The sequence below is a fragment of the Microcoleus sp. S28C3 genome (assembly GCF_036700785.1).
Classification (GTDB): domain Bacteria; phylum Cyanobacteriota; class Cyanobacteriia; order Cyanobacteriales; family Microcoleaceae; genus Microcoleus; species Microcoleus asticus.
In genome coordinates, this window is record NZ_JAUBPO010000034.1 from 1 (window position 1) to 57,671 (window position 57,671).

The 57,671-nt window shown below is 46.6% G+C and carries 49 protein-coding genes, 1 other RNA gene and 1 pseudogene (1 of these 51 running past the window's edge); 35 read left to right on the plus strand and 16 right to left on the minus strand.

Going from position 1 to position 57,671, the window contains the following annotated elements; all coding sequences use genetic code 11:
• Positions 1 to 189: 189 nt before the first annotated feature.
• Positions 190 to 636, minus strand: a complete 447-nt coding sequence (locus QUA13_RS12450; protein ID WP_333190592.1) for a hypothetical protein — start codon at positions 634 to 636, stop codon at positions 190 to 192.
• Between the two features lie 61 nt (positions 637 to 697).
• Here QUA13_RS12450 and QUA13_RS12455 point away from each other — a divergent pair, with 61 nt between their 5' ends.
• The gene (locus tag QUA13_RS12455; RefSeq protein ID WP_333198774.1) at positions 698 to 838 is read left to right on the plus strand and encodes a hypothetical protein; all 141 of its coding nucleotides are present in this window, start codon (positions 698 to 700) and stop codon (positions 836 to 838) included.
• A 179-nt stretch (positions 839 to 1,017) separates the two neighbouring features.
• On the opposite strand, the gene QUA13_RS12460 is transcribed toward QUA13_RS12455, so the two are convergent.
• Entirely contained in the window at positions 1,018 to 3,504 is a 2,487-nt protein-coding gene (locus QUA13_RS12460) for a putative PEP-binding protein (protein WP_333198776.1), read from the minus strand.
• Positions 3,505 to 3,576: 72 nt separating this feature from the next.
• Between QUA13_RS12460 and QUA13_RS12465 the strand changes: the two genes are divergently transcribed.
• On the plus strand, positions 3,577 to 4,263 hold the full coding sequence (locus tag QUA13_RS12465; RefSeq protein ID WP_333198778.1) for a ComF family protein: 687 nt from the start codon (positions 3,577 to 3,579) through the stop codon (positions 4,261 to 4,263).
• Positions 4,264 to 4,395: 132 nt separating this feature from the next.
• Here QUA13_RS12465 and QUA13_RS12470 read toward each other — a convergent pair whose 3' ends face one another.
• A complete protein-coding gene (locus QUA13_RS12470; RefSeq protein WP_333198780.1) occupies positions 4,396 to 4,977 on the minus strand; it encodes a 2'-5' RNA ligase family protein in 582 nt (193 codons plus the stop codon).
• A gap of 120 nt (positions 4,978 to 5,097) precedes the next feature.
• Between QUA13_RS12470 and QUA13_RS12475 the strand changes: the two genes are divergently transcribed.
• The 14 genes from QUA13_RS12475 to QUA13_RS12540 all read left to right on the plus strand — a co-directional run bounded on the left by QUA13_RS12475 (position 5,098) and on the right by QUA13_RS12540 (position 14,391).
• Entirely contained in the window at positions 5,098 to 5,364 is a 267-nt protein-coding gene (locus QUA13_RS12475) for a YciI family protein (protein ID WP_015179070.1), read from the plus strand.
• A 23-nt stretch (positions 5,365 to 5,387) separates the two neighbouring features.
• Positions 5,388 to 5,484, plus strand: an RNA gene (ffs, locus tag QUA13_RS12480) — signal recognition particle sRNA small type.
• A gap of 23 nt (positions 5,485 to 5,507) precedes the next feature.
• Entirely contained in the window at positions 5,508 to 5,888 is a 381-nt protein-coding gene (locus tag QUA13_RS12485) for a phasin family protein (RefSeq protein WP_172191785.1), read from the plus strand.
• A 198-nt stretch (positions 5,889 to 6,086) separates the two neighbouring features.
• The gene (locus tag QUA13_RS12490) at positions 6,087 to 6,530 is read left to right on the plus strand and encodes a hypothetical protein (RefSeq protein ID WP_333122939.1); all 444 of its coding nucleotides are present in this window, start codon (positions 6,087 to 6,089) and stop codon (positions 6,528 to 6,530) included.
• 34 nt (positions 6,531 to 6,564) lie between these two features.
• A complete protein-coding gene (locus tag QUA13_RS12495; protein ID WP_333198782.1) occupies positions 6,565 to 7,140 on the plus strand; it encodes a Uma2 family endonuclease in 576 nt (191 codons plus the stop codon).
• Positions 7,141 to 7,230: 90 nt separating this feature from the next.
• On the plus strand, positions 7,231 to 8,601 hold the full coding sequence (locus QUA13_RS12500; protein WP_333198857.1) for a DNA phosphorothioation system restriction enzyme: 1,371 nt from the start codon (positions 7,231 to 7,233) through the stop codon (positions 8,599 to 8,601).
• A gap of 203 nt (positions 8,602 to 8,804) precedes the next feature.
• Entirely contained in the window at positions 8,805 to 9,080 is a 276-nt protein-coding gene (locus QUA13_RS12505) for a hypothetical protein (RefSeq protein ID WP_333198784.1), read from the plus strand.
• Positions 9,077 to 11,143: an AAA family ATPase gene (locus QUA13_RS12510; protein WP_333198786.1), complete on the plus strand. Its 2,067-nt coding sequence runs from the start codon at positions 9,077 to 9,079 to the stop codon at positions 11,141 to 11,143. Before QUA13_RS12505 ends, QUA13_RS12510 begins: the two co-directional genes overlap by 4 nt.
• Positions 11,133 to 11,789: a Uma2 family endonuclease gene (locus tag QUA13_RS12515; protein ID WP_333198788.1), complete on the plus strand. Its 657-nt coding sequence runs from the start codon at positions 11,133 to 11,135 to the stop codon at positions 11,787 to 11,789. The genes QUA13_RS12510 and QUA13_RS12515 overlap by 11 nt, the downstream gene beginning before the upstream one ends.
• A gap of 12 nt (positions 11,790 to 11,801) precedes the next feature.
• Positions 11,802 to 12,122, plus strand: coding sequence for a nucleoside triphosphate pyrophosphohydrolase (locus QUA13_RS12520; protein ID WP_333198790.1), 321 nt, complete (start codon positions 11,802 to 11,804; stop codon positions 12,120 to 12,122).
• Positions 12,123 to 12,224: 102 nt separating this feature from the next.
• Positions 12,225 to 12,695, plus strand: a complete 471-nt coding sequence (locus QUA13_RS12525; protein ID WP_333198792.1) for a DNA phosphorothioation-associated protein 4 — start codon at positions 12,225 to 12,227, stop codon at positions 12,693 to 12,695.
• Between the two features lie 10 nt (positions 12,696 to 12,705).
• Positions 12,706 to 13,764 carry an endonuclease/exonuclease/phosphatase family protein gene (locus QUA13_RS12530; RefSeq protein WP_333198794.1) on the plus strand — a complete coding sequence of 353 codons (1,059 nt, stop codon included), beginning with the start codon at positions 12,706 to 12,708 and terminating at the stop codon, positions 13,762 to 13,764.
• 38 nt (positions 13,765 to 13,802) lie between these two features.
• A complete protein-coding gene (locus tag QUA13_RS12535) occupies positions 13,803 to 14,039 on the plus strand; it encodes a hypothetical protein (protein ID WP_242723690.1) in 237 nt (78 codons plus the stop codon).
• Positions 14,032 to 14,391, plus strand: coding sequence for a type II toxin-antitoxin system RelE/ParE family toxin (locus QUA13_RS12540; protein WP_333198796.1), 360 nt, complete (start codon positions 14,032 to 14,034; stop codon positions 14,389 to 14,391). Before QUA13_RS12535 ends, QUA13_RS12540 begins: the two co-directional genes overlap by 8 nt.
• Before the next feature lie 98 nt (positions 14,392 to 14,489).
• Here the strand turns inward: QUA13_RS12540 and QUA13_RS12545 are convergent, their stop codons facing one another.
• A complete protein-coding gene (locus tag QUA13_RS12545; RefSeq protein ID WP_333198798.1) occupies positions 14,490 to 16,082 on the minus strand; it encodes a DGQHR domain-containing protein in 1,593 nt (530 codons plus the stop codon).
• A gap of 228 nt (positions 16,083 to 16,310) precedes the next feature.
• Here QUA13_RS12545 and dndB point away from each other — a divergent pair, with 228 nt between their 5' ends.
• Positions 16,311 to 17,444 carry a DNA sulfur modification protein DndB gene (gene dndB, locus QUA13_RS12550; RefSeq protein ID WP_333198800.1) on the plus strand — a complete coding sequence of 378 codons (1,134 nt, stop codon included), beginning with the start codon at positions 16,311 to 16,313 and terminating at the stop codon, positions 17,442 to 17,444.
• Position 17,445: 1 nt separating this feature from the next.
• Here the strand turns inward: dndB and QUA13_RS12555 are convergent, their stop codons facing one another.
• Positions 17,446 to 18,057 carry a hypothetical protein gene (locus QUA13_RS12555; protein WP_333198801.1) on the minus strand — a complete coding sequence of 204 codons (612 nt, stop codon included), beginning with the start codon at positions 18,055 to 18,057 and terminating at the stop codon, positions 17,446 to 17,448.
• Positions 18,058 to 18,276: 219 nt separating this feature from the next.
• Here QUA13_RS12555 and QUA13_RS12560 point away from each other — a divergent pair, with 219 nt between their 5' ends.
• From QUA13_RS12560 to QUA13_RS12570, 3 genes are all read left to right on the plus strand, one after another.
• A complete protein-coding gene (locus QUA13_RS12560; protein ID WP_333198803.1) occupies positions 18,277 to 19,245 on the plus strand; it encodes an HNH endonuclease in 969 nt (322 codons plus the stop codon).
• 22 nt (positions 19,246 to 19,267) lie between these two features.
• The gene (gene dndC, locus QUA13_RS12565) at positions 19,268 to 20,986 is read left to right on the plus strand and encodes a DNA phosphorothioation system sulfurtransferase DndC (RefSeq protein WP_333198805.1); all 1,719 of its coding nucleotides are present in this window, start codon (positions 19,268 to 19,270) and stop codon (positions 20,984 to 20,986) included.
• A 130-nt stretch (positions 20,987 to 21,116) separates the two neighbouring features.
• Positions 21,117 to 21,680, plus strand: a complete 564-nt coding sequence (locus tag QUA13_RS12570; RefSeq protein WP_333132710.1) for a GxxExxY protein — start codon at positions 21,117 to 21,119, stop codon at positions 21,678 to 21,680.
• Positions 21,681 to 21,730: 50 nt separating this feature from the next.
• Here QUA13_RS12570 and QUA13_RS12575 read toward each other — a convergent pair whose 3' ends face one another.
• Positions 21,731 to 21,880: a hypothetical protein gene (locus tag QUA13_RS12575; RefSeq protein WP_333198807.1), complete on the minus strand. Its 150-nt coding sequence runs from the start codon at positions 21,878 to 21,880 to the stop codon at positions 21,731 to 21,733.
• A 68-nt stretch (positions 21,881 to 21,948) separates the two neighbouring features.
• On the opposite strand from QUA13_RS12575, the gene dndD reads away from it, so the two are divergent.
• On the plus strand, positions 21,949 to 23,946 hold the full coding sequence (dndD, locus tag QUA13_RS12580; RefSeq protein WP_333198809.1) for a DNA sulfur modification protein DndD: 1,998 nt from the start codon (positions 21,949 to 21,951) through the stop codon (positions 23,944 to 23,946).
• 266 nt (positions 23,947 to 24,212) lie between these two features.
• Positions 24,213 to 24,614 carry a DNA sulfur modification protein DndE gene (gene dndE / locus QUA13_RS12585; protein ID WP_333198811.1) on the plus strand — a complete coding sequence of 134 codons (402 nt, stop codon included), beginning with the start codon at positions 24,213 to 24,215 and terminating at the stop codon, positions 24,612 to 24,614.
• Here the strand turns inward: dndE and thiD are convergent.
• Positions 24,611 to 25,453, minus strand: a complete 843-nt coding sequence (gene thiD / locus QUA13_RS12590) for a bifunctional hydroxymethylpyrimidine kinase/phosphomethylpyrimidine kinase (protein ID WP_333198813.1) — start codon at positions 25,451 to 25,453, stop codon at positions 24,611 to 24,613. The genes dndE and thiD overlap by 4 nt on opposite strands.
• A gap of 152 nt (positions 25,454 to 25,605) precedes the next feature.
• On the opposite strand from thiD, the gene QUA13_RS12595 reads away from it, so the two are divergent.
• A complete protein-coding gene (locus QUA13_RS12595) occupies positions 25,606 to 26,385 on the plus strand; it encodes an MBL fold metallo-hydrolase (RefSeq protein WP_333198815.1) in 780 nt (259 codons plus the stop codon).
• 136 nt (positions 26,386 to 26,521) lie between these two features.
• Here the strand turns inward: QUA13_RS12595 and ftsZ are convergent, their stop codons facing one another.
• Both ftsZ and QUA13_RS12605 read right to left on the minus strand, forming a co-directional pair.
• A complete protein-coding gene (gene ftsZ / locus QUA13_RS12600; protein WP_333198817.1) occupies positions 26,522 to 27,796 on the minus strand; it encodes a cell division protein FtsZ in 1,275 nt (424 codons plus the stop codon).
• Between the two features lie 375 nt (positions 27,797 to 28,171).
• Entirely contained in the window at positions 28,172 to 29,074 is a 903-nt protein-coding gene (locus tag QUA13_RS12605; RefSeq protein ID WP_333198819.1) for an FtsQ-type POTRA domain-containing protein, read from the minus strand.
• Between the two features lie 337 nt (positions 29,075 to 29,411).
• Between QUA13_RS12605 and QUA13_RS12610 the strand changes: the two genes are divergently transcribed.
• From QUA13_RS12610 to QUA13_RS12625, 4 genes are all read left to right on the plus strand, one after another.
• Positions 29,412 to 30,743 (plus strand): ATP-binding protein, encoded by a 1,332-nt coding sequence (locus tag QUA13_RS12610; RefSeq protein ID WP_333198820.1) that lies wholly within the window; start codon positions 29,412 to 29,414, stop codon positions 30,741 to 30,743.
• 685 nt (positions 30,744 to 31,428) lie between these two features.
• The gene (locus QUA13_RS12615) at positions 31,429 to 36,903 is read left to right on the plus strand and encodes a WD40 domain-containing protein (protein ID WP_333198822.1); all 5,475 of its coding nucleotides are present in this window, start codon (positions 31,429 to 31,431) and stop codon (positions 36,901 to 36,903) included.
• A gap of 375 nt (positions 36,904 to 37,278) precedes the next feature.
• Positions 37,279 to 38,085, plus strand: coding sequence for a TPM domain-containing protein (locus QUA13_RS12620; protein WP_333198824.1), 807 nt, complete (start codon positions 37,279 to 37,281; stop codon positions 38,083 to 38,085).
• A 129-nt stretch (positions 38,086 to 38,214) separates the two neighbouring features.
• A complete protein-coding gene (locus tag QUA13_RS12625) occupies positions 38,215 to 38,838 on the plus strand; it encodes a precorrin-8X methylmutase (protein ID WP_172191877.1) in 624 nt (207 codons plus the stop codon).
• 116 nt (positions 38,839 to 38,954) lie between these two features.
• Here QUA13_RS12625 and QUA13_RS12630 read toward each other — a convergent pair whose 3' ends face one another.
• Both QUA13_RS12630 and QUA13_RS12635 read right to left on the minus strand, forming a co-directional pair.
• Positions 38,955 to 39,593: a response regulator transcription factor gene (locus QUA13_RS12630; protein WP_333198826.1), complete on the minus strand. Its 639-nt coding sequence runs from the start codon at positions 39,591 to 39,593 to the stop codon at positions 38,955 to 38,957.
• Positions 39,594 to 39,704: 111 nt separating this feature from the next.
• The gene (locus QUA13_RS12635) at positions 39,705 to 40,901 is read right to left on the minus strand and encodes a sensor histidine kinase (protein WP_333198828.1); all 1,197 of its coding nucleotides are present in this window, start codon (positions 40,899 to 40,901) and stop codon (positions 39,705 to 39,707) included.
• Positions 40,902 to 41,346: 445 nt separating this feature from the next.
• On the opposite strand from QUA13_RS12635, the gene QUA13_RS12640 reads away from it, so the two are divergent.
• The 3 genes from QUA13_RS12640 to QUA13_RS12650 all read left to right on the plus strand — a co-directional run bounded on the left by QUA13_RS12640 (position 41,347) and on the right by QUA13_RS12650 (position 47,436).
• The gene (locus QUA13_RS12640; protein ID WP_333198830.1) at positions 41,347 to 41,796 is read left to right on the plus strand and encodes a hypothetical protein; all 450 of its coding nucleotides are present in this window, start codon (positions 41,347 to 41,349) and stop codon (positions 41,794 to 41,796) included.
• A gap of 298 nt (positions 41,797 to 42,094) precedes the next feature.
• Entirely contained in the window at positions 42,095 to 44,077 is a 1,983-nt protein-coding gene (locus tag QUA13_RS12645; RefSeq protein WP_333198832.1) for an efflux RND transporter periplasmic adaptor subunit, read from the plus strand.
• Between the two features lie 221 nt (positions 44,078 to 44,298).
• A complete protein-coding gene (locus QUA13_RS12650; RefSeq protein WP_333198834.1) occupies positions 44,299 to 47,436 on the plus strand; it encodes an efflux RND transporter permease subunit in 3,138 nt (1,045 codons plus the stop codon).
• Between the two features lie 268 nt (positions 47,437 to 47,704).
• On the opposite strand, the gene QUA13_RS12655 is transcribed toward QUA13_RS12650, so the two are convergent.
• The gene (locus QUA13_RS12655; protein WP_333198836.1) at positions 47,705 to 47,854 is read right to left on the minus strand and encodes a hypothetical protein; all 150 of its coding nucleotides are present in this window, start codon (positions 47,852 to 47,854) and stop codon (positions 47,705 to 47,707) included.
• Between the two features lie 4 nt (positions 47,855 to 47,858).
• Between QUA13_RS12655 and QUA13_RS12660 the strand changes: the two genes are divergently transcribed.
• Positions 47,859 to 50,999 carry an efflux RND transporter permease subunit gene (locus tag QUA13_RS12660; protein ID WP_333198838.1) on the plus strand — a complete coding sequence of 1,047 codons (3,141 nt, stop codon included), beginning with the start codon at positions 47,859 to 47,861 and terminating at the stop codon, positions 50,997 to 50,999.
• Between the two features lie 21 nt (positions 51,000 to 51,020).
• On the opposite strand, the gene QUA13_RS12665 is transcribed toward QUA13_RS12660, so the two are convergent.
• The 4 genes from QUA13_RS12665 to dapB all read right to left on the minus strand — a co-directional run bounded on the left by QUA13_RS12665 (position 51,021) and on the right by dapB (position 53,334).
• On the minus strand, positions 51,021 to 51,323 hold the full coding sequence (locus QUA13_RS12665; protein WP_333198840.1) for a DUF2442 domain-containing protein: 303 nt from the start codon (positions 51,321 to 51,323) through the stop codon (positions 51,021 to 51,023).
• The gene (locus QUA13_RS12670; RefSeq protein ID WP_333198842.1) at positions 51,320 to 51,658 is read right to left on the minus strand and encodes a DUF4160 domain-containing protein; all 339 of its coding nucleotides are present in this window, start codon (positions 51,656 to 51,658) and stop codon (positions 51,320 to 51,322) included. The genes QUA13_RS12665 and QUA13_RS12670 overlap by 4 nt, the downstream gene beginning before the upstream one ends.
• Positions 51,615 to 52,325, minus strand: a complete 711-nt coding sequence (locus tag QUA13_RS12675; protein ID WP_333198844.1) for a phosphate ABC transporter permease — start codon at positions 52,323 to 52,325, stop codon at positions 51,615 to 51,617. Before QUA13_RS12675 ends, QUA13_RS12670 begins: the two co-directional genes overlap by 44 nt.
• Before the next feature lie 181 nt (positions 52,326 to 52,506).
• Complete coding sequence (gene dapB / locus QUA13_RS12680; protein WP_333190555.1) at positions 52,507 to 53,334, minus strand: 4-hydroxy-tetrahydrodipicolinate reductase; 828 nt, start codon at positions 53,332 to 53,334, stop codon at positions 52,507 to 52,509.
• Between the two features lie 302 nt (positions 53,335 to 53,636).
• Here dapB and QUA13_RS12685 point away from each other — a divergent pair, with 302 nt between their 5' ends.
• From QUA13_RS12685 to bchI, 4 genes and pseudogenes are all read left to right on the plus strand, one after another.
• Positions 53,637 to 56,159 carry an EAL domain-containing protein gene (locus tag QUA13_RS12685; protein ID WP_333198846.1) on the plus strand — a complete coding sequence of 841 codons (2,523 nt, stop codon included), beginning with the start codon at positions 53,637 to 53,639 and terminating at the stop codon, positions 56,157 to 56,159.
• A 120-nt stretch (positions 56,160 to 56,279) separates the two neighbouring features.
• Positions 56,280 to 56,621, plus strand: a pseudogene (locus tag QUA13_RS12690) (DUF6883 domain-containing protein).
• Between the two features lie 8 nt (positions 56,622 to 56,629).
• A complete protein-coding gene (locus tag QUA13_RS12695) occupies positions 56,630 to 56,935 on the plus strand; it encodes a DUF4926 domain-containing protein (protein ID WP_333198848.1) in 306 nt (101 codons plus the stop codon).
• 126 nt (positions 56,936 to 57,061) lie between these two features.
• On the plus strand, positions 57,062 to 57,671 hold the 5' portion of the coding sequence (gene bchI, locus QUA13_RS12700; RefSeq protein WP_445242708.1) for a magnesium chelatase ATPase subunit I. It continues 506 nt past the right edge of the window; only the first 610 of its 1,116 coding nucleotides appear in the window; the start codon lies at positions 57,062 to 57,064; its stop codon lies off the right edge, out of view.

The following is a 57,671-nucleotide window of genomic DNA, read 5'->3' on the forward strand; positions in this document are numbered from 1 at the left end:
TTTTTATGTATGACTGTACTTTAAGCCTTGGATAGCTTTCCTCGCCACTCACCCCAAAAAACTGTCCGGACTGTTGTTTTGAGAAAGACAGAATTTACGCACGGGAGTCTAGACACCTGATTTCTTCCCGGATACCTCGCTGCTAAAACCAAGATTTATTAGGAGAAACCGGGTCGATCGGCGTCAGTCTTAGAAAGAGTAAACTCGGCCTTTTTCATCAATATAAACTGATCGGTCTTGCCTAGTGCGGCTATCCGATCTGGTGATGCGAATCGTCACAATGTTTTGCTGCGAGTCAACGTTATAGTCGTATTTTAAAGTTGTGGTTCCTCCTGTGGCATTAATCGGAATATTAGCAATGTCGCCGGTGCGATTGCTGATGCGAACAATGATGTTTTTGCTGGCTCCGACTGGCAAGGATGACAAGCTGGCACCTGATTGACCGTATTCTAGGTTTAATCCCGTTTCATTTAACAGTCTGAGGGTAATGTTGCGAGTATTGTCAACCTGCGCTTGAGGTTGCCAGAATCCGGGTTTTGTGCCACCGTCAGTTGCAGGTTGAGATAATGCTGGATGGGGATGAAGAAAGCCCAGGGCGGCAAGTATTGCTACTGTTGCAATAATTTTTGATTTCACTGTTTGTACCTCCAGGTCAAGTGTTGGTTATATTTCTATCCTAGCTTTAAAATCAGATCTTGTGATAGCGGAAGGAAAAAGAAGGAAGAAGTTCGGCAACGGATTCTGTAACGGATGTAACGGATGTAACGGATGTCAGTCCGAAGGAAGAAGGAAGAAGGAAGAAGGAAGAAGCAATAAAAGCAAGGGTTTCACCAATTAAAAATGTCCTCACCGTCTGGGCGGTTGCTATATCTAATTTAAAACCGGGTTCCTGTAGTTGTTAATAGTCCTGGAGGCACGGGTTGTCTAGAAACCCGGTTTCTGAGCGGGTGGCTGCTTGGCAAAGCTATGATTTAGAGTAGAAACGGGGATTCTGAGGTAAAGTGCATCCGGGACTGGTTAATTGTTAATTATCGATCGAGCGGCTTCTAGAAGCAGGCGCTGTTCGGCGCGGACGATCGCCCTGCAAGTTTGTTGTACAGCCTCGGCATTGACCGAAATAGACGAAATCCCCCACCGCACGAAGGATTCAACTGTATCGGGATACAAAGCTGGAGTGTCGCCGCAGATCGAGCAAGGAATGCCGGCGGCCCGGGCCTGTCTGATTAATTGTTCGATCGCCCTCATCACTGCTCGATCGCGCCCGTTGAAAGCACCTGCTACCTGTTCGGAGTTCCGGTGAATGCCTAACAGCAATTGGGTTAAATCGTTGGTGCCGATGGAAATTCCTTGAACTCCTGCTTTTACGTAATCTGGCAATAGAAATAACACTGAAGGAACTTCCGCCATAATCCACAGCTGAAATTCGGCTGAGCGGTTTTTCCAAATAGTTTCTAAGCGCTGGCGACAGTAGATAAACTCCTCAACCGAGCGCACGAAAGGCAAAATTAAATTAACATTCGTATAGCCAGACTCGCAGAGTTTTTGAAGTACGCACAGTTCCCAATCAAATAACTCCGGTTCAAATGTATAACTGAAACTGCCGTGGGCGCCTGACTCGCGCAAATCGAGAGATCGATAAAATATCGGCCGCGGCGAAACGGCAGCAGCAAATAAGCTGAGGCAATCCGCCATGCGATCGACAAATTCCGATTTGCGCCCGTTTTGCAACCAAAGTTTCGGGTTTTGACAGTCCAAAGCTTCCAATGCCATTAATTCCGATCGCAGCAATCCGATGCCGTCTATTGACAGATTTTTGAGGCGGTCGATCGAACTTGTTTGGCTGACATTAACTAGCAGTTGAGTCGCCGTTGGTGGGCCCCAAACATATTCGGCAGACTCAGATTGTCGAGATTTCTGCCCGGAATTGGACGATCGATCAGAGGTTGAAGATTGGTGGTTGGCTATTGACATTTTGGCTGCTGTACTGTATGTATCTGCATTTGTTGCTCTGTCCAGAAGTCGGCGGCTGTCTGCTATCTCGATCGCATCGTGTTGGGCGAGGGCAAAAACTTCTCCGCTATCGCCGTCTACCAACACGGAATCGCCCGAGGCGATCGCCCGAGTGGCCCCTACCACTCCCACAACGGCGGGAATCCCCAATTCTCTCGCTAAAATGGCGCCGTGGCCTGTCATGCCTCCTTGTTCCGCAACCACCCCAGCAGCAACCTTCAGCCAAGGCAGCCAATTCGGATCGATTGCCCGGGCTACCAAAATGCCTCCGGCTAAGAATTCCGCGTTTTCTGGGTGGGAATTAGTCATAACTTGGGCAATTGCTTCGGCTTTTCCTGATGCTGCTGCCACACCTCTGAGTATGGCAGGAGTTCGGGCTGGGGCGATCGAGTTTGGGTGCGGGAGGGCGATCGAATTTTCCTCTACCGGCGCGACTTTTTCCCCTTTCACAAGACGAACTTGAGTGAAATAAAACTGCGGTTCGCTGCTGTTTGCTGTCTGGTTTAGCGTCCACTCCAAAATTAAATCCGAGTCAAATTCTGCGATCGCTTTTTTACTCAATTCAATGATTTCTTGAAGTTGCGATTCCTCTAAAACGTATTCTGTTTGTGCTTCCTCTCCCAGCGCTAAAACTTGCACGCAACAGTCAGCAAAATCAGAAATTATAAATGGAGAATCGGAAATTGGGAAAGCAGCAAACTTGCCCAGCAGCAGTTTTTTTTTCGGTTCACCATCGCCGACTTTGAGATTGTAGGCTAATGTTTTGTAACCGATCCGCTGGAATTTAACCGCGGTTGTTTCTGGCTGCACTTGATAGTAATCGGGGATGGTTTCTCCCCTAGCGAGGGACAATCCCAAACCGCTGGTGGCTTGGATTTCCCACTGTGCGCCCGCCTTTGTTTTCACCTCGCCCGCGGCGATCGCTTCTTGAAGTGGCTGCACCAAAACTGCGGGATTGATTTGCTGTACCCGCAGGCCGCACCGCTGCCAGTAAAATAGACTTCGGGCTTTGAACATTTCTGCCCAAGCTCGTTTGAGTCCGGCCCCAATGGCTTCGGGTTCTGCCCGTACTGCTTGAGATTCCAGAATGCCGACTGTTTTCGGGTTCCAGGCAGTCAGGGAAGGGCGAAAAATTAAGGCTGTGGAGTTTAAGTTTGACTGTGAGTTGAGTTGAGAAACAGCAGACTCTAGGGTGGAGAGCAGTGAATCTGGCAGTTTGCCGGCGAGGATTTGGTGGCGGATGCTGCGGGCGATCGATTGCAGTTGTCTGGGTTCATCTACATTCAAGTGCAGGGAAGAGTGTGGCCAGTCAGCAAACAGCGGTTCTAGCCAGTCGATCGACTCTAAAAACTGCCAGAATGTGGTAGCCGGCACGACAAAACCCGGTACAACAGGATGATTTTTCTGAAGCAAACAGCTCAAGTAAAATGCTTTTTCTCCCACTGCATCTCGGTCTGAAGGTTGAATTTTGTCTAACCAGTAGAGGTTTTTCACGCTGCGAGCCTGTCGGTGGAAACTGATTGAAGTTGAAAGTTTTTCCCATTAATCACTTACGACAATTTTAGGATGAACAAGCGAAAATGGACGGGATTAGTCAAATCTTTTCTCAATCTTTTTCTTAAGTCTAACTGTCCTCTTTGTCAGCGACCGGCCGCCGGAGAGTTTTGTCCGTACTGTCACAAGCAACTTCAGCGATGTCAGTTAAGCGATCCGGGTCGATTTTGGCATTCAGAACAGCGTGTTTTTGTGTGGGGTGAGTACGGCGGGGCTCTCAAACGGGCGATCGCAGCTTTGAAATATGACGGCAATCCGCAATTAGCCAAACCTCTCGGCGGCTGGCTGGCAGAAGCTTGGCTGAGTTTTCCCGAATTAGCTATAGACAATTTAACAGTTGTACCGATTCCCCTGCATCAAGAAAAGCTCAAGGAGCGCGGTTTTAACCAGGCGGAACTTTTGGCTGAAAGTTTTTGCGAGCTGACTGGTTTGCCTTTGCAGCGGCACGGTTTGGAGCGGGTTAAAAATACTCAGGCTTTATTCGCTCTGACGCCACAGCAGCGGCAAGCGGAAATGAAAAATGCTTTAAGTTTGGGGAAAGATTTTCGTCGCCGGCGCCCGCGCGCTGGCGTGCTGTTAGTTGATGATATTTACACTAGCGGTACTACGGTTAAGTCGGCAATTAAAATATTAGAAGAGTCGGGAATTTCGGTTTACGGAACTGTGGCACTTGCAACTCCTAATAAGATTAATCGGTAAGCTGCGAATGCCTTTAATTTTAAACTGGTTTGTAGTGAGTAAATGATATTTATCAGGATTTGCTAATAATATTTTTTCGGGAAAACGAACCGCGAAGACGCGAAGAAAGAGCAGAAAGAGAAGGGAGAGTGTTTAGGATGGATTTAGGATTGTTGGAGGCTCGGCTGCAAGTGGAAATTGGTTGCTGATGTTCCACCGGCTGCCGTCGTGAAGCAGTAAAGTTAACGCCGAAGCGGTAAACTCAAAGTGGAGCGATCGCCCGGCAAATTCTAACCAAGCCGTTTGAAAATTCTCCTTACTTAAATCGCGAAAAGCCACTGTCATGTGCGGTACAAATGCGCGAGTCTGAGAAACTCGATCGACTATTCCTAAAGTTGCTTCGATATAACTCATCAAATCTTTGTGAATCTCCAGCAATTCGGGTGATTTGACAACATCAGCGTAAATGACGCGGGGCGCGAAAGCAGCAAAACCGGATAGAGTAACGGGAATGGGCCGCCGATTTACAGAAAACTGGTTTAAACTTTCCTCTAATTTGGGAACATCCTCCGCTAACGAGTGAAAAGGAGGTTGCAGCGTGATGTGCGGCGGCGAATTCAAAGCACCGAGGCTGTTGTAATGTTCTGCAAAATACCGTTGAATCTCAGTAATCTGCTGTTCAATATCGGGAGGAGGCACTAGGGCAATAAAAAATCGCTGTTTTGACTGGTTCATCGGATAACATCGCAGTTAAGAAAGGATAGTGCAAAATGGAATATAGAGCATTTGCCCTAGATCCCATTGGCGATCGCCCATTCCCAATCTAAAATATAAAATCTAAAATCCCAAATAAAAATGCCTTGGTTTGTCAAAATTGAGCAAGGAATTGTCGAAAAGCCTGTCTTTGACCAATACGTGCCAGCTCACAGAGCTTATGTCCGAGAGTTGATTTCTAAAGGACACCGAGCGAAAACTGGCTACTGGGCGAGGCGGGGCGGCGGTATGTTGCTGTTTGAGGCGGGTTCGATGGATGAGGCGAAGGCGATCGTCGCTGAAGACCCGCTGGTGAAGAATGGTTGCGTTATTTATGAAATTTATCACTGGTGCGTGGTTGAAGAATAAATAACTGTGTTATACTGATAAATGAACTGGACCCACGCGATTCCAACGCCCAAATCTTGTCAGGACCGGAAGGTAGCAGCAACACGGGATGCTTGTAATAGGCGTGGTCTCCGGTTCACCCAGTTTTATGAGGTGTAGCTCCTATGCCTGGTTTTGGAGATATTTTACAAAAAGCAGTGTACCTTGGTGTCGGGCTAGCTTCCTACGCTGGTGAAAAAGCTGGCAGCAAGTTAACTGAATTACGCACTGAAGCCCAAAAGCTGGCAGACGAATTGGTGAAGCGGGGTGAGATGTCAACGGAAGAAGCCCGTCGCTTTGTTGACGATATGGTGCAACAGGCTCAGCAGCAGCCCCCCGTAGAATCGGCTGGCGACAAAAAACCGGCTGAACCTCGGCGGATTGAAATTGTTTCTGAGGAAGAAGATGTCTCGGTAAAAGATGCTAAAGAGACAGGCGGCGTAGACAAGCTCCGCGAACAAGTGCAGAATTTACAAGAGGAATTGCGGCGGCTGAAGCGGGATTAAGCAGGAAAAAACTCGCTCAGCAAAGCAGGAAGGGAACTCAGGATAATACTCTTGAGTTCCCTTTTTGAATATCTCCCCTGTCAGATGTGGACGGATATCAGGCAATAGGTAATAGAATTGAAAGTAGGTGCGATCGCTTCGCATGAGGCTGGCTGCACCTGTCTGTAAAATATTTTGTAATAGCAAGCTGTCAAATTCATGGAAGATTGGTCTAAAGATTTTTTTGGAGTAATGGAAAATGCTGTTTCTGAAGTAGAGCATTTTTTCAGCGAAATGGGCGAAGAGTTTGTCGAAATGCTGGACGTTTTGGCAAAAATGTCGGAAGAGTTTACAGAACAAGTACAAAATAATCTGATTAATGACATTGACGGTTATTTCAATGAATTTGACGGTTTATTTAATGAATTTATCGAACCGATAATTGAAATTTGCCGCGACTTCGATCCTGAGTTTGATGAGATAGATTTGTCGATGGTGACTTATGTAGACCCTTCGCCGACGCAGCAGCCGGCTTGTCGCGGTTGTCGCAACTATCACGGTCAAGTTTACGGGGGAAATTTGTTGGTTTGTGCGATGCACCCTACTGGTGTGGAATCGGAGAGTTGTGCTGATTGGGAAACTGACAGCGATATGAATTTTTAAGACGGGAGTTGAGTTGTTAAGGGGTTAATGGCTTATGGTAACGTCAATTCAGTCTCCGTCAAAGATTTCTCTGGAAGAGTTTCTGCTATTGCCAGAGACTAAGCCGGCTAGCGAGTATGTTGACGGTCAAATTTATCAAAAAGCTATGCCCCAAGGAAAACACAGCACGTTACAAATCAAATTTTCATCAGCTATTAATCAAGTTGGCAAACCGCAAAAGTTAGCTTTTGCTTTTCCCGAATTGCGCTGCACTTTGGGGGGAGGTGCTGTTGTTCCTGATTTAGCAGTATTTGAGTGGTCGCGCATTCCTCTGAATTCTCAGGGAGAAATTGAAAATAGGTTTGAAATGGCTCCCGACTGGATAATTGAGATTTTATCGCCGGATCGAAGTTCAACTCGCGTGATTAAGAAGATTCTGTTTTTCTTCAAAAATAAGACTAAATTAGGTTGGATGATTGACCCGGAAGAAGAATTGGTAATTGTTTTTAAACCGCAGCAAGAACCTGAGAGTAAGGAGAATGAAGATATTTTACCAGTTCTGGATGTGCTGTCGGATTTGCAAATGTCGGCGGATGATTTGTTTGGGCTGTTAAGTTTCGAGGGCCCGTGAGTTACAGTTGAGTATAGGGAATATTGCATCTAACGGCATTTAAAGGTGAATCGCTCAACGGCTAATAATTCGCAATTTGGATTTCCGAAAATGCCGCCATCGCTGCAATTGCGACAGTATCAGCGAGTGGCGGTTGCTAATTGGTTTGCGAATCAGGGACGCGGTACGCTGAAGATGGCGACGGGTAGCGGCAAGACGATTACTGCGCTGGCGATCGCCACTGAATTATACAACAAAATTAACCTGCAAGTTCTGCTCGTAATTTGCCCCTACTGCCATCTGGTGAATCAGTGGGCGCGCGAATCGGAGAAATTTGGTTTAAAACCTATTTTGGCTTTTGATAGCGCCCGCAGTTGGCAAAACAAGCTGGCTGCAGGTTTGTATGAAGTGCGATCGGGCGATTCCCTACGGGATAGCTGCGCTTCACGAGCATTTCTCACAATCATCACTACTAACGCTACCTTAATGGGAGATAGCTTGCAATCGCAACTGCGCTATTTCCCAGAAAAAACCCTGATTATTGGAGACGAAGTTCACAACTTAGGCGCGCCTCGTTTAGGAGAAAGTTTGCCGCGCAATATTGGACTGCGACTCGCTCTTTCCGCCACCCCAGAAAGGCATTTCGACGAACAGGGAACCGAAGCTATTTTAGATTATTTCGGCCCAGTTTTGCAGCCGGAACTCACCTTAGCCGACGCCATCCGCCAAAAAGCATTAGTACATTATTTATACTATCCAATTTTAGTAGAATTGACAGAAGCCGAAACCCGCAAGTATTCCCGTTTAACTCAAAAGATTGGCTGGGCGCTTTGGGGCGATGAAAAAGTAGAAGAAAACGATGCTTTAACAACTTTATTAATGCAGCGATCCCGGTTGATTGGAGCGGCGGCTAATAAATTAGTAGCTTTGCGAGAATTAATGATTCACCGTCTCGACACCGCCCACACTTTATTTTACTGCGGCGACGGTGCGATCGAAGGAAGCGCGCGCCGAAATAACAACCGCCAACTAACAGAAACCGCGAAGTTATTGGGTTCAGAATTAGGCTACCGAGTTAACACTTATACTGCGGCCACTTCTTTAGCAGAAAGAGAACGATTGCGCCGACAATTTGAGAGTGGAGAATTGCAAGGTTTGGTAGCGATTCGCTGTTTGGATGAAGGCGTTGATATTCCAGCAATTCGCAATGCTGTAATTTTAGCAAGCAGCAGCAATCCGCGCCAGTTTATTCAGCGCCGAGGACGGATTTTGCGGCCGCATCCGGGGAAGGAAAGGGCAACTTTATTTGACATGATAGTTTTGCCTCCAGATTTGGGCAGAGAAACTTTAGAAGTCGAGCGCAATTTGCTGCGAAAAGAGTTGAAGCGGTTCTTGGAATTTGCCGATTTAGCCGACAATGCTGGAGAAGCTAGGGTGAAATTGCTGCAAATTCAGAGACGGTACGGGCTATTAGATATTTGACATTTATTAAGGTTCGGTTTATGTTTGAGAATATAGAATTATTTGATAGCAGTTTTAGTTGCTAGTTTAGTTCGCGATCGCACCCAGACTTCAGAAACCAGGTTTCTTTGTAGATTTCTCGTGACTGTTCGCAAAACTCGTAGAAACCCGGTTTCTCGCCCATGAGCTTAGGCCCTGTATATTTTAATATTTGCAAAAACAATATGACAGAAAATCTGAATGAAAATCTGATTATGGCATTTAGATATGAAGATAGTGCGATCGCAGCCGTACCGACAAGCATTTTAGCAGAAAAGCGTTCTGCTTATCAAACTCACCAGGAATTCAGCGACGTACAGCAACCAATTACTAGCGCGCAGCCCGAAGTCCGACAAATTATTGAGCGGGTATTAGAAATTGAAAAAGATAAGTTGTATATGAGAGCTCCCCGCCACATTAACGATGACATTTTAAAAATCATTAAGGAAGCAATTGTATGAAGTTAATCTCAATTACTCTGTGCAACTTTCGTCAATTTTACGGCAAAAGCCCCGAAATAAAACTAGCTTGGGGCGGGCAAAATATTACAGTAATTCACGGGAATAATGGCGCTGGAAAAACTGCATTAATGAATGCCTTTACGTGGGTACTTTACGGAAAATTTAGCGCGGCTTTTGCAGCGGAAGAACAATTAGTAAACAAGCGCGCTCTGGCTGAGGCAGAAATGGGAAAAGCCGTAGGCTGTTGGGCGGAAATTGTGTTTGAACACGACAGCACGCGCTACCAAGCAAGACGAATTTGTCGTGCTTATAAAAGTGAAAACACTGTAGAACATGGCAAGGCTGAATTGTTCCTGAATGTAGCAAAAGATAACGGTCTCTGGCTGAAGCCGGATCAGCATCCCGATGATATTATCGGGCGGATTTTGCCGGAAAGTTTACATAAATATTTCTTTTTTGACGGGGAGCGAATCGAGCAAATTGTCCGCCACGACAAGAAAGCAGAAATTGCTGAAGCTACTAAGGAGTTGCTGGGGGTGGAAGTGTTGAATCGATCGATCCGGCATTTAGGAGAAGCCAAAAAATCTCTTGAGACAGATTTAAATATAATTGGGAATGCTGAAACGAAGAAACTTTTAAAAGATAAGCAAAAAATTGAGCAAGAAGCTGAGCAACTTTCGAGCAGACAAGTAGAAATCGAGCGGGAATTGGCGCACCAAGGGGAGTTAAAGAAAGTAGTTAATGGTAACTTGTTGGAACTTAGCGGTGCTGCGGATTTACAAAAGTTACGAGACGAATTGCAAATGCAGAAAAATTTATTTAAGCAACAAATTGTACAGGCTACAGATGCTCTAAAGCGAGCAATTTCTGTGCGCGGTTACGCGGTATTTCTGTCGGAGGCGGCGGCTGAATTTGAAGTGATTGTCGGGGGTTTGCGGGAAAAAGGCGAGTTGCTTTCGGGGATTCAGCGACCGTTTTTGGAAGAGTTATTAGCGCAGCAGCGGTGTATCTGCGGTGCTGAATTACTAGAGGGTTCTGAATCTCGCCAACAGGTTAGCGGTTGGATGGATAAGGCGGGTGTTGGCGATGTGGAAGAAACAACTATTCGGATTAGCGATCGGGTAAATGAAATTGATAGGCAAGTCGCTGATTTTTGGGAGGAAATTGACCGACACCAAGGCAATATCAGCCACGACAGAACCGAACTTTCTCGGGTGGAAAATCAGCTAGACGATATTCACAGCAAGCTGCGAAATTTTCCTGACGGCGATGTCAGCCGCTTGCAAAAGCGGTTGGATGAAATTGAGGCAAAAATTGGCGATTTGCACCGGGAAACAGGCTCTAACCAGCAGCAGATTGAGAGTTTGAATGCGCAGGTATCGGCTTTGAACAAGCAAATCGACAAGCAGCAGCTAAACGAGCAAAGGCAAGTATTAGCCCAGCGCCGGATTGCTGCAACTCAGGATGCGATCGATCGCCTAACTGAAGTGCGATCGCGCTTAGAAAAACAGTTTTGTTCTCAGTTGGAAAAGCGAGTGCAAGATATTTTTAGTCAAATTTCTTTTACTCCTTACATCCCCAAGTTGAGCGATAAATACGAACTGACGCTAGTAGAAAATACCTCGGGACAAGAATCTTTGGTTGCCGCTTCTACAGGAGAAAATCAAATTCTCAGTTTGTCGTTTATCGGCGGAATTATTGACGGCGTGCGGGAGTGGAGTCAAAAAAATACTTTGATGGGCCCGGATAGCAGTACATTTCCAATTGTGATGGATTCTCCCTTTGGCAGTTTGGACGAAATTTATCGCAAGCAAATCGCGAATAAGCTGCCAAAGTTGGCGAATCAATTGGTAGTTTTGGTAACAAAAACTCAGTGGCGCGGAGAAGTTGCTCAAGAGATGGAAAGTTCTATAGGCCGGGAATACGTGCTGGTGTACAATTCTCCGAAAGCTGATTGCGAAGAAGATGCGATCGAACTGGGCGGGACGCGCTATCCTTTAGTTAAGCGAAGTCCAAATGAATTTGAATATACGGAAATTGTAGAGGTGGAGTATGACTTCTAATTCGGCAATTACGCAAGCTTTGGAAACGGATATTTGGGTGAAGGCGACGTGGGAAGAGTTTCTGAATTTTGCTGAGGATTCAGCATGGGAAAAGGGCAAGTTTTATTACTATCAAGAACACATGAGGGTGGAAATGTCACCAGTAGGGCCATTGCACGCGCGTCATAATTCAATCATCCCGTATGTAGTTATTCTGTTTGCTACATTGAGAAATATCCGAGTAGTTCAATTTGCTAATGGCAGTTTTAGGAAAGCAGGTATTCGCGAGTTTCAACCGGATTTAGCTTACTACATCGGTTCAGATTTGAGAGTTCCTCCTAATGACAGCAATTCACCTGTTGATTTGGATGAATACGATCCGCCTAATTTGGTAATAGAAATTGGGGCATCTTCTTTTAACGATGATTTAGGCAGTAAGCGGTTGCTTTACGAAAATGCAGGAATTAGTGAATATTGGGTCGAACGTGCAAACACGCGGGAGGTTTTTGCGTTTGCGATTAATAACGGAGGTAGCGGGAGAATTCAAGAGTCGCTGGTTTTGCCGGGGCTGGAAATCCTGTTAGTTGAGGAAGCTTTGAACCGGAGTCAAACCCAAGATGATGGGGAAATTAATCGCTGGTTGATTCAAACTTTTAGTCAAGGTTGAAGGGAGTTTAACGTGGAAAAAGAGTATCATAAGTTGGTGCGCGATCGCATTCCTGAAATTATTCGCCAAAGCGGGAATGAATGCGAGGTTGTAATTTTGCCGGATGCAGAATACCGTCAAGCTTTGCGGCTGAAATTGATTGAGGAAGCGGGGGAAGCGGCGGAGGCTGATGAGGAAGATTTGGTGGCGGAATTGGCGGATTTGTATGAGGTAATAGATGCGGTGATGGCGAGTTTTGGCATTTCGGGCGCTCGACTTTTGGCGGAACAAATGAAGCGGCGAGAAGCAAGAGGAGGTTTTGCACAAAAAATTATGTTGTTGCGGACATTGTGAAGTGCACCCGGTTGAAACCGGCGCTACACCAATGAAGTCCGCCTGCGCGGACTGTTGGATATTTGCGAGATTTATAATAGTTAGAAACTAGATATTATGGCAATGGCTGCTAACAAAATTAGAATTGCTAAAGATAAAGCGGAGTTAGTCAAATCCTTAACTTTATCGGATAACAACACTGGCCCTTTCCAGACTTACGCCGATGTCATCGCTTTCGCCGCATCCTTGGGAAAGCAGCGGAAAAAACGATCGCCTTTGGGGGAAATTTCTAAACGAGAACCGGGGGCGATAGATGTTGATATTTTTGTATCAAGGGGTTACGATATGGCGATTAAGTTAATTGCGATCGCCGAAACCAAAAATCCTCAAATTCTCTCCCATCTCGACCAACAATTGGAAGCAGAACGCTTGCAAATTTTTGAAGAATATGCTAATGGCGGACTGGAAATTTTACGAGAAGAGTTGCGGGGTGCGGCGGATTATACCGATCGCCTGTTGTTGGTTTTGATTTCAGAAAGAGACAACCAACATCGGTCAAATGAAGAATTCGATTTAAGCAAGTTTTTATTTTAATAGGTTCCCCATGAAGCACATCCCAAAAGATATAATCAAGAGATGCTTAAAGGCATCTGCAAAATTTCTTGCTTACAGTTACTCAGCATTTCTTATCTGCTATTTCCTTCTCAAACTAATCTTTTGGGATAGAATAGGAATTATTGCCTTAATTAGCACCTTTATCCCCTTAATTTTCTTCCCTACTTTCCTGCTTCCCATCATCGGATTGTTAATTATCAAAAAAAGATGGTTCACTATTATTTCTGCGATCGCCAGCCTTCTCCTAATAAGTTGGCTGCACGTCAAATACTTTTCTCCCGCACCCATCAACATCACAGATTCGCAGCCCAGGATCAAAGTTTTATCCCATAACCTCAGTTGGCATAAAACTCAGTCACCTACTTTATTTAAACTGATTCAGCAGCAAAAACCCGATATTATCTTTTTACAAGAAATCGTTAGGAAACATACCGAAAGAGCTTTCACCTGGTTAAAAGCAGACTACCCCTATCAAATTGGCACTCCCCCTGCAGGAATTCTCAGTAAATATCCAATTGTATCCAGCGAAATACTGCATTTAGCAGGCCATCCAGAAACGCAGCAGCGGGCAATTATTAAATTTAACGGACAAGAAGTAGTGATTTATAATATGCAAGCTACCGGGCCGTGGTTGAAGATGTCTAAAAAATTTGGTTTTATCAAAATTCCAGTTTACAAATATGACAAACGATCGCCTGAAATTAAAGATTTAGTGCAGCGAGTTGAGCGAGAAACTCGGCCAGTAATTGTCGCGGGGGATTTTAATATGACAGACGAAACTCAAGATTATGACAGGGTGCAGAAAGTCATGCAAGATGCTTTCCGAAAATCGGGATGGGGGTTGGGTTTTACCTGGCCTCACGGTTGGGAACTTAAGTTCTTGGTAAAAAGGTCGAATTGGAAATTAAATTATCCGGTTTTCCGGATTGATTATATTTGGTATTCAAAGCATTGGGGTGCTAAATCGAGTTCGGTGTTGGAGGCAACCGAGTCCGATCATTTGCCTGTAGGAGCCGAACTTATTTTGTTAAACGAAGCCAGATTGTGAGAATTGGTCTATACTATTAAAAGCCAGAGGCAAACCCCATGCAAATTACCCTCACCATCCCCGATCACTTAGAACAGCAGCTTCTTCAGAAAGCTAGCCAACTCAACTTGCCGATCGAAACCCTGATTTTGCAATCCCTGGGTCAACTATTTCAAGAAGACGAAGACGAGCTATCTAAAGAAGATATCCTCAACAGCCTCCGAATTGCGCTTCAGGAAGTAGAAGACGGCAAAGTTCACCCGATCGCAGAACTTTGGGATGGTATTGATGTCTGAACCACTCAGCATCCAGGTTCTGTTTGCAGATCAATTCAAGCGCCAAATCCGAACCCTCGCCAAACGCTATCGCCAAATTCAAAACGACTTGCAACCTCTCCTACAGCAGTTGCAAGCAGGCGAATGTCCAGGCGATCGCATTTCCGGTACGGGCTACACCGTATTCAAAGTAAGAGCCAAAAACAGCGACATCAGTAAAGGAAAAAGTGGAGGCTATCGCATTATTTATCAAGTCACATCAACCACTTGTTTCATCTTGCTCATCATCTATGCCAAATCTGACCAAGAAACGGTCGCCGTTGAAGAAATCAATGAGATTATCGATAGCTTCCGCAATCAGCAACAATCATAATCAAGAAATAACGTTAACTAGGATCAAAATTTAGGGATCGCGCTTTAAAATACTCCTAAATTTCAATCCCTGATTGCAGCAGCTATCAGCATAAAAACTTAGCTAAGCACCGGCGGCAATCCTACCTCTTGCGGCTGCACAAACCTGCCATTAAAACTAACAGCTTTATCCTCAAAAGTCCTCGCTTCCGCTACCGCTTGCCGCAAATGAGCTCGCTCCATATCGTCCTGAATTCCCCCCACCAAATATACAATTAACTTCGTCGCTAAATCCTTTCCAGAAACTAGCATTCGCTTTTTGTTCGGATCGTACAAAATCCCGTACCACGCAGACTCATAATTGTCCATGTGGCTAAATCCTTCATCCACATCGAATCTGCGGAGTTTGTCGAAAATAGATTTCAGGGAAAGTTTCTTTCTAAATACTAGAATTCCCAAAGCATTAGCTAAAGCAACTTGACCGACTGGACGGAACAAAAGATTTCCCTCGCCCCCTGGCTTTTCAAAACTAAATCGGCGCAATTCGGCCGTTTCTTCGCCGCTTTCAATTCTTTGATAGCTGGGTAAAGTTGCTAAATTATCGAACAATTTTTTAAACTCTTCAATTCCCTCTTTGAGTTCTTCATCTTCGGGACGCATGGGAATTAAACCTTTTCGTTCCGGCTTCCAATGGGGGAATTTGTATTCTAAATACCGTTCGGACATATCTTGCAGCGCTTGCAATGTGGTTAAGACCGTTGATTTTGCTGCGACTGTGGCGCTGTCCCAATTGACGCGGGGGTTTCTGTCATCTTGTTCTTTTAATAAGGGATGGGTGACGGCAATTTTTCGGGCTGCGATCGCAAATCCGTTGTCCTCGTTCAATAATGCTAGCTGGCCCTGACTCAGCGTTACCGCCATTAGGTTAACGTGCACAAAGATCGATCGCACGCGCCGTTGTGCTTGCTGTCGCGTTTCCCCCGCTACCGCCGCCGGGATAAACTCTATTCCGATTTTTTCGTGAGCTAATTTATACACGGTTTCGGGGTCGATTTGATACTCTTCTGCTAAATCTTCCAGAGTAATTGCAGCGCCGACAGGTTTTTTATTTTTGTTGTATCTTTGCAGGATTCCGGTTTTAATTAAACTCATTAAACCTTGAACTCCCATCAGCCGATGCTGGCCGTCTAAGGCAAAAATTGAGACTTTTTGAGAGACATTCAAAAGCCCTAAGTTCTCGTTTTTATCAAAGGATGTAAATTCAGTCGCGGATTTGGTTGCTACGCCATTTTTATCCCATTCCTCGGCTAAAGGATTGTCTACCCACGGGGGACTGACGACTACTAAAACTGCGGGGAATTTGTGCGATTTTCTGGCTGCTAAGTATTGAGTTAGGGCGGCTTGGCGCGACCAATCTAAGGGACGCTGGATAATTTCGTCAATGGTTTCGTCGTCGCGGACGATGTTATTGGTTTGGAGGTCGAATTTTTGGCGGAAAAGCGGCATCTGGGAGGCGAAACGGACGCGAGAGTCTAACCATTCTAGGGTGACTGAACCGATGTATGCTTCGCTGTTTCCCATCTGGGTTTTTTGTACGAAAATGCGACCGTCCTTTCCTAAATAATTATCTAATAAAAGTGCGATTTCCTGTCTGTCGCTATTTTCTTTTTCTAAAATTTTGCTAGCGAGGTCATCCGCTGGGTTGGTGTTCATCGGCGGTTTTTAGATAATTAGGCTATTTTTTCAAAAAATATCATATACTAAAATTTATGTCAACACTTGTTTTTAAAAAAACATTGTGAAATACTTAAATTATGCCCTACTAGACCACCGATTTTCATAAAAATTGCAAAAAGTCAATAGCTATTAATGCCTAATTTCTCTGCCCCATGCCCCATTCCCCATGCCCCATTCCCCATTCCCAATGCCCCATTCTAAAATATGTCTACTCCTTCTTTTGAATACATTTTGCCGGTAATTCGGGGCATTCAAGCGGGCCGCGAATATTACGTGTCGATGTGTCCGGTGCGTTTTTTGCCGAAATTGTTTCCCTTTGAATCTGAAGATTTGCCGCCGTCTATGCGGGCGAAACGCGCGCTTAACAAAGCTAGGATTCCCGAAATTGCTGATTATTTTGTCAAGAATCCTACAAATTATACTTGTGGGGCCATTGCTGCTTCGATTGATGCGGATATTACTTTTGAAGCAGTTGGAAATGAGGCAGAAGAACGGAAAATCGGTCGCTTGCGAGTGCCGATGGATGCTAAGTTTACTATTAATGACGGACAGCATCGACGCGCGGCTTTTGAGATGGCTTTGAGGGAAAATCCGCAGTTGGGATATGAGACGGTGGCGCTGATTTTGTTTCTCGATATTGGGTTGGAAAAATCGCAGCAGATGTTTGCTGATTTGAACGGTTTTCAAGTTCCTTTGGAGGCGTCACTCAGTCTACTTTACAACCACCGGGACGATCGCGCTTTTGTGGTGAAGGCTGTTGTTAAGCAGGTTGAGGTTTTCCGGTGTTTGACTGAGATGGAGAAGGGGAGTTTGAACGGGCGATCGCACAAATTATTTACGCTGAGTGCGATCGATCGTGCTATCGTGGCTTTGCTGTCTAATATTCACCGCAGCGAACAAGCAAAACCCTCTGCTTCTCGCACCAAAAAAGAACAGAAAGAGGAAGAACTTGCTCAAAAAATACAACTGGCGGTTAGTTATTGGAATGCGGTTAGCAGTTTTATTCCAGATTGGCAATTAGTTCTGCACAAGCAAGTTGCTGCGGGGGAAATGCGCCGGGATTGCGTGCACTGTCACAGTGTTGTGCTTGAGAGTTTGGGGGAAGTTGGGGCGGCTTTGCGATCGGTTTTTCCTGAGAGTTGGGAGGAACGTTTGAGCCTTTTGCAGCAGGTTGATTGGTCGATTTATAATCCTGATTGGGAGGGTGGGATTTTGTTGAAAGGGGGGATTTCTAAGTCGAGGGCGAGTGTTAGTTGGATGACTGATTATTTGAAAAATTGGTTGGGTTTGGAAACCGCAGATACAGCACAGCAGCGCCCAAATGCCTCCAAAAACTAGGCTAATTAAAATAGCGTCTGAATGGTTCTGCAAGAATGCCCAAAATTTGGTCTAGCTGAGTAATGAAATATTCAGTCAAATCAATTTTTAACAACTGATTTTCTAGAATTAGGAATTTCCAGTTTGTACCTGTTGAAACTGCTCCATAAATCCCAGATTGTTCTTGCCCTTTGCGGGCATTAAATATTTGAGCTGCTGCCATCTGAGCCGCACACTGTCCCAATCCTATTCTAATATCGTTGTCTTTGGCTTCCACTAATGTCAAGACTGGGGCTGTAACTAATGATTGATTGCTCGACGCACTGAGGAGAAAGTCACAAGCCCCGGTTAATCCTTTGCTCTCTTCTACGTTAAATGTGTTGCCGGAAAAGTAGCCAATTTTGTTGTTGAAAGTGCGCCGTATTTCGAGTAAAATGGGGGTAATGATTAATTCCGATCGAGCTTTTTCGGTGCTGATACTTGAGGCTAAGTCTAAAGCTTCGTCTAGAGTTTCTTTGAGGCGTTCTGAAGGTGCGATCGGGGTAATTTGGCTGAATAAGTGGGGAATGTCTTCAACGGTTAGATCCAGGGTTGAGACGGCTTGGTCGATCGTTTTGAAGTCGCTGTAGGACATATTTAGTTTGCGGATGGAATGGATTTGAGAACCGCAGATGCCCGCGGACAGTGATATAATTATCACCTGTCTAGGCTATAAAATCACTTTTTAATCGGTTGATACTGCTTAAATTGTCTAGTTTCTGCATTATCGTTTTGCCTTGGGGCGCTTAACCCTCTGTTGACAATAGTGTAAAAGTTCAGGTCGGATTGTATTTAATCCTAGCGGGAGGACAAAATGACTACAGGAGAAAAGTCCGAAAATAAAAATCTAGCGTATTATCGACAACATTTTGCCGCTCTTAATGTCAGTAATACACGCCAACGTGGTCAAGCTAATCATAAGCCAATATTACTATTATCAATCATCGATCTAATTGCTCAAGGAATAATTAGGGAGAATCGAATTTATGTTTCAGACGACTTAATTCAAACCTTTAATAAATATTGGGATATCTTAGGTTCTGAATCTCACAATCGTGGTTTGCACTATCCATTTTGGCATTTGGAAGGCGATGGTTTCTGGCATAAAACATTAAAGTCTGGATTTAATGGTTCAAAACCTAAAACAACTAACAAGCTAAGAGAAGCTGTAGAATACGGTAGTTGGGATAATGAACTATTCGATTTACTTCAAGACCAAAATTCGCGATCGGAATTAATAGATACACTGATTGCGACATGGTTTTCATTAAATAGGGACGATATTGGAGATATTTTACAAGTTAATCAAGACTTTGAAAAAGTTACTCAGACAGAAAGAGAACTATCAGACTCAGCAGTAATACATGACGCAGAACCGAAATTTTATTTAACCAAATCTGCTGTTAGAAATGCTTTTTTCAGGAAAGCAGTAGTACATACATATGATTACAAGTGTGCATTTTGTCGATTGAAAGTCATCAGAAATCTCACTCAAACTATTGTAGATGGCTCACATATTAAGCCGTTTTCAAAGTTTTATGATAATCAAATTAATAATGGGATATCATTGTGTAAAAATCATCATTGGGCTTTTGACCAGGGTTGGTTTGCTATAGATGATAATTACAGAATTATCGTCGCTGATAACTTAGAAGAGGAATCCCCCAATGCCAGATGTATGAAAGATTTTCATAGTGAAACTATTCTCCTGCCGGCTTCAGACCAAGATTTACCAAGACTTGAATCGCTAGAATGGCATCGGCTGAATGTATTTAGAGCTTAATTAAGTAACTGAGGTTAAAGACATGACAGAAACAATGCAAATACCACTTTTTCCACCCCGTAGTGTTAGTGAGTTAGTGGCAGAAATCGAAAAATTAAGTAAAGAAATTAAAGAGTTATATTGTTTAGATGATATACCTTGGGTTTTAGGATATTCCGGCGGAAAAGACAGCACTACGGTAGTGCAGCTTATCTGGTATGCGATAGCAGAATTGCCACCTGAAAAAAGAACAAAAAAAATCTATGTAATCACAACAGATACACTTGTAGAAAACCCGATCGTTTCTACTTGGGTACGTCAGTCATTAAAACAGATGAAGTCTGCTGCTATAGAGCAACAGCTACCAATAGAACCTTATATGCTTTATCCAGATGTCAAAGATACTTTCTGGGTAAACTTGATGGGAAAAGGCTACCCAGCACCGAGACATGGATTTCGCTGGTGTACTGAACGCCTGAAAATCCTTCCTTCTAATCGGTTTGTTCGTGATATGGTGAGAATCAATGGAGAAGTAATTCTTATATTGGGTACTCGCAAAGCTGAAAGCATTAAACGCGCGGTTTCAATGGAGAAACATGAAATAGGTCGCATGAGTGACCGTCTAAATAATAATTCTAGTTCCATTAAATCTCTGCTTTATCAGAGTCCTAGTCTGCCTAATTCCCTAATTTATAGTCCGATAGAAGATTGGCGAACTGATGAAGTGTGGATTTATCTGAATCAGTGGCCTAATCCTTGGGAAAATAGCAACAAAGATTTATTTACCATGTATCGAGGTGCAACAGCAGACAATGAATGTCCTTTAGTTGTCGATACTTCTACCCCTAGCTGCGGCAGTTCTCGCTTTGGCTGCTGGGTTTGCACAATGGTAAGCCAAGATAAATCTATGGAGGCAATGATTCAAAACGATGAAGAAAAAGAATGGATGCAGCCTCTCCTCGATATTCGCAACGAATTAGACATTAAAAACGATCGCCCAAAAAGAGACTTCCGACGCATTTACGGTAGAGTAGAACTGTTTGAACGCAACATGGGCGACGACACAACCTCCGTCGAACCCATCCCAGGGCCCTACACCAAATTCTGGCGAGAACACTGGCTGAGACGAGTCTTGGAAGCACAAACCCAAATCCGCAAAACCGCACCCCTAGAAATGCGCGACATCACCTTAATTACCCCAGAAGAACTTAGCGAAATCCGCCGCATTTGGCTGGAAGAAAAGCACGAATTCGACGACAGTTTGCCCCGGATTTACGAAGAAGTCACGGGCGAACCTTTTGAAGATTCCCGTCCCGCCGCCGAAAGAAAACTCCTCGGTAGCGATGAATGGACTGCGATCGAAGAGATTTGCAGCGAGGACAAAATGCACCTCGAATTGATGGCAAAACTCCTTGATACAGAACGCCAATACTACACGAAGCCCCGCCGTACAGGCATTTACGCCGATTTAGACAAATGCTTTGAAACCAGTTCGCGATCGAAGGAAGAAGCGATTGGCAACGCCCACTATCAACGCAATTTAAAAAAAGCGGTGGAAGATATTAAAGCAAATCCGACGGAAAACATTCAGCAATTCAAAGATGCGATCGCCCAAACCAACAGTTCCGCCAAAAACGATACCGTTGATATTGCCAAACTTAAAGAAGAACTCGAAAGCAACAGCAATCAAAGCAGACAGCTATCTTGGGCGGACATTAAATTTTCACCGCCCAATTCAGGAGAGGAAAAACCTAGCGATTAGCACGCGCTAGCCTGCGGTTAAACCCAAACTTGTTGACAGCCACCCCGCCGAGCGATCGGATACAATAGGCTGTCAACTAACCTCATTATTACCCAACCCTCATCGTTGAAATTACAAAATTTTTACGACCATGATTAATCCTAATATTCCCCATCAGGAGCTTACATACAGCATCATCGGCTGTGCAATGAGAGTACACCGGAGGACGCAAAAAGGTTTAAGAGAAAAACATTACCAAAGAGCCTTTGATGCAGAAATGATAGAATCCGGTTTAACAACAGAAATGGAGTATCCCAGACAAATTTACGACGGTGAAGTTTGGATGGGAATCCTCTATCTAGACCATTGGGTGAATGAAGGTATTGTAGTAGAGGATAAAGCCGTAAATTATCCAATGACCGATAAAGATAAAGCTCAAATAATAGCTTACGTAGCAGCTACAGGAGCGCAAGTAGGTTTATTTATAAACTTTGGACGCAGCAAATTAGAATATCACCGCATCCTCCCACCAAAATCTGTACAAGGTTGGCAGAAACACATTCAACCATACTTGTGGACGCCGAAAACAAGTGGCAGGGGTTGGACAAGAGGAAGTTCAGGAACCTATGAAGAAACAGATGCCGAACTCCCCTTACCTTCCAGCATTAGACCCCAGAACCAGGAGGAAGATTCAACCGAAGTGATTGATTGGTAGCAAGGGGGGGAAATATTAGCAACGGATTTTGTAAAGGATGTAACGGATGATTAGTGGGTGATTACCAAATCCGCTGCTAATCGCCCCCCACCAACCACCCATCCGTTAAATCCGCTGCTAACCACCACCCCACCAACCACCCATCCGTTAAATCCGCTACCAAATCCCTTGCCAATAACCGCCGCCCACCAACCACCCATCCGTTAAATCCGCTACAAAATCCGTTGCTAACCGCCCCCCCCACCAACCAACAACATCTACATCTACAATGCAATTCCTCGAACTCGTCCTCAAAAACTTCGGCCCCTATGCAGGCACCCAAACCATCAATCTCCGCCCCGAAAAAGACGGAAATCCCTGCCCAGTCATTTTATTTGGCGGCATGAATGGCGGCGGCAAAACCACCCTCATGGACGCCATTCGCCTCGCCCTCTACGGTGGCCGCGCCCAATGTTCCACCAGAGGCAATTTAAGCTACAGCGACTTTCTCAATCAATGCGTCAACCGCCACACTCCCCCATTAGAAGATACCCGCGTCGAACTAACATTTGAACAAGTCCAAGACGACAAATTAACTCAATTCAAAATAGTTAGATACTGGAAAAAATTAGATATCAAAGACACCTTAAGTATTCTCATATACAGCGAGATTGTCAGCGATTGGTGGTCGGACAAAGCAATTACTAACACCTGGGACGAATACATCGAAACCCTTTTGCCCGTCGGAATATCCAACCTATTTTTGTTTGACGGCGAACAAGTAAAAGAACTCGCCGAACTCGAAACACCGCCAGAGTTTGTCGTCGGGGCGATTAAATCTCTTTTAGGTTTAGAATTAGCAGAACGCCTCGCCGTCGATTTAGAAATATTAGCCGGCCGCAAGCGGAAAGAAATTGCTGGCAAAAAAGACTTGGCTGCTTTAGAGAAAATCGAACAAACTTTCAAGAAAATTACTGATGAAATAGACTCAGCTAAGCAAGAACAAGCCAGCTTTAAAAACGAATTAGATAAAGCTCAAAAAAATCAGCAACAAGCATCAGAAAAGTTTATTTATGAAGGCGGGAAAATTGCCGCCGATCGCAGTCAGCTAGACAGCAAGCTAAACGACTACAGAAATCAGGCAGACAAAAGCCGTCAAGCCATGATGGAATTGGCGTCAAATACGCTACCACTCGCCCTAATTTCGCCCTTGCTAAGTGAAGCAAAAATTCAAGCAGAAACAGAAGCCAGCCAGCAGCAAGCAAAGATTGCCCAAAATGTTATCAAACAAAGAAGCGATCGCCTCCTCAACTATATCGCGGAAATCTCGTTAAATCCCCAACAGCTAGATAAAATTCAAGAGTTCATCCGCCAAGAAAACCAAGAACTCGAACAGCAAGCCGGAACAGATGCCCCGCCCTGGATGAACGCCGACAACAACAGCATCCAGCAACTAGAAAACCTCCTTAGCTACCAAATCAAAGCCCAGCAAATTCTAGCCCGCGACCAAATAGAAGAAATCAAAAGCATCGAAGCAGAAATCGACTTTACAGACAGACAACTCGCAGCCGCCGCTTCCCCCGAAGCCTACGAAAAACTAGAAGATGAGGTCAGGAAAGCCCAAAAAGCAGTCGCTATCGCAGCCGCAGCCTTGGAATCAGCCAACCGCCGCGTCGATGAATTAGAGAGAGAATTAGCCAAAAACCAAAAAGAACTAGAAAACTACAGCAGCGAATACATCACGATCAGAAACAGCCAACACGTCATCGCTTCGATCGCTAAAGCCCAAGCTACCCTGAAACTCTTTAAAGAAAAACTAACTCTCAAAAAACTCAACAAACTGGAAATAGAAATTACCGACTGTTTCCGCTACCTGTTGCACAAAACCGACCTCGTGCACAGAGTTGCGATCGACACTCAAACATTTAGCCTCTCCATTTACGATCCAGAAGGCAAACCGGTACCCAAACACCGACTTTCAGCCGGGGAAAAACAATTGCTGGCGATCGCCTTTTTGTGGGGATTGGCTAGAGTATCCGGGAGACAATTGCCAGTGGCGATCGACACTCCCTTGGGCCGCCTCGACTCCTCCCACAGAAACAACCTAGTCGAACGCTATTTCCCCTCAGCCAGCCACCAAGTCATCCTGCTTTCTACCGACACGGAAATTAGCAAAGTAGAATACGAAAAACTCCTAGAATTAGAGGCGATCGCCCACAGCTACCTCCTCAAATACGACTCCGCAAAACACCAAACCACCGTCGAAAAAGGTTACTTCTGGGAATAAAAATTCGCGCTAAAAAATAGCCGCAACCCCCTTGACTTTGCTGGGGAGTTGCGGTAGTATATATAGCATAATGGGATGGTTGCGAAAATTTTATTTTTGCCACCATCCCATTATTAAGGATAAATCCTACTACAATCACAATACCAAAAAACAACCTTTTTATCAAGTCGCGCCGTGTAAAAAAATGTTAATTATTTCCAGTTATCTAGAGGCTTTGCTTCCCCAACATTAACACTTTTTACAATATACCAAACACTCTCAAACTCATGGAACCACCACTCGATCGCATCCGCCTATCCCAAACAGGCAAAGACCAACTATCCAAACTGAAACGATCGACAAAAATCGATCAGTGGAATATTTTATGCAGGTGGGGATTTTGCCGATCGCTCGCCGAACCCAGCATCCCATCCCCAGTACCAATTCCCAGCGACAGCAACGTCGAATTAAGCTGGGATGTCTTCGGTGGCGACATGGCCGATATCTTGATAATGGCCCTCAAGCAGCGCTGTTATCAAGACAATTTAGGCACAGAAAAAGAAACTCTAGCCAAACAATTTCGCCTGCACTTGCACCGAGGGATTGGTTATTTGGCAGGCGATCCGAATATTAAGAAAATCGAAGACTTGGTGGCGATCGCTATATTGCCTGAAAAATTAAGAAATTAACTGACTGTTGACTTCTTGCCCCTTCTTTCTTCTTCCTTCAACAGCGGGAAAAAATGACCGACTGGCCCTTGACCTTCCCCAATATCCAAAGCATATTTGAGAGCATTAGTCACATAATCCTTAGCCAATGTCACCGCCGTAAATAAATCTTTACCTAATGCTAAATTAGCGGCGATCGCAGCACTCAAAGTACACCCAGTCCCGTGAGTATTCCCAGTATCAACATTTTCAGTCTTCAACACATCCAACCGCGTACCATCAAACCAAACATCAATCCCCCGCAAATCCCCCTTCATCCCGCCGCCTTTCACCAAAACCGCCTTCGCCCCTAAACTGTGAATTCTCTCCGCAGCCGATCGCATATCGTCAACAGAATCAACCTCCAAACCGCTCAAAATAGTCGCCTCAAACCGATTCGGAGTCACGACAGCAGCCATTGGAATCAAAATATCCTGCAAAAATGCGATCGCCCCCTCGTCAATCAATCGATCGCCCGATCGTGAAACCATCACCGGATCGACAACCAAATTCCCTATTCCCAAAGCCTCAACCTGTGAAGCCACCGCCACCATAATTTCTCGGTTCAACAGCATCCCAGTCTTCATAGCATCCACCCCAATATCCCCAACCACCGCCTCAATTTGAGCCGCCACAGCCTCAGCAGACAAAGCATCAACTCGCATCACCCCCAAAGTATTTTGAGCCGTCACGCAAGTCAAAGCACTCGTACCGTGCACGCAGTGAAACGCAAAAGTCCGCAAATCCGCCTGAATTCCCGCCCCGCCGCCACTATCCGAACCCGCCACAGTCAAAGCCACAGGAATCTTCGATTTCATCATCTTTTTTCAACTGCAGATAAACACAGACACATCCCAATAATATCTGGGTTCATCGTGGCACGGGCGTCCCGCCTGTGCTTCCGAAGGGGTTAAACTTCCCAAACAAAATTAGCTATGATTAAACCAAATGTAAAGAATTATTGCAAACAACTGTGAAACTCACCCGAATCGACCTCAACTCTTGGATCTTCCACATCGCCGGTCAAACCATCCTCGTAGATCCCTGGCTGGTCGATCCCCTCGTATTTTACGGTCAACCCTGGCTGTTCACCGCCTACCACAACACCCCCGTCGCCTTCACTCCCAGCACCTTACCGCCGATCGACCTGATCCTGATTTCCCAAGGATTAGACGACCACTGCCACAGACCAACACTCGAACAGATCGATCGCACAATTCCCGCGATCGCCTCACCCACCGCCGCCAAAGTCCTCAGAAGTTTAGGCTACACCAATATCACATCTTTAGCAAATTGGCAAGAATTTAATTATCAAGAAAAGTTACAAATAACCGCCGTACCCGGAGCCGAAGTCCAGCCCGGACAAGAAGAAAACGGCTATTTGCTCAAAGACTTAACCAGCGGCGAGACACTTTATTACGAACCGCACCTGCCGCCATTAGACAAAGTTAAACAGAAAATAGACACAGTAGACGTAGCCATCGCCCCAGTCATCGGTCAAATCTTCCCATTCCTCGGACAAGTCATCATCGGCCCTTCGGAAGCCCTGAAGCTTGCCCAAACCGTAAAACCTCGGTTTTTCGTGCCGACAGCGGCGGGAGACATCCGAGCCACAGGCATTTTACCAATGTTAGTGCGATCGGTCGGCAGCATCCCCGAATTTCGCGATTTACTAGCAAAATCCGCACTCTCCACCCAACTCCTCGAACCCGAACCAGGCCAAACCCTAGAAATTTTAGATTTTAGATTTTAGATTTTCGATTGGAGATGTTCGATTGGAGATTTTCGCTTTTCTAGATTGGAGATTTTCGATTTTTTAGATTGGAGATTGGAGATTGGAGATTCAATCCAAAATCCAAAATCCAAAATCTAAAATCTAAAATCTAAAATCATCTTGGCGGGCGACGGTTGCGTAAAAACTCAGGAATATCCAATCCCAAATCCTGCGGCGGTTTCGTTTTCGGATCGGGCGTCTGTTGAGCAGGAGTCGCCGGTACAGTTGCAGCCCGCCAAGGAGCATTAACATTTTGCGTCCGCCCCGGAGCCGGAGGCGACGGAACTTCTCCCGAAAAACCAGTAGCGATCACAGTAATCTTAATTTCGCCCTGAAGCCGCTCGTCAATCACCGCTCCAAAAATAATATTGGCATTCGGATCGACAACCTCGTAAATCGTCTCAGCCGCCGCATTCACCTCGTGCAGCGTCATGTCAGTACCGCCAGTGATGTTAAACACCACACCTCTAGCGCCCTCAATAGACGAAGCTTCCAGCAGAGGCGAAGAAATAGCCTGCATCGCAGCCTCCCTAGCCCGCGACTTGCCAGAACCCACGCCGATGCCCATCAAAGCCGAACCCGCATCCGCCATTACTGCCCGCACGTCAGCAAAGTCAACATTCACCAAACCGGGAATAGTAATAATGTCAGAAATACCCTGAACCCCTTGGCGCAGGATATCGTCAGCAACTCGGAAAGCTTCTTGCACCGGCATTTGTTCCGAAATCACAGACAGCAGCTTGTCGTTAGGAATTACGATCAGCGTATCCACCCGGGTTTGCAAAGCGGCAATCCCTTCCTCAGCTTGGCTGGTGCGCCGCCGTCCCTCAAACGTGAAAGGCCGCGTCACTATGCCTACAGTCAAAGCGCCCATTTCCTTAGCGACCTCAGCCACGATCGGAGCCGCGCCCGTACCCGTACCGCCGCCCATGCCGGCCGTGATAAACACCAAATCCGCATGATTCAGAGCATTAGCAACCTCGTCGCGAGATTCCTCCGCAGCCTTTTGGCCGATCGCCGGATTGCCCCCCGCGCCCAAACCGCGCGTCAACTTCTGTCCGACTTGCAAGCGTTTCGGAGCATTTGAGAGAACCAGAGCTTGGGAATCTGTATTCACGCACCAAAACTCGACACCAGAAACCTCGCTAGCAATCATCCGGTTAACGGCGTTGCCCCCACCACCGCCGACGCCAATTACTTTGATTTTGGCGGCACTGCTGGGCATTATGTCTTTGGGATTGACCATAGGATCGATATCAATACTATCTACATTTACATAACCAGACTTGCGTCTAAAGGGATTGGCGGAATCTGCAGCCACCGGAAAATTTTTTACTTCTTCCGAAGGGGGACTGTCTTGATCAGACCCCTGTCTATTATTAAGCTTCATTAGAGTCGGGGATAGTAGATTACAGCTTGTTAACTAAACGCCAATTCACAATCAACTATAGGCTAAGTTGCGCGAAAAACTAACACTGCTAGATGCTTAATGTTAGCCAATCTCGGATTTGGTCGGCCTCGCTAGCCCGTACCTCCCTCATACCCCATCAACGCGCTTGTGCAGGAGGCACTTGTAGGCAAGGCAGAAGGAAAAAAAAGGGCTAGTATCCCTTCCCCAATCGCTATGGAAAGAAAAATCTGATTGTTTTTTCCAGACGCGGAGGGGTATCAAAAAACTCTCCTTATTTCAAGCCCTGCGTATTGATCCTGATGGCGAAAAATTCTACAGTCCGATCGATCCCTTCTACCTTCTGTTGACAGAGGATCAATTCTGGGCGCGAGTAGGTGCGGGAGTGGAACTCTCCAAACTGGGGGGGAGTTCTGGCAAATGGACGATCGGCGAAGCAGGATTTTTCAAGTCAATGTAGGCTATTTTGCTTGAATCTAGCTGTTTTGGCAATTGTCGCATTCGGTCTAAAACCTTAAGTTGCTCCGCAGTCGTGGAACTGTACGGCCCTAAGTGTACGGTACCGATCTCTGTTTTCAAGATCAAGTTGTTCGGGTCTTGCCAATTAATCTCAAACACTTTCACAGTCAAGCCGCTGAGTCCTTGGTAAAACTGCGGCCAAGAGGCGCGATACTGTTCCAAAGGCCCGATGACTTTTAAAGTTGGCAAAGAACGCTGAGGCTGCGTTCCTTGAGCGCTGCCGGGCCCGATCGAACTATTCTGCGAGCGCACAGCAGTATAGCTCTCCGACGGCATCCAACCTCCGCGAGCGTCCAGCCACCCCACTTTTTCCTTGTCGCTGTTCGATCTCAACACCGCAGTAGGCTGAGCTACCGCCACCGGCAGCCGTTCTGCCACTTCTACAGTCAAACTCGGCGGAAACAAGTTACGAGTCACCTTCGCTTTGGCGATCGGCCCCGTTGACTCCAGTTTTTGGGCCAGCGCCTGCGGTTGAATCCCCCACAGCGACTGCGGGTAAGACAGCGGCACCAAAGACCGCACCGCCTTGTCCGAGAGCCAGTGATTGCCCTCCACCTTCACTTGTTCCGATCGGGCAATCAACCAAGCCGGCTGCGCAATCCACCAGAGCAAACCCCCTGCCATTGAGCTCGCTGCCAACATTTGCCACACCACAGCCACCACTCGACCGCGACGAAGCCGCCGCAACTCTTGGCGCCTGCGCCCTAACTCTGTTTGAGAAACCGCTCCAAAACTAGCCATCTACCTCTTGACAATTTAATAATTAAGGATTAGCACAAATTCAAAACTTTTTAAGCTCTCTCCTGCAGCCCCGTTCTCCCCTACCATTTAACCAGATCCCCGCAAATTTACCCTGACTCCTGCCAAGATCAGTAATATCACTGATCTCCCTATGTAATTAAAAGTTATTAATTAATAATTAACAATTCCAGCGCCGGGAAAGCCGCTTAGCAAACAAAGGTTCTTTGGGTATTTAGGGCCTTACCCCACAGGGCAAAAGGTTACAAATCCCACTAAACTCAAGCAAAGAAAGTTTAGACTTTCGATTAGCTTGTTTAACTTTTATTCGGCTTCAATTGTGATCCCACTTGAATTAGACAGATTCTATAAAGCCTGCAACCCGAGCAAAACCCTTGTTGCGGGAGACCCAGGAGATTATCAATACTACATAGATTTTGGTTCCGTGCGCGGCGGCAAAATCATTGAATCTTTACAGCGAACCATTACCCGCATCTCCCCCAACGAGCCAACCTGTCAGTTATTTACAGGGCATATCGGGTGTGGCAAATCTACGGAATTGTTTCGACTGAAAGCTGAGCTAGAGCAAGAGGGTTTTTGCGTCGTCTACTTCGAGTCTTCCCAAGACTTAGACATGGGTGATGTAGATATCAGCGATATTTTGCTGAGCATTGCGCGCCAAGTTAGCGAAACTATGGAATTAGCTAAAATCAAACTCAGACCGAGCTATTTTACAAATCTGTTTGCAGAAGTGGCAGAATTTTTGCAGACTCCCATAGATTTGTCAGCGGAAGCCGAGTTATCTGTAGGCATTGCTAGAGTTACTGCTAAAACTAAAGACTCTCCCAAACTGCGATCGCAACTCAGGCAATATCTCGAACCCCGCACCAACAGCATCTTGCAGTCCATCAACGAAGAACTCCTCAACAGAGCTAACGCCGAACTCAAGCAGCAAGGGAAAAAAGGGCTCGCAGTCATCGTTGACAATCTCGATCGCCTCGACGCCTCCCTCAAACCCAGCGGACGCACCCAGCCAGAATACCTGTTTTTAGACCGCGGCGAACAGTTAAAAAAACTCAATTGCCATGTCGTCTACACGATTCCCTTGACTTTGATTTTTTCCAACGACTTCGGCCGCCTCGCCAGTCGATTTGGAGTCAAGCCCAAGGTGATGCCGATGGTACCCGTGCAAATGCGATCGGGCGACGACCACAAGGAAGGAATGGCACTGCTGCGGCAGCTAGTATTAGCTAGAGCTTTCCCCGCAGTTGCTCCCCATCAACGCATCGATTTGATTTCCCAGGTCTTTGACTCTCCCGAAACTTTAGACCGGCTTTGCCGGATTAGCGGCGGTCACGTTCGCAATCTACTGATGCTTTTGTATAGCTGTTTGCAGCACGAAGACCCTCCCTTCTCTCGCGAATGTCTCGAAAGCGTCATTCAAGAATATCGCGATGACCTTTTGGGAGCCATCAATGACATGGAATGGGAATTGCTGTTTCAAGTCGTCAACCGACAAAGTGTAACTGGCGAAGAAGAGTCTCAAATCTTGTTGCGAAGTATGTTTGTCTTTGAATACCGCGATCAAGAAGGTCGCTGGTTTGGCATCAATCCAGCCCTAGCAGAAACCAGAAAATATAAGGAGTTGCAGCAGCGTATTGAGCCAAAATAGTTGGAATTTTTGAGATTGCTTCGCGACTCTAAGAACCCTTAGCCACGAGTGACTTAGAAACTCTTTAACTTAACATTCACCGCTCAAAACTCCGAACTCCTAAAATCCAATAGAGAAATCAGCCAGCGGCAAAAACCGCTGGCTGATTTCTGTTGAATGCTAGCTATATGCCACGAATTTTATTGTCGCGTAAAACTTTGCCGCCACCAAGGACTTGCCCCAGTCTCAACTCTCATATCTGCAATGCCAGACCCCCTATTTCTGTTTTTACCTGTTGAGCTTATTTCAACTAATCCCATCCCAGACGACATTTTTCTGCTGTTGTACTAAATGCCTGCTACAGATAGCTCGGAGCTGTTTACTAATAGCTAGTCGTCGGTATTATCATAGCTTGAGCCGTTAGCTATTTATAGCCTGCCGTCATTTATCTGTAGCTGAGTAAAAAATTTCTTAGACGGGCTTAAATTTTTATTGTGAAGTCTCGCATTCTCTGAGATTGAGAGGTATGATATCTTTACATTGGCTCTAATAACTATGTAAGTATTGATAGGACAACAAGTACGGAAAACTACGTATTTATACAGAGATAAAGCGTCAGACAGAGACGGCTATGTCTAAGTAGATACGCTTTCATTCACGATTGGCGAGCGTTACGGTAATAGATTTATGCAAAAGAGGTGCACGCATGACCGATCTAATTAAGGTACAAGAAACTGCCAACTACAACGAGCGCTCGCTCAAAACTCTGGTAAGATCCATCACAATGTCTCAACACCAATTCTCGCTAATTTTGGTGCGCTGCAACTACGAGCAGTTGCGGCAGCAAATAGCGCAGCGGCTGCGAGAAGTGTCCCCAGTTCCAATTCAAGATTTCGTCCTGCCAGCTTCAGTTAAAACCCTCTACACTAGCCTGCTGGCAAGCACTTTTCAGGAGGGGTTTTCCCCTGTAGGTTCGGCCTCGGCTTTGATGGTATTCGGTTTAGAAACAGTAGTAGCGATCGACGAACTGATGGCCTCTACCAATCAAGTGCGAGACGAATTCCGCAAAAATTTTTCCTGCCCGGTAATTTTGTGGGTAACAGATGACATCGTGACCAAAATGATTCGTCTGGCCCCGGATTTCAAAAGTTGGGCCGCCGCCACAATTAAATTTGAAATGGCCGTTGACGAATTAATTAATTTCCTTGCTAGGCGGGCCGATACTATATTTAAGGTAGGCGAACTCAATCAAGAAGTCGGAAGCAGCAACGTCGGCGCGCTGGCTAGTTTTGGAACCTGGGAAACGCAGTGCGAAAAACGCGCCCAAGAGCGCGAAATTAGCTCCGGAGAAAGCTTTCTCACTTTTCACTCTCAACCCCAAAACGCACGACAATCAGATCTCCGCTCGTATTCGCCCTTGAGTCCGGGCAATACCCTCGATTTGGCGATCGGCTCTTTGCCACGCCGAGAACTAGAATTAGCTTTAAGAGATTTACAAAATCGCGGTGAAGAATTAGAACCCGCCCTCAAAGCCAGCCTGCAATTCGTTCTCGGTCGAGATTACTATGTCAGCGACCAAACCGAAACTGCCTTAATTCACTACCAAGAAAGTTTAGCCTTTTGGCAGCAGCAAACCGGCAACTGGGAACTCGCAAACTCGGAAGATTCCGAAAACCCAGAAACCTTCTCTTCCTTGTCGAATCCTGTCCCTAACATTTTATATTTAGAGAGAGAAGGCATAGTGCTGTTTCACATAGCCCTGTGTCATCGGTTGCAAGCAGCCAGAAATCCGGTAGCCAACCGCCAGCACTGGGAACAAGCTTGGATTAGCCTCGAACAATCTAGAAACGCTTTCTCCCTTGCCTCACGCCCTGAATTGGTAGCTGAGGTGACAGCACACCTCGGAGAAGTGCTGCAGCGCCTGAAAGCTTGGGGAGAGTTGCAAGCATTAGCTGAAAATTCTTTGCAGTTGCACTTCACTTACGGTACTCCCAGCCAACTAGCTCAAGATTACGGCTTTTTGGCTGAAGTTGCCCTGCAACAGTCGAGGTGGAGTCAAGCCCGCCAGCTAGCCGAGTTGGCTTTGGCAATTTTGGATCAAACGCCTAACGATTTGAGATTGCTGATTGAAGATTTGAGATTGGGGTTTGAGGGAAATTATCCAGAAATTGTGGGCACTAACGAGTCAAGTAACGATCCCAAATCTAAAATCCAACATCCCAAATCTGACAGAAGTTCGTATCTTTTACTGCTAGCCCGAAGTTTGCGGCAGCTAGACCAGTGGGAAGCGGCGGTTCATTCATTGGAGTTGGCTCAAGCTCAAAGCGAGCCGAAGTACGACCCCCGACTTTACATCGATATTTTGACGGAACTGCAAGCGGTTTATTTCGAGCAGGGAGAGTATCTCAAAGCGTTTCGGATTAAAAAAACCCAGCGGTCGATCGAATATCAATACGGATTTAGAGCTTTTATCGGAGCCAGCCAATTGCAGCAGCAGCGACAAGCCGTCAATCCTTCGGGTCCATCAGCTCAAAATCAAGCCGCAATCGCAGCGGAAATGACAGCTTACTCGCGGCAAACAGATATCAATAGCTTGCTAGAAAGAATTAGCAGGGACGACCATAAATTAACTATTATTCACGGGCCCAGCGGAGTCGGGAAAAGTTCTCTAGTCAATGCCGGCTTAGTACCAGCTTTGAAAAATATTACTCCGGGCGCGCGCGATACATTGCCCGTAGTAGTCAAAGTTTACACTGATTGGCTGGTGGAGTTAGAAAATGCTTTGAACAGCGCACTGTACGACAAACAAGCCGAAGAGGAAAGTAAATTAATCTCCAAAGGACTACAGAAAATCCATAAAAGAAGTTGCTCGGTTATTCCTGCTCGCAGCTCGGAAGTCTCTTCTTTTATTATAGAGCAGTTGCGCGAAAATGCCACAAATAATTTGTTGACTGTGCTGATTTTCGATCAATTTGAAGAGTTTTTCTTTGTTTCGACTTCAGTGGCACAAAGACAACTTTTTTATAATTTTTTGCGCTTGTTTTTGAATTTGCCTTATGTCAAAATAATTCTGTGCTTGCGCGAAGATTATTTGCACTACTTACTAGATTGCGATCGCTTTCCAAATCTTGACGCTATTAACAATAATATTCTCGACAAAAGCATCCGCTACCAACTCCGCAGTTTTTCTATCAAAGATGCGCGGGCTGTCATCGGACACTTAACAGAACGGGCGGAATTTTATTTAGAGCCGGCACTGATCGATGCCTTCGTAGAAGATTTAGCAGACGAATTGCAAGAAGTGCGACCGATCGAATTGCAGGTAGTGGGAGCGCAACTTCAAGAAGAAGGTATTACCAGCCTAGCCCAATACCAGCAATTGGGCGACAATCCCAAAGCGGAATTAGTGAAGCGATCGCTCGAAAGAGTCATCTCTGACTGCGGGCCCGTTAACGAAGACGCAGCTTGGAAAATCTTGTTTTCCCTGACAGATGAAAGAGGCGTTCGGCTGATAAAAACCAAACACGAACTCTCGTTAGTTACAGGTCAGCAGCCAGCCGATGCCCGCGAAACCGAATTGTCGGCGATCGGCAGAAATCGAATTTCCCTACAGCGACAGTTCGCAAAAGACCCAGAAATCCGACAAAAGAAAACCGACAACCTCGACTTAATTTTAGACATTTTAGTCGGTCACGGTTTGCTATTTCTGCTGCGGGAAGCCCCAGAAGACCGCTATCAATTGGTACACGACTATTTAGTGCGACCGATCCGCCAAAGATTCGGCTTAGAAGCCAGACTGCACAAAGCAGAAGCGGATAAAAACATGAGTCAAGCACAGCTCTACCGAGCCAATACTTTTCTCAAACAACTGCTGGGATTAGCAGTGATCGGCGTCATGCTGCTGACGAGTTCCACCATCGCCGCCGTCAACTTTTGGTGGCGGGCCGTGGGTCAAAAACAGCTAGCTGTCGCTCAAACTCAGCGAGCCGAAATTAGTACCCTCACAGCAGCTTCTGAAGCACTTTATTTCTCAAACAACAAATTTGACGCGATGATGGAAAGTTTGAGAGCTGGTAAAAAGTGGAGACACATCGAACACTCCCAAGAAATGTATACTCTCAAAGACACCGAAATTCTAATTTCTGCTGCGCTCCAGCAGGCTGTTTATGGAGTCAAAGAACGCAACCGCTTGGAGGGACACGGCGATGTAGTTTGGGGTCTTAGTTTCAGTCCAGACGGCGAAACAATAGCTTCTTCCAGCGTAGATAAAACCGTCAAACTTTGGCGGCGCGACGGCAGTTTGCTGGCAACTTTCAAAGGTCACACTAACAGCGTCTCCTCTGTCGCGTTCAGTCCCGACAACAAAACCATAGCCTCGGCAAGTTTAGATAAAACTGTCAAAATTTGGCAAACAGACGGCAGTTTGCTAGCAACTTTCAAAGGGCATACTAATAGCGTTACCAGCGTTGCTTTTAGCCCTGACGGTCAAACGATCGCCAGTGCATCTACAGACAAAACAATCAAACTTTGGAAAACCGACGGGACGCTGCTGCGAACGATCGAACAATTTGCTTCCGTAAATTGGCTCAGCTTCAGCCGCGACGGCCAAATAATCGCTGTGGCGAGCGATGACGGTAGTGTGAAACTGTGGAGTTCTGACGGTAAGTTAATCGCTAATTTGTGGCACAGCGACAACAGACAACCCTCGAAAATTTACACCGTCAGTTTCTCCCCCGACGGTGAAACGATCGCCAGTGCAGGTGAAGACAAAACGGTGAAAATCTGGAGCATCGCTGCACTAAAACACCCAGCAACAGAAAATTCAACACAAGCAAATAAGGGCGAACTGCTAACAACTTTGCGGGGACACAGCAAATGGGTATTTGGTGTCAGTTTCTCCCCCGACGGTCAAACACTTGCTTCTGGAAGTGCAGACGGGACTGTCAAACTCTGGAGTCTTGCTGGTGTTGGCGACAAACGCCCAACCGATGCTAGCAACATTAAACCGGAGAGTCGCTTGCTGAGAACTTTTGAGGGACACGCCGATCGGGTTACTCAGGTGACTTTTAGCCCGGAAGGCAAAACCCTAGCTTCGGCAAGTTTTGACAAAACTGTCAGGCTGTGGCGGCTCGATGACGTGCCGCTCAAAACCCTCGACGGACACCAAAACCGGGTGCAAAGCGTTACTTTCAGCCCCGACGGCCAAAGGCTGGCTTCTGCTTCTACGGACAAAACTATCAAACTCTGGAGCCGCACGGGAGTTTTGCTGGAAACCTTGGAAGGACACACTCAGAGAGTGGCCAGCGTCAGTTTCAGCCCCGACGGCCAGTTACTTGCTTCTGGGAGTTACGACAAAACGGTGAAAGTCTGGAGTTTGAAAGAAGATGGCATGAGTAATATTCTGCCTTGTCCTTCGGCTCCGCTGTTCCCGTGTTCGCCTTCTGTGCTGTTGACTCTCGACGGCCACGCCGACAGCGTGATGAGCGTGAGTTTTAGCCCCGACAGCGAGATTCTCGCTTCGGCGAGCAAGGACAAGACTGTGAAACTGTGGACGAGAAACGGCAGGTTGATTAAAACTTTGACGGGACACACAGGCTGGGTGACAGGGGTGACTTTCAGTCCCGACGGCTCGATGCTGGCTTCTGCAAGCGATGACGGTACTGTCAAACTCTGGAATCGGGACGGTCGTTTGCTGAGAACTTTTGAAGGAGCTCACAACAGTTTTGTGTTGGGGGTTGCTTTTAGCCCTGACGGCAAAATGCTGGCTTCGGCGGGTTACGACAATTCGGTGAAATTGTGGAAGGTGGACGGGACTTTGGTGGCGACGCTGCTGAAGGGTTCTAGCGACAGCGTGACTAGCGTTGCTTTTAGCCCGGATGGTTTGTTGGTTGCTTCGGGCAGTTACGATCATAAGGTGAAACTGTGGAGCCGCAGCGGGACTTTGCTGAAAACTTTGACGGGTCACAAGGATAGCGTGATGAGCGTGAGTTTTAGCCCGGATGGGAAGGTTCTGGCTTCTGCAGGCCGGGATAATCGGGTGATTTTGTGGAATTTGGATCTTGATGATTTGCTGGTGAGGGGCTGCGATTGGGTGGGGGATTATCTGAGAACTAATCCTAATGTGAGCGATCGCGATCGGCGTCTCTGTGAGGGGGTGGGGGCAAAACCAAATCGATTTTAGATTTTCGATTTTAGATTTTCGATTGGGGAATTCAGTCGATTTTCGATTTTCGATTTTAGATTTTCGATTGGGGGATTCACTCGATTTTCGATTTTCGATTTTAGATTTTCGATTGGGGGATTCAGTCGATTTTCGATTTTCGATGTTACTCACCCCCTTGAGGAGCTCAATCGCTAATTTCTCCCCCCTTCCCCCTCTCTCCCTCTCCGCCTCCCCCCCTCTCCCCCTCCCCCTTTCTCAAAAACTATTTTTTCCTTCCCCTTGGTCTCGGCTTCCTGTAAAGTAAATAATTGTAAAGAAATATGAGTTTTCTCTTATCCTTTGGTTAACACCGCCAGCTAGCATTCACAATTAAGACCCGGATTACAAGTTCCTATGTCACAGCTTTTCCCGCGAAAATTTCTAGCCTTTGCTGCCGCATTTTTTCTGGCTTTGTCGGTGTGGACGATCGCACCTGCTGCCCGCGCTTTCAACAATCCCGATTTGTTGCCGTCAACTCAGACGCCGATCATTGATTTAGCTAAAGCCCTCACGGATATTGAAGAAGAGAGTTTGGCAAAAAATTTAAAGGCTTTTGAAGCCGAAACCGGCTGGAAACTGCGAGTGCTGACTCAGTACGATCGCACGCCCGGTTTAGCTGTCAAAAGTTATTGGGGACTAGATAACAAGAGTGTGTTGCTAGTTGCTGACCCCCGAGGGGGAAATTTGCTCAATTTTAATGTGGGCGATTCGCTGTATCCGCTGCTGCCCCGCACTTTTTGGGTGGAACTGCAAACCCGCTACGGTAATCAATTTTTTGTGCGGGACAATGGCGAAGATCGAGCGATTATTGAATCTTTGGAGTCGATCGAAGGCTGTTTGCGTCAGGGCGGGTGCCGCGTGGTTCCGGGTTTGCCGAGGGAACAGTGGGTTCTGACGTTAATTACGTCGGTGGTTGGCGGCGTCATCTGCGGGTTTGCTGCTCAGCCTCGGAAGCCGGGACAGGTTGTGGCTTGGCAGTGGGCGCTGATTTTTTCGCCGCTGTGGGGTATTCTGTTTTTCGCTTTCGGACTTGGGCCGGTGGTGACTAGGACTTCTGACTGGTTGCCAGTGGTTCGGAATGTGTCCGGTTTTGCGATCGGAGCTTTGGTGGCATTCCTAACTCCGGTGCTGGGCAAATCTTCTTCGTCGTCGGAAACTTAGTTGTCACTTATCAGTTGCCAGTTGCCAGTCAACAGTCAACTGACAAGTGACAACAGTCAACAGTCAACGAATTGACTAAAAGCTGGTAAGCTGATACCTGACAACTCAGAGGCGACAGCTATCCAACAAATGGAATGGCACGTAAGCGATGCCCAGAGTCTGGGATTAATCGATAACGAAATTGGCGACCACGGTTTTTCAGCGGCGGAGTACGAAATAGTCCGCCGCGTGATTTATGCGACTGCTGATTTTGAGTACAAGTCTTTAATTAGTTTTTCCGATCAGGCTTTGCAAGCCGGGGCGGCGGCTTTGGCTGCTCGGACTACGATCGTGGTAGATGTGCCGATGGTGCAGGTGGGCATTACGCCCCTGATCCAAAGTACCTTTGCGAATCCGGTTTACTGTTCGATGGAGGCTTTGACACGCCCACAAAAGGAAAGGACGCGGGCGGCTTGGGGGATTGAAACTTTGGCAAGACGCTATCCTGAGGGGATTTTTGTGGTGGGCCAGGCTCAAACTGCTTTGTCGGCGATCGTAGATTTGATTGAATCTGAGGAAATTCGACCGGCTTTGGTGATTGGAACTCCTTCTGGGTTTGTGGGGGTTGACGTGGCTAAGTCGCGGCTGCACGATTCTATGGTTCCTCACATTCGGATTGAGGGCCGCAAGGGCTCTGCGGTGGTGGCTGTGGCTATTGTTAACGGGCTGGTGGATTTGGCTTGGCAGGCTTACGGGCAAGAGGGGAACAGTTGATGATTTTGTGTGCTGCTGGCGCGGATGGGTGGGTGTAAAAAATCGGGTGGTGAGAAAGTGGCTGAATCTGTCTCTGAGCAAGGCTTTGATTGCCACTTTCAGGCATCAATAAGTCCCTAATTGAAGAGTGAATGAGCCAACAGCGCGGCTTGAGTTCGATCGCGCAAATTTAACCTACTCAAAATATTCGTTACATAGTTCTTTACCGTGTTTTCCGACAAAAATAAGGTTTGAGCAATCTCTCGGTTGTTCGCGCCTGAAGCTATTAAACGCAACACTTCTAATTCTCTGGGCGTGAGTTGCTCTAATTCAGGCGGAGAAACAACCGTCGGATTGGTTGCAGCATGAGTCATCAGGGCTTTCTCAAATAATCCCGGGCCGAGTTGCGTGTGTCCTTTATAAACAGCGCGAATCGCTAACGCAAGTTCCTCGGGTTCGGTATCTTTGAGCAAGTAGCCTTTTGCACCCAGCCGCATTGCTTGGCTGACATATTCATCGTCATCAAATGTGGTTAAAACCAGCACTTTTGTATCGGGATAAGATTGGGCGATCGCCCCGGTTGCTGCTACGCCATCCATCACTGGCATCCGAATATCCATCAGCACAATGTCGGGCTGTAGGATGGGAATTTGTGCGATCGCCTCCTGTCCGTTTTCAGCTTCACCAATTACCTGCATATCAGAATAGCATTCCAGGATACTCTTGATTCCCCGGCGAATAATATGCCGATCGTCCACTAGCAAAATCCGAATCATATAACAATCCTCGCATCAATTAGCGTCGGGCAAACCGCACTGCATTATCATTTCTTCAGTCTCTTAGAGAGGGACAAAAGTTTGTATAGACGCGGTTGAAACCGCTGGTTTCTATATGTTTTGAGAAGGCAAAGAAACCGAAATCCGGCAACCGTTTCCAGACTTGCTGTAAATCGCAAATTGACCGCCTGCCGCGGCCACTCGTTCCCGCATTCCCTGGAGTCCGAATCCAGTGGTATTTTGTGCAGGATCGAAGCCTTTGCCGTTGTCAGCAATCGACAAATAAATCTGTCCTGCGTGTTGCTGCAACCCAACTGTCACCATTGTTGCATCAGCGTGTTTGTGAATATTTGTGAGCGATTCTTGCACAATTCTGTAAAGTGTTGTATTGATTTCCTGAGATAGCAGAACTGGTAAGCGAATCGAGTTGGAAACTTCGATCGCAGTCATGCGCTGAAAGTCTTGGAGAAGTTTGTCGATCGCACTTTCGAGCGACAATCCTTGCAAAGGATTCGATCGCAACACCGAAACAGATTTGCGAATTTCTAACAAAGCTTCCGATCCGAGTTGTTTCGCCTGTTTCAGAAACTCCAGCGATTTCTCATCCTCCGATTTCCAGAACAATAGGGCATTATTGAGCTGAATCGTTTGAGCCGCGAGGGTGTGTCCGAGTCCGTCATGGATTTCGCGGGCAATCCGATTGCGTTCCTGCAAAGTTGCCTGGTCTTCAATTCGCAGCGCATAGTGGCGCAGTTGTTCGTGAGTTAGGGCTAATTTATCGTGAGCGATTTCTAATTGCTCTCGGCTTTGACGTTCCGCAATCAACGCATTAATTAACAATAAAGCGAACACTAATGTTAAGCCAAATAATAACACATTGCTGAATCGCCATTCCCAAACAGTTGCCCGAAATTTATCAGGTAAAATTGGTTTTGATAACAACAGCGAACTATAGGAAAGCAGGGCTAAACTTAAGACAATCACCTGCCCCGGCTGACGGAAAATCATACAACTACGCATCAGCAGCACGAGAAAAAGCAAAAAGCTCGATCGGCTCGATAACCCTTCGCGGACAATTGGCAGCAAAATCAAGCCAAATTCTAGGGCTGTAAATAAAACTTTTCTACCTAACCGAACGGTTGGCAAACGCAACCCTAGCGCGCCAAAAAGTGCGATCGCGCCAACCCGTAACAGCAGCGACCAGAGCGACTGAAACGGATGCAGCACTTCCATCAAGGCTGCCGTCGCCAGCAGCAGCCACTCCAAATAAAGCAACAAACGAAAGGACGGATAGGTCAAGCGAATCATAGAACTTTTCCCCATCAAAACCTGGAGCGATTCAAGGAAGGTCGCTGACCTAATTGTAGAAGGTATCTTGGAATCAAAAAACACGTTACCCCCTTATGTTCAGAAGGAAGTTCGGCAACGCGCAGTGAATCGGGATTTAACGGATGAATGTTGAGGGAATTGGTCATTGAGCAATTCTCCCAATCTCCCATTCTCCCACTCTCCCGCTCTCCCGCTCTTCCCGCGCTCCCCTTTTGCCATAACAGACAAGTTATGTGTAGCAGCTTAGCGAATCTGCCAACGATCGCGCTAGAGCCTTTTCGGCTGATTTTGGCATTTGGGACTAGGAAAAAAGTCACAACCGCAAAGTGCTTTTTGACTGGTCAAGTTAGGAATCTTGGGTCATGCGCTGGCTGATTTTAGCCTATAAGATTTGGTGGTGAAGGTTAATTAGAGGCAGTAAATCATGAAAAGAACAACGATCGCACCAGCATTTCTCCTCGTCGGTGCACTTTTGGTAGGCGGTTTGTCTGCTTGTACGCAATCCAATGCTTCCGAACCTACCCTACCTGAGACGACGGCGGCCAATCCAGTAAGTTCCGACCAAGCGAAGGTCGATTCTGCTTCCTCCCAAGCTGCTCAACCTGTCGCGGCGACTGCAACTCCAAGTTCAGCGCAACCGAAAGCAACGGATGCAGAACGCGCACAGAAACGCGAGGAACTTCGCAAACAAGTCGAAGCGGTGTTGACGCCCGAGCAGGTACAACAGTTAGAAACTAAAGTCAAGGGAGGTGAAAAAATGCGGAAAGCTTTGTCCGAGCTAAATCTCACCGCCGAACAAAAAACAAAAATTAAAGAGATTCTCAAGACTGCTTATCCTCGGGGGCAAAAGCAGTCTCAAACAAACTCGCAATAACGTTCTGATTGGGCAAATTGCAGGGCGAAACTGATACAGGACTTGCGCGGGTTCTCCGACTTATTCCACAAGAAAATTGATGTGTTGTGGAACAGGCATCTTGCCTGTTCTTGAGAATGATAAATGATACAAGATGTTAGTTACAACTGAGATGTTGCTCACCTTTTGCACCATTGTTAATCAGCCTTTTACGAACAGGAAAGATGCCTGTGAAGCGATAAAATTCATCTCCTGTAGAACAGGCATCTTGCCTGTTTATGAGAAGAGTGCAAGATGTTAGTTACAAAAGAGGTTTGTGATGATCGAGGAAATTATTAGTGAAAGTCGGAATGGCACTCGCCCTAAAGTTTCTGACGAAAATCTGAAGCTGAACGAGCAACCGACGCACAACGTAGAAATTGTTAGTGAAACTCCAAAAGACGCTCTCCGTGAAGTTTTTCAGGAAGCTCCAACATTGCCGGAGAGCGAACCGGCGGAAAGTGTTGCAGCCAAACCACCGACGGAAAAGGTGCTGGCGAAAGGGCGGATTGCGCTGTTTCTGCTGGGGTTGCTGCTGGTGGGTGGGTTGGGATTTTTGGTTTGGGTGCGATCGACTGCTCCTAAAGCGGAAAAACCGAGCCGCAGTGGCAGACTGCAAGTGACTCCGGTGACAGTGGCAACAGTAACGAAAAAAACGGTTCCGATACAGTTGCAAGCGATCGGCAACGTGCAATCGAGTTCTACTGTCTCGGTGACACCACAAGCTAGCGGGCGGATTACAGGAGTTTATTTCAAGAAAGGACAAGAAGTTAAGAAAGGACAACTGCTGTTTTCGATCGACGATCGCTCTCAAACTGCCTCGATCCAGCAAGCTCAAGGAATCGTAGCAAAAAGCCAAGCACAGGTGCAACAAGCCACAGCCAACCTTTCTAAAGACCGAGGAGTTGTCGAACAAGCCAGAGCAACCCTGGACAAAGACCGAGGAATTGTCGAGCAAGCCAAAGCGACCCTGGAAAAAGACCGAGGAATTGTCCAGCAAGCCAGAATGACTCTGGCTAAAGACAAAGGAGTCGTCGAACAAGCCAGAATGACTCTGGAAAAAGACCAAGGCGCAGTCAAGCAAGCGATCGCCACCTTGACCAAAGATCGAGCTCAAGCCCAATATGCCGAAGCACAAAGTCAACGGTACGCAGCTCTCTACCAGCAAGGAGTAATCAGTCAAGATCAAGCCCAACAATACGCTACCAGCAGCCGAGCCGCTGCGGCAACGGTCGATCTTGACCAGCAAGCGATCGCCAATGCTGAGACGGCGGTGAAGAGCGATCGCATCGGGATTGCCAATGCTGAGGCAGCCGTCAAAAGTGATGAAGTGGCGATCGCCAATGCTGAGACGGCGGTAAAAAGCGATCTAGTGGGGATTGAGAATGCTGAGACGGCGGTGAAAAGCGATTTAGTGGGGATTGAGAATGCTCGGGCTGTCGTGGAGGGCGATCGGGCTGCGATCGAGGGTTCTCAAGCTGGGTTGAGTGCAGACGGCGGTGCCTTGAAAAATGCTCAGGTGCAATCATCCTATACCAAGGTCTATGCGCCGATCGACGGGCGTGCCGGAAATGTGCTGGTGACAGAAGGCAATGTGGTGCAAGCAAGCACCGACAAACCCTTGGTGACAATCTCCACAATTAATCCCATTCAAGTTGCCTTTTCCGTTCCTGAATCCAACCTTCCAGACATCCAAAAATATGCGGACAACGGCAAGTTGAAAGTTGATGTCACCTTTGCCGGAAACAATCGTCCGATATCGGGAACCTTGTCATTTGTGAACAATACGGTTGACAATGCCACTGGTTCAATTCAACTGATTGGCGACTTTAATAACGCAGATGGCAAACTTTTTCCCGGTCAATTTGTTAACACAACTCTAACATTAAGTCAACAACCAAATGCGATTGTTGTTCCCTCACAAGCTGTACAGACAGGGCCGAACGGACAATTCGTGTTTGTCGCCCAAGAAGACGATACAGTGGAAAATGTGCCTGTAGTTGTCAGCAATACAATCAACGGCTTAACTGTGATTCAAAAAGGTCTGGATGCGGGTGATGAAGTTGTCACCGACGGACAAGCAAATCTGGTTGATGGTAGCAAGATTCGCATTAAAACCGCAGCGGATGCTAAAGATAATTCAGATAATACTAAAGGCAATAATAATTCAGACACATCTGGAGCCAAAGAAACAGGTGTAAAATCTGGCGGCGACTCTAATTCATCGGGAAATAAGTCATGGAAATCGCGCAAAAATCCCTAGGGCGAGCGATTTTATATTTGGATTATCGAAAGTTATTTTGCAGACAAAAGTAATCTCAAACCCCTGCAATTGCTTCACTTCGTTTCGTTATTGCCAGATCGCGAAGTCGAAGGTTAAATAGTCAACCATCATTCAGTTTTGCGACTGACAGTCAACAGTCAACAGTCAACAGTCAACAGTCAACAGTCAACAGTCATTCCGGTAAAACCGGAATTGATATAATGAATCTCTCAGAACCGTTTATTCGCCGTCCAATTATGACCACCTTGGTGATGGTGGCAATTCTGATTTTTGGTTGGATGAGTTATCGCTTACTGCCGATTAGCGATTTGCCAAACGTCGATTATCCCACGATTCAAGTCAGCGCTTCCCGGCCCGGCGCTAGCCCGGAAACGATGGCTGCATCGGTGGCGCGCCCGCTAGAAAAGCAATTTTCCAGCATTGCTGGACTCGATACGCTAACCTCAACGAGTACCAGCGGCAAAACTCAAATTACGCTTCAGTTCAATCTCAGCCACAATATTGACGATGCGGCGCAAGATGTGGAATCGGCAATTTCCTCGGCCTCGGGCCAAATGCCTAACGATTTGCCAAATCCGCCGACTTACAGCAAAGTCAATCCCGCCGACGGGCCAATTCTTTACCTTTATCTCACTTCCCCAACGCTTCCGCTTTCTGAGGTTGATAAATACGCACAAACCTATCTAGCGCAAAAGCTTTCGACAATCGCGGGTGTGGCGCAAGTGCAGATTTACGGTTCTCAAAAATATGCTGCTAGAATTCAACTCGATCCCCAACAGTTAGCAACGCGGCAAATTGGCATCGATCAAGTGCAAACTGCGATCGAACAAGGAAACGTCAACTTACCCACAGGAAGCCTTTCCGGCAGCCATAAAAACTTTACGGTGCAAACAAACGGACAGCTTCAGGATGCAGCAGCATTCCGCCGTTTAATTGTGACGTACAAAAATGGACAGCCTGTTTATCTCGAACAATTAGGACGAGTGGTTGACAGCGTAGAAAATACTCAACTTGCTAGTTGGTATAACAACGATCGCGCAATTATCCTCACGATTCAAAGACAGCCGGGCACAAATACTGTAGAAGTTGTAGAGACGATTCAAAAATTACTGCCCAACTTAAAAACTCAGATTCCGAGTTCGATCGAACTTGGGGTGATGTACGATGCGTCTCAATCAATTCGCGATTCCGTTGACGACGTTCGGTTTACCCTCGTTTTGACGATCGCCCTAGTTATCTTAGTAATATTCTTATTTTTACGCAATCTGTCTGCAACAGTAATTCCCAGTTTAGCGCTGCCGGTTTCGCTGATCGCAACCTTTGGGGTGATGCACTTATTCAACTACTCGCTAGATAACTTGTCGATGATGGCACTGACGCTATCCGTCGGCTTTGTAGTCGATGATGCGATCGTCATGCTCGAAAACATCGTCCGCCACATAGAAGAAGGAGAAAGCCCGCGAGAAGCGGCGCTAAACGGGTCTAGGGAAATCGGCTTTACGATTTTATCGATGACGCTTTCCTTGGTAGCGGTGTTTATTCCGATGTTATTTATGAGCGAGTTGTTGGGGCGCTTGTTTCATGAATTTGCAGTGACGATTGCAGTTTCAATTTTGGTTTCAGGCTTTGTATCTTTGAGCCTGACACCGATGTTGTGCAGCCGTTTTTTGCGTCCGGTAAATCACGCTAATCAAAGCCGGCTTTATCGAGCTTCAGAGTATGTATTCGAGGTCTTTTTGAGTTTGTACGATTGGAGCCTCAAGAAAGTTTTAAAATATCACCGCACCACGATGATTTTGTCATTCGCAATGGTGTTTGTCACAGTTGGACTATTTATCGCGGTTCCCAAAGGCTTTATTCCCAGCCAAGATACCGGACAAATCACGGGCATTACTCAAGCTGCACAAGATGCCTCTTTCGATGAATTAGTTCGCCACCAGCAAGCCGTTGTCAGGGCGATTCGCCAAGATCCAAATGTCGAAGCAGTTAACTCGAATATCGGGGCAGGAGCGAGTGCAAATGGCGGCGGGGCGGCAGTTGCTGGAAATTCGGGAAGCTTGTTTATTCGGCTGAAACCGCGCTCGCAGCGGCAGATGGGAGCCGATGAAATTGTGCAGAATTTGCGATCGCAACTAGCAGAGATTCCCGGCATTCAAGTCTTCTTGCAAAATCCTCCGGCAATCCCGCTGGGCACTCAACAAAGCACTGGATTGTATCAACTCGCGCTGCAAAGTTCTGACGTTTTACCACTGCGGCAATACGTCCCGCAACTGGTTGACAAAATGAAAGCAATGCCAGAAATTCAGGATGTTAACAGCGATTTACAGATGACTTCTCAAATCAAAATTGATATCGATCGCGACAAAGCCTCAGCATTAGGAATTACAGCTCAACAAATCGAAAACACCTTGAGAAATGCCTACGGCGCTTACCAAGTTTCCACGATTTACGGTGCGAGCAACGAGTATCAAGTTATTTTGGAACTAGAACCAAAGTATCAAAAAGATCCCAATGCTTTGATGCAGCTTTACATCGCTACAGCGGGAAGTAATTCGAGTGATGATTCTGGCGGTCAAACACAAGTACCGCTAGCTACGTTTGCCAAAATCACTCCGGGAATTGCACCGTTAATTGTCAACCACGTCGGTAGGATGAATGCTGCGACCATTTCCTACAACCTCGCTCCTGGGGTGGCGCTGGGAACGGCAAATAGTGCGATCGACAAAATCGTGAAATCGGTAATTCCTGACAGCATTTCTACCAATTATAAGGGCGCGAGCCAAGTATTTCAAAGTTCGCTGCCGAGTTTGGGTATCCTGTTGGCGATCGCAATTCTCGTCATCTATTTGATTCTCGGTATTTTGTACGAAGATTTCATCCATCCAATTACAATTCTGTCGGGATTGCCTTCGGCGGGATTTGGCGCATTATTGACGCTGATGTTGTTTGGCGTTGAACTCAACGTTTATTCATTCATCGGCATCATCTTGCTGGTAGGGATTGTTAAGAAAAACGGCATTATGATGGTGGATTTTGCGATCGAAGCCCAGCGCAACGATGGCAAAAAACCAGCCGAAGCAATCTATCAAGCGTGTTTAGTGCGCTTTCGACCGATTATGATGACCACAATGGCGGCACTAATGGGAACATTGCCGATCGCCCTAGGAGTTGGTGCGGGTTCGGAGTCTCGCCGCCCATTAGGAATTGCGGTTGTCGGCGGACTTTTGTTTTCACAAGTTTTGACACTGTATCTCACGCCCGTATTTTACATCTACATGGAATCGTGGCGGAAAAAGCTCAATGAGGTGAAGTTTCGGCAAGTTTTTTCATTTAAATGAGGACGGTAAAATAACCTTTATAAAATATTCGTAGGGTGCGTCGCCTGCGATAAATCCCCAACTAAATATGGACACTCGAGCGGGCGACGCACCTGTCTCATCGTGAGTAATCGTAGGGTGCGTCGCCTGCGATCGATCCCCAACTAAAGAGACAAGATTGCATAAGTCTTTGATTGATACATAAACCGCAGATGTCAAGCAGATAAACACAGATAAACGCAGATATTTTTAGGATAGTAAACCTGGTATAAGGTGCGTCGCCATAAGGTTATCGATATTTGGTTAAGTATTTTCGAGGGCGACACACCCTACAACTTCTTCCCTCTTCCTTCTTCCCTTTTCCTTCTTCCTTCTTCCTTCTTCCTTCTTCCTTCTTCCTTCTTCCTTCTTCCTTCTTCCTTCTTCCTTCTTCCTTCATAATTATGAACCTTTCAGAAATTTTTATCCGCCGCCCCGTGATGACCGCACTGGTCACAATCGGCATCTTAATCTTCGGTTTGATGAGTTATTTTCTGCTACCAATTAGCGCCTTGCCTCACGTTGAATATCCCTTTGTAAGTGTCTCTGCTAGCTTACCGGGTGCCACCCCCGAAACAATGTCATCCTCAGTTGCCGCGCCGCTAGAAAGACAGTTCACTGAAATAGCTGGCCTCAATTCGTTTAACTCCACCAGTTCCACCGGTAGCGCGAACATTTCCCTACAATTCGACTTCAGCCGCAGTGTGAATTCTGCTGCTAAAGACGTACAAGCTGCGATCGCCGCCGCTGCAGGTTCATTGCCATCTGGAATGCCCAAACCGCCAACCTACCGGAAAGTTAACCCTTCTGTTGCGCCGGTTCTCTACCTTTATTTGTACTCAAAAACCCTGCCAATTGCAGAAGTGGATGAAGCCGCAGAAGTGACGATCGCACAACCCATTTCTGCGATCGACGGTGTGGCGCAAGTGCAGGTTTACGGGCAGAAACAATATGCAGTGCGGATTCAACTCGATCCGCGAGAATTGACCTCAAGGGGAATCGGATTAGATCAAGTTAGAACCGCTGTTACGCAAGGAAATGTAAACTTGCCAACCGGAAGCCTTTCTGGCGATAACAAAAGCTATTTAATTCAGGTAAACGGTCAATTGAACCGTGCAGCAGAATATCGATCGCTGATCGTTGCTTACAAAAATGGCGCAGCAGTGCGGCTGCAAGATTTAGGAAACGTGATTGACGACGTGCAGAATAACAAAGTCTTGAATTTGTACACCGATAAAAATGTTACAAATCAACCTGCAATCTTGCTGGCAGTGCAGCCTCAACCCGATGGGAATACTGTCGAAATCGTCGATTCGATCGTGCAAATGTTACCCGCACTCAAACAACAAATTCCCCAATCGATCGAAATGGGAATTATGTACGATCGTTCTCAATCAATTCGGGCTTCTGTAGATGATGTGAAGTTCTCCTTAGTTTTGTCGGTGTGTCTGGTTGTCTTAGTAATTTTTCTATTTTTGCGGAACCTCACAGCGACGCTAATTCCGAGTTTAGCTTTGCCTGTGGCGATTATCGGTACGTTTGCGGTGATGTATCAGTTGGGATACTCCTTAGATAACCTGTCTCTGATGGCGCTGACGCTTTCAGTAGGGTTTGTGGTGGATGATGCCATCGTAGTTCTCGAAAATATTGTTCGCCACCAAGAAATGGGAGAAGCACCGCTAGAAGCAGCATTAAAAGGATCGAAAGAAATTGGTTTTACCATTATTTCAATGACGCTTTCATTAGTCGCCGTGTTTATTCCGATCATGTTTATGGGCGGGTTAATCGGTCGGTTATTCCACGAATTTGCTGTGACTATTTCTGTGGCAATTTTGGTTTCGGGATTTGTTTCTCTGAGCCTCACGCCGATGTTGTGCAGTCGATTTCTCAAATCGTCCCACCAACACAAACAAAACCGCTTCTACCACCTTTCAGAGCGGGGATTCGAGCTGCTGCTGCAAGGATATGAGTGGACGCTAAAACCTGTTCTGAAATACCGTTTCGTGACGCTAATTGTTTCTGTAATTCTGCTGGGATTTACGGCTTATCTGTTCGTTTTGGTTCCAAAAGGCTTTATTCCGACTGAAGACACCGGACAACTGATGGCTAACACAAAAGGAGCGCAAGATATCTCCTTTGAAGATATGCTGCTTCACCAACAACAAATCGTTAATATCATTCGGAAAAATCCCAACATCGCAGCGTTGAACTCAACTGTAGGTGCGAGCGGGCCGAACGCATCTGCGAACAACGGACGCATTACCATTAGGCTCAAACCGCGATCGCAGCGCCGCCTCAGTGCCGACGAAATCATCCAACAACTGACTCCTAAATTGCGCGGAATTCCAGGGATTCAAGCTTTTTTACGCTCTCCTGCTGCGATTCCGATCGGCGGTCAACAAACAAATTCACAATATCAGTTTACGGTGCAAAGTTTAGACTTGCAAGCGCTGCGTCAAGCGGTGCCGGAATTGTTAGCTAAAATCAAAACGCTACCGGGATTGCGCGGTGTAGATAGCGATTTGCAACTGAGCACGCCTCAGCTTCAAGTTAAAGTCGATCGCGACAAAGCCGCAACCGTCGGCGTTAGTGCTCAACAAGTGCAAAAAACCCTCAGCGCAGCTTACGGTTCTGGACAGGTTTCGACGATTTATACCCCTAACAATCAATTTACGGTTGTGTTAGAACTAAAGCCTGAGTATCAGCGCGATCCGAGTGCTTTGTCGATGCTTTACGTGCGATCGAACACCGGACAAATGATATCGCTAAGTGCGATCGCAAATGTCACCCAAACAGTCGGCCCGCTAACCGTCAATCACCTAACCGGATTGCCCTCTGCTACAATCTCCTTTGACACTCTTCCAGGCACCTCGCTGAGTCAAGCAACCGCAGCAATCGAGAAAGTTGCAAAGGATATTTTGCCGCCGTCAGTGACAACAAGTTTCCAAGGTGCAGCACAGGTATTCAACCAATCTTTTAACGATCTAGGTTGGTTGTTGCTGGTTTCTATTCTGGTGATTTATTTAATTCTCGGCATTTTGTACGAGGATTTCATTCACCCGCTGACAATTTTGTCAGGTTTGCCGTCAGCCGGATTTGGTGCACTGTTAACGCTGGTAATCTTTCAGGTTGAACTCAATCTCTATTCGTTTATCGGGATTATTCTGCTGGTGGGAATTGTCAAGAAAAACGGTATTATGCTAGTAGATTTTGCGATCGAGAAACAGCGCCAAGAAGGCAGAAGCGCGTTTGAGGCTATTTACGAAGCCTGCATCGTCCGCTTCCGTCCGATTATGATGACAACGATGGCGGCTTTAATTGGAACTTTGCCGATCGCCCTGGGAGTTGGTAGCGGTTCCGAGTCGCGCCGCCCGTTGGGAATTGCGATCGTCGGTGGATTGCTATTTTCGCAAGTTTTAACGCTGTATCTTACTCCGGTATTTTACACTTATATGGAAGGGTGGCGAAAACGGCTAGGTCAACCAAAAATGAAGCTGTCTAAATTTTTCTGGCGTACGAAAACTAAACCTTCTAGCCCAAATTAAAAGGTGTTTGTAGCGAGGAAGTTAGTCATTAGTTATGCGGTTAATTAACCAACTTTCAAACGATCGTTGACTTTCACTGCTGCGTCTGTCGGCTAGCAAACCTTCAACTCCAATATGTTCGTCTAAATCAACCCATTCAATGGCATAACCATCTCCAAGTAGCTGCCAATTATGTCTTTCCTCCGGGGAACCGTGCAACAAACGGGGATACCAAGCTAAGGGCACGCTCAAACTGCGACCATCAACTAAGTCCACAATTACTTTTTCATCTGTCACCGTGACTTTAATTACGAGGGGTTCTGTTTCAAGTACCAAAGTAGTCATGCCAAGCCTCCAACAATATTTGGTTCGTATTCCTCTACAAGACGAGCAATCTGGTTTAATTCATGCTCTTTGAAGCCTCGATTTTTTTCTAGAGATACAGGATTCATCCAAAATTTGGCAAGTTGCCGATCGCGCTTAACATGAATGTGGGCTGGTTCGCCTCGATCGGAACTAAAAAAGATGAAACTGTATGGTCCAACCTGAAGAACCGTAGGCATTAGCTGTGATCGGAGTGAATTTTCTCCTAAGTTTAACTTGCGATCGCTCTTAAATGTTGGGTACTTTTCAAAATTAATAATCAGCGGACGATCGCCTTTTTGAACTTCTACTGTCATTATCCCGAGCGCGGTCTTTTTTCCTACCTTTCTTAATTTGCTGACTCATCTCAACAAATACATCTTTACGCAAATAAGGATAGTCGCTCACCCACACGTCGCGGCTGGGAATGTAAATATCTGAAACTTTAGCAATCCGGCCCAAATCTTCTTGATTTGACATGATTAACATTAAAGCAGCTTGGCCGGGGGCAATTCCTTGGTGGTTTTTCTGCAAGGGAGCTCGGAGTGTAGTAGTAAATCCCGTTTTGTCGCCAACTTCTAAATTAATTCGCGGTTCTAAGTTGTCAACAATTACGAGTTGTCCTTTTTGATTGACTGTTTCTTCTTGGCTTGTGACTTCATCTGTGATATAAATATCTAAAACTCGTCCTTGCCAAAAACCGCAGTATTGATATTTGCGGCATTCTGCATTCCGCAAACTCGCCCACAAAATCGGCCCCCACAGCCAATACAAACCTGCAATCAATCCGGTGATTAAAACTAGCGGCGCGACATCGGAACCGGCGAAGTTATAGACTATCAGCACGAAAACTACTGTTACCGCTGAGATTAACATTCGCCTCAAAAAATCGGGCGGTTTTCCCCAGATATATTTGTATTGCGCTCCCGTGGCGACGGCGGGAATTAGTTCTTGAAAGGTTTCGCGGGTTAAGGGAATTAGCATAGGAAGTTCGGCAACAGATTTTGTAACAAATCCAACGGATGTCTGTTCGGCAGGGGATTGTATAAGCGTTGTAACGGATTTAAGGGATTGATGTTGAAGTCAGAAATCAGAAGTCAGAAGTTAGAAGTTAGATTAATTCCACATTACCAAGAACTAATGACTAATGACTAATGACTAATGACTACAATATCTTTTCCAGACCGTAAACGAGCGATCGCAGTTCAAGGACTTTGCGTATAGACAGCAACACTCCGGGCATATAACAAGCTCGATCGCTCGTATCGTGTCGTAAAGTATAAACTTGACCGGCGCCGCCAAAAATTACTTCTTGGTGGGCAATTAAACCGGGTAAACGGATGCTGTGAATGCGAATCCCTTCATCGGCTAAAGAGCCCCGAGCTCCGGCTAATTTTTCGGTTTCATCCACCTCGGGGGGATTGAATGTTTTTCCCATTTCTGCTAGCATTTGGGCAGTTTGAATGGCTGTGCCGCTGGGGGCGTCGGCTTTTTGATTGTGGTGCAGCTCGATAATTTCTACGTGTTCAAAATACTGAGATGCCGTGACAGCGGCTTGTTGGAGCAAAACCATGCCGATCGAGAAATTCGGTATAATCAAACATCCAGTGCTGGCTTTTTCAGCGAATTCACCTAAGTTTTCAATTTGCTTGCTGCTCAATCCGGTAGTGCCGACTACGGGGCGAATCCCGTAAGCTATAGCCGATCGCACGTTTTCATAAACCGACTTCGGGTGCGTGAAATCTACCATTACCCCTAACTGCTTTTCCTGAGCAGCTAATACCAGCATTCCTTGCAAGTCGTCAGTGATCGGAACTTCTAGCGGGCCGCATCCGGCTAATTCCCCGGCATCGGCGTTGAGGCACTCAGGAGAGCGGTCTACAGCCCCAAATAAGGTCATGTCACTAGCATGGGCGATCGCCTTAATTACTTCACGGCCCATTTTGCCTGCTGCACCGTTAACAATCACCGGAATCGGAAGTTGATTCGCCATAATCTCAAAAATATCCTGAAAGTTTGATCGACTAAATTTTAACGCTTGTGGGAATTTGGGGAAACAAGGAATTAAAGACAGAATTTGTCGGCAAATCTTCAGAAACCCGGTTCCCATCCGAGAAATACTTTGCCAAATCGAGTTATTAGCTTAAAGAAACTCGGTTGCGGCACAAGTTCTGAAAAAATTATATTCAATCTCATATTAAGCCCAATTCTGTAAGAACAGACTTGGGCAAAGCTAATTTGCACCGACATATTTTTTTTGTGACTGCCAACTTCTCTCGAAATCTTCGATCTGTAATGTCTGTCGCAACTGGCTTCGACCTGAGTTCTCAAAACCGACGGGTCAGGATTTTGCCTGCAATGCTGGCGGGCGCGACTGTAACGCTGCTAAATATGGGAGTTAGGCAGTTGGGAGGCCTGCAAAGCTGGGAATTGGGGAGTTTTGACTCGTTAGTGCGCTTGCAGCTAGATTCCGGCCCCGATCCGCGGCTGCTGGTAGTGGCAATTTCTGAGGCCGATATTCAAGCTTTGGGGAGATTTCCGATTTCCGACAAGGCGATCGCTCAAACCTTGACAAAACTGCAAAAGTATCAGCCAAAAGTCATAGGCTTGGATTTGTACCGGGATTTGCCTCAAGCGCCGGGACACCAAGAATTGCTGGCCGCGCTGAAAGCACCGAATGTTGTGGCGATCAACCAATTGAGCGATTCAGAAAGTCCGGGAGTGCCGGCGCCTCCGGGGATACCGCCCGATCGGGTTGGTTTTAACGACTTCGTGCTCGATGCTGACGGCGTTGTACGCCGCAATTTACTTTCAGTCTCGCAAGCACAGAAGACTGCTGCTTTCTCGTTTTCTATGCAAGTGGCTTTGTTGTATCTCAAAGACAGACTGCTGCCGACAATTAGCCCGATTAATCCCAAACAAATCAACTGGGGAAAAGCAGAATTTGTGCCTTTAACTTCTGACAGCGGCGGCTATGCAAATATTGACGCCAGAGGCTACCAAATTCTGCTCAAATACCGTTCTGGCAATCATGTGGCGCGACAAGTCACTATCAGGCAGGTATTGAACGGAGAAGTTGACCCGAGTTGGATAAGGGACAAGATTGTGTTGATCGGGACGACGGCACCGAGTACCAGAGATTTGTTTTTGACCCCCTACAGCCCGGTTCAAAAGCAAAGTCCGAAAATGCCGGGGGTGCTGGTTCACGCGCAAATGCTCAGCCAAATATTGAGTGCGGTTTTGGATGGGGGATCGCTGTTTTGGGTGTGGCCGGAATGGGCGGAAATTTTGTGGAACGGTACTTGGGCGATGGTAGGCGGGGTTGTGGCTTGGCGGATTCAGCACCCTGCGAGGGCGGGATTAGTTGGGGGTGCGGCGTTGATGGGTCTGTTGGGGATTAGTTTTGGGATTTTTACTGGGGGTGGGTGGGTGCCGCTGGTGTCGCCGGCTTTGAGTTTGGTGTTGACTGGTGGGGGCGTCAGCGCTTACAGGAAGCTTTACGATGCTTTTCACGATTCTCTGACGGGTTTGCCCAACCGGGATTTGTTCGTGGATTGTCTGGGGCGGGCGATCGCCAATACTAGGGGCCGCCGCAGCTATCTGTTTGCGGTGCTGTTTTTGGATTTAGACAGGTTTAAGGTGATTAATGATTCTTTGGGTCATTTGGCGGGGGACGAACTGCTGATGTCGGTAGTGCAGCGGTTGAGGGCAAGTATTGGCTCCGGAGATACTGTGGCGCGGGTGGGGGGTGACGATTTTGCGATTTTGGTGAGGAATGTTGATGTTGGCAGTGCGGTGGATTTGGCCGATCGAATTCACCAAGCTTTAATTGTGCCTTTTGATTTGAAGGGGCAGGAGGTGTTTGTGACGGCGAGCATCGGGATTGCCCTGGGGGGCGAACCCGCTGCTACTGTGAGCGAACAGCCGGAACACTTGCTGAGGGACGCCCACACGGCGATGTACCGGGCGAAGGCTTTGGGAACGGGAAGGTATCAGGTGTTTAATGCTTCGATGCACGCTTTGGCAGTGGAGAGGTTGCAGTTGGAGACTGATTTGCGGATGGCCCTCAAGCGTCAGGAGTTTTTGCTGCACTACCAGCCTTTTGTATCTTTGGCAAGCGGGAGGATTATTGGGTTTGAGGCTTTGGTACGCTGGCAGCACCCGCTGCGGGGCTTGATTTCGCCGGTGAAGTTTATTCCGGTGGCTGAGGAAACGGGGGCAATTGTGCCGCTGGGCGACTGGGTGCTGGAGGAGGCTTGCCGGCAGTTGCGACGGTGGGAGGAAATGTTTGATTTCGATCGGCCTTTGATTATGAGTGTAAATTTATCTGGGAAGCAGTTTGCTCAGCCGGATTTGGTCGATCGCATTCAGGCTATTTTGGGGGCAACGGGTTTGAGTCCCGAGAGTTTGAAGTTGGAGATTACTGAGAGTGTGGTGATGGATGATGTGGAGTCGGCGATCGCGGTTTTGAAGCAGATGAAAGCGTTAAATGTCAACTTGGGAATTGATGATTTTGGCACTGGTTATTCGTCGTTGAGTTATTTGAGTCGGTTTCCTACGGATACTTTGAAGGTTGATAAGTCGTTTGTGGGGCGGATGGAGATCGAAAGCGAGGGGGAGAATGTGGCGATCGTGCGGACGATTGTGGCGCTGGCTCACGCTTTGGGTATGGATGTGATTGCTGAGGGTGTGGAGACGGCGGCACAATTAGCTAGGTTGAGGTCGATCGGCTGCGAATACGGTCAGGGTTATTTTTTTGCTAAACCGTTACCGAGCGAGGCTGCGACTGCTTTGATGGCTTCCGAGCCGCAGTGGTAGTTAGTTGTGGGTTATTAGTTATTAGTTATTGTACGTTAGAACTCAAATTGAAAGTCGATAGGGTTTGCAAAACAGCTCTTTAATCTGTTAGGTGGTAAAATTAGTGCTAGGTACACAAACATGAAGCTGAAAGAACTTGTCAGCCATCTGGTTATCGAGCCTCGAAAATTAACAGAGTATGCTCTTAATTTAGATAATCCAGTCGGTAGCGATAAAGCTGTAATATTTCAGCGTCGTTGAGGATTTAGCCAAGAAAACTATGAATTGCTGTTAGCACAGATTTCAGTTAAAACTCTTGATTCTGAAGCAATTTTATGACTAAATGACAAACACGGACAGCGCTATACTGTAGACTTGGAAATTCTGGGCGAACAGGGACAGCAGGGGATTGTCCGTACAGGTTGGATCGTAGAACCGAGTAGTAATGGGGCGAGACTGGTAAGACTATTCGTTCGGAGGTAAGCACGATCGTGCCAGAATTATTTGATGTAGTCGAATTGTTAGTAACATTACCTGAATCTAATTTGCACCAGGGTGTTAGAGGGGCAATTGTAGATTGTTATGATGATGGAAATTACGAGGTAGAATTTAGCGATCGATGTGGCGAAACGATAGCTTTGTGTACTCTGTCTACCGAGCAGTTTTTAGTTGTTTGGAAGTCGAAAGAAAGGCGGTGGTTGTCTGTATCTGAGCTATTAGCTGCGATGGTTGAACGTTTGTCTGATGAAAGCCAGCAACAAATTTTAGAGTTTGCGCGTTCTGTGTCTCAGAAATAGTCTGTTTTTGGCGGGGTTTTGAGAGGAATCAGATAAACTCTGTACTTGGATTTCAAGGCTGGCGATCGATTGTTGTCCGCTTGTATGTCACAATAAACAAGCAATTATTATATTTTGAGTTATCCTGTGAGTCCTACTGCCGAAGTCAGCAATAACCTGAATGCGGGCGTTCTACCAACCGTTACCGCTACTCCAGCCCGCCGCGCTGTTTTTCCCTTCACTGCAATTGTTGGCCAGGAGGAGATGAAACTGGCGCTGCTGTTGAATGTCATCGATCCCAAAATTGGCGGGGTGATGATTATGGGCGATCGAGGTACTGGTAAATCTACCACAATCCGCGCCCTCACTGATTTGCTGCCGGAAATTGAGGTGGTGGCTGACGATCCTTTTAACAGTCATCCCACCGATCCGGATTTGATGAGTGATGAGGTGCGCGATCGCACTTTATCTCAAACTGACATTAAAATCGCCCGCAAAAAAGTCCAAATGGTAGACTTGCCTCTGGGCGCTACCGAAGACCGAGTTTGCGGTACGATCGACATCGAGAAAGCTTTGTCGGAAGGTGTTAAAGCTTTTGAACCCGGCCTTTTAGCTAAAGCTAACCGCGGCATTCTTTACGTTGATGAAGTCAATTTGCTCGACGATCATTTAGTCGATGTTTTGCTCGACTCCGCCGCCAGCGGTTGGAATACTGTTGAAAGAGAAGGCATTTCGATCCGCCACCCGGCTAAGTTTA

Coding starts and splice junctions, on each gene's coding strand:
- QUA13_RS12490 (WP_333122939.1), top strand. CDS start 6,087: ATGGAAGATTGGTCTAAAGATTTTTTTGGAGTAATGGAAAATGCTGTT.
- QUA13_RS12495 (WP_333198782.1), top strand. CDS start 6,565: ATGGTAACGTCAATTCAGTCTCCGTCAAAGATTTCTCTGGAAGAGTTT.
- dndD (WP_333198809.1), top strand. CDS start 21,949: ATGCAATTCCTCGAACTCGTCCTCAAAAACTTCGGCCCCTATGCAGGC.
- QUA13_RS12560 (WP_333198803.1), top strand. CDS start 18,277: ATGACTACAGGAGAAAAGTCCGAAAATAAAAATCTAGCGTATTATCGA.
- QUA13_RS12685 (WP_333198846.1), top strand. CDS start 53,637: ATGTCTGTCGCAACTGGCTTCGACCTGAGTTCTCAAAACCGACGGGTC.
- QUA13_RS12515 (WP_333198788.1), top strand. CDS start 11,133: ATGACTTCTAATTCGGCAATTACGCAAGCTTTGGAAACGGATATTTGG.
- QUA13_RS12465 (WP_333198778.1), top strand. CDS start 3,577: ATGAACAAGCGAAAATGGACGGGATTAGTCAAATCTTTTCTCAATCTT.
- QUA13_RS12645 (WP_333198832.1), top strand. CDS start 42,095: ATGATCGAGGAAATTATTAGTGAAAGTCGGAATGGCACTCGCCCTAAA.
- QUA13_RS12475 (WP_015179070.1), top strand. CDS start 5,098: ATGCCTTGGTTTGTCAAAATTGAGCAAGGAATTGTCGAAAAGCCTGTC.
- QUA13_RS12500 (WP_333198857.1), top strand. CDS start 7,231: ATGCCGCCATCGCTGCAATTGCGACAGTATCAGCGAGTGGCGGTTGCT.
- dndE (WP_333198811.1), top strand. CDS start 24,213: ATGGAACCACCACTCGATCGCATCCGCCTATCCCAAACAGGCAAAGAC.
- QUA13_RS12650 (WP_333198834.1), top strand. CDS start 44,299: ATGAATCTCTCAGAACCGTTTATTCGCCGTCCAATTATGACCACCTTG.
- QUA13_RS12575 (WP_333198807.1), bottom strand. CDS start 21,880: ATGGGTGGTTGGTGGGCGGCGGTTATTGGCAAGGGATTTGGTAGCGGA.
- QUA13_RS12670 (WP_333198842.1), bottom strand. CDS start 51,658: ATGACAGTAGAAGTTCAAAAAGGCGATCGTCCGCTGATTATTAATTTT.
- QUA13_RS12535 (WP_242723690.1), top strand. CDS start 13,803: ATGCAAATTACCCTCACCATCCCCGATCACTTAGAACAGCAGCTTCTT.
- QUA13_RS12635 (WP_333198828.1), bottom strand. CDS start 40,901: ATGATTCGCTTGACCTATCCGTCCTTTCGTTTGTTGCTTTATTTGGAG.
- QUA13_RS12505 (WP_333198784.1), top strand. CDS start 8,805: ATGACAGAAAATCTGAATGAAAATCTGATTATGGCATTTAGATATGAA.
- QUA13_RS12485 (WP_172191785.1), top strand. CDS start 5,508: ATGCCTGGTTTTGGAGATATTTTACAAAAAGCAGTGTACCTTGGTGTC.
- dndB (WP_333198800.1), top strand. CDS start 16,311: ATGTCTACTCCTTCTTTTGAATACATTTTGCCGGTAATTCGGGGCATT.
- QUA13_RS12605 (WP_333198819.1), bottom strand. CDS start 29,074: ATGGCTAGTTTTGGAGCGGTTTCTCAAACAGAGTTAGGGCGCAGGCGC.
- QUA13_RS12640 (WP_333198830.1), top strand. CDS start 41,347: ATGAAAAGAACAACGATCGCACCAGCATTTCTCCTCGTCGGTGCACTT.
- dndC (WP_333198805.1), top strand. CDS start 19,268: ATGACAGAAACAATGCAAATACCACTTTTTCCACCCCGTAGTGTTAGT.
- QUA13_RS12545 (WP_333198798.1), bottom strand. CDS start 16,082: ATGAACACCAACCCAGCGGATGACCTCGCTAGCAAAATTTTAGAAAAA.
- QUA13_RS12615 (WP_333198822.1), top strand. CDS start 31,429: ATGACCGATCTAATTAAGGTACAAGAAACTGCCAACTACAACGAGCGC.
- QUA13_RS12510 (WP_333198786.1), top strand. CDS start 9,077: ATGAAGTTAATCTCAATTACTCTGTGCAACTTTCGTCAATTTTACGGC.
- thiD (WP_333198813.1), bottom strand. CDS start 25,453: ATGATGAAATCGAAGATTCCTGTGGCTTTGACTGTGGCGGGTTCGGAT.
- QUA13_RS12625 (WP_172191877.1), top strand. CDS start 38,215: ATGGAATGGCACGTAAGCGATGCCCAGAGTCTGGGATTAATCGATAAC.
- QUA13_RS12665 (WP_333198840.1), bottom strand. CDS start 51,323: ATGACTACTTTGGTACTTGAAACAGAACCCCTCGTAATTAAAGTCACG.
- QUA13_RS12655 (WP_333198836.1), bottom strand. CDS start 47,854: ATGAAGGAAGAAGGAAGAAGGAAGAAGGAAGAAGGAAGAAGGAAGAAG.
- dapB (WP_333190555.1), bottom strand. CDS start 53,334: ATGGCGAATCAACTTCCGATTCCGGTGATTGTTAACGGTGCAGCAGGC.
- QUA13_RS12540 (WP_333198796.1), top strand. CDS start 14,032: ATGTCTGAACCACTCAGCATCCAGGTTCTGTTTGCAGATCAATTCAAG.
- QUA13_RS12555 (WP_333198801.1), bottom strand. CDS start 18,057: ATGTCCTACAGCGACTTCAAAACGATCGACCAAGCCGTCTCAACCCTG.
- ftsZ (WP_333198817.1), bottom strand. CDS start 27,796: ATGAAGCTTAATAATAGACAGGGGTCTGATCAAGACAGTCCCCCTTCG.
- QUA13_RS12530 (WP_333198794.1), top strand. CDS start 12,706: ATGAAGCACATCCCAAAAGATATAATCAAGAGATGCTTAAAGGCATCT.
- QUA13_RS12620 (WP_333198824.1), top strand. CDS start 37,279: ATGTCACAGCTTTTCCCGCGAAAATTTCTAGCCTTTGCTGCCGCATTT.
- QUA13_RS12525 (WP_333198792.1), top strand. CDS start 12,225: ATGGCTGCTAACAAAATTAGAATTGCTAAAGATAAAGCGGAGTTAGTC.
- QUA13_RS12630 (WP_333198826.1), bottom strand. CDS start 39,593: ATGATTCGGATTTTGCTAGTGGACGATCGGCATATTATTCGCCGGGGA.
- QUA13_RS12675 (WP_333198844.1), bottom strand. CDS start 52,325: ATGCTAATTCCCTTAACCCGCGAAACCTTTCAAGAACTAATTCCCGCC.
- QUA13_RS12660 (WP_333198838.1), top strand. CDS start 47,859: ATGAACCTTTCAGAAATTTTTATCCGCCGCCCCGTGATGACCGCACTG.
- QUA13_RS12470 (WP_333198780.1), bottom strand. CDS start 4,977: ATGAACCAGTCAAAACAGCGATTTTTTATTGCCCTAGTGCCTCCTCCC.
- QUA13_RS12570 (WP_333132710.1), top strand. CDS start 21,117: ATGATTAATCCTAATATTCCCCATCAGGAGCTTACATACAGCATCATC.